We start from the raw sequence: 57,671 nt of genomic DNA, 5'->3' as shown, positions 1-57,671 counted from the left end.
GAGGCCGTCACCAAGGTCACCTGGACCGCCGGCGGCAAGGGCATCGAGCCGGGCTTCTTCCAGAAGTTCCCGCTCTCCATCGGCGCGCTCCCCGAAGACACCGACCAGCTCGTATTCAAGGCCGTCCAGACGTACTCCAACAAGGAGGTCGTGCGCTGGATCGAGCCGCAGAAGGAGGGCCAGGCGGAGCCCGAGAACCCGGCACCGGTGCTCGCGCTCTCCGCCGCGTCCGAGTCGGGCCACCACGGATCCAGCAGCGCCGAGGACACCTCCGCCACCGAGGCGCCGGCCAAGGACACCACCGAGGCCGCGTCCTCCTCCGACAGCAGCGACACCACCGCCCGTGTGCTGGGCGTCGTGGGCATCGTCGTCGGCGTGGCGGGCGTGGCGTACGGCGTGCTGGCCGGCCGTCGGCGTACGAACGCCTGAGGCACTACCCCTTTCGGTGCGCACCGGGACGTCGTGCGACGTCACCGTCCGGGCCTCGTGCGTACGACATCGCCTTCCGGGTGTCGTACGCACCACATGTCCGGTCGGGCCTCACGACATCACCGTCCGGGCCTCGCACGACCCCGGTGCGCGCCGGAGTTCTCACATCTGGGACATTTTTCTATGCGCAAGAAGACGTATGCCGCGGCCGCCCTGTTCGCCGCCGCCGCTCTGACCCTCTCCGCCTGCGGCAGCGGCGACGACAGCAACAAGCCGATCGCCGACGTGTCCGCCGAGTCCGGCTCCGGCAAGGCCGCGACGGTCCTCGACAAACCGTTCGAGAAGCCTGACCTCGTGCTCACCGACACGAACGGCAAGAAGTACGACTTCCGGGCGGAGACCAAGGGCCGGCCGACGCTGATCTACTTCGGCTACACCCACTGCCCCGACGTCTGCCCGCTGACGATGAACAACCTGGCCGTGGCCAAGAAGCAGCTGCCCAAGTCCGAGCAGGACAAACTCCGCGTCGTGTTCGTCACCACCGACCCGGGCCGCGACACCCCGGCCGCGCTCGGCAAGTGGCTCAAGGGCATCGACTCCGACTTCGTCGGCCTGACCGGCGACTTCGCCACCGTCCAGGCCGGCGCCCGCACCCTGGGCATCTCCATCGAGCCGACGTCGAAGGACAAGAACGGCAAGCTCGTCTCCGTGCACGGCACCCAGGTCATCGCGTTCTCGCCGAAGACCGACGGGGGCTATGTGCTGTACGGCGAGGACGCCACCGTCGACGACTACACCAAGGACCTCCCCAAGATCATCAAGGGGGAGAACCCGTGAGCCGTCCCGGCCGTTCCCCCCGGCCGCTCGCCGGCTGCGCGGTGGTCATAGCCGTGGCGGTGACACTGGCGGGATGCGGCTCGGACGACAAGGACTCCTCCGCCAAGCCCGAACTGAAGGTCACCGGCGCCTACATGCCCGCCCCGAGCATGGACTCCATGGCGGCCGGATTCTTCACCGTCACCAACTCCGGCGGCGCCGACACCCTGACCTCGGTCACCAGCGACCTCTCGGACGACGTCACGCTGCATGCCACCAAGGGCGGCGCGATGGAGGAGGAGAAGTCCTTCGCCGTGCCCAAGGACGGCACGCTGGACTTCGCGAGCGGCGGCAACCACCTCATGTTCGAAAAGCTCACCCACAAGCCGAAGCAGGGCGAGAAGGTGTCCGTGGAGCTGCACTTCGCCAAGTCGGGCACGGTGCGGATCTCCATGCCGGTGAAGTCCGCGACGTACAGCCCGAAGACCGGGCACTGAGGGAGGGATCACCGTGACGCAGACCATCGCCTCCCGCTTCCGGAACGTGCAGAGCATCAGGAACTTCCGGAGCGACGGGAGCTTCTTGGGCTTCCGGAGCTTCCGGACCCTCTTGCTGGTGTTTCTCGCCGTCTCCGGCGCGCTCCTGGCCGGCGCGGCCCCCGCCTCCGCGCACGCCGCGCTGACCGGGAGCGACCCACAGCAGGGGTCGGTGGTCACCAAGGCGCCCGCCCAGGTCACGCTCACCTTCTCCGAGAAGGTCGCGATGAACGACGGCTCGCTCCAGGTCCTCGACCCCAAGGGCAAGCGGGTCGACACCGGCGGAGCGACCAACCTGAGCGGCACCACGTACGGCGTGAAGCTCCACTCGGGGCTGCCCGACGGCACGTTCACCGTCACCTACCAGGTGGTGTCGGCGGACAGCCACCCCGTCTCGGGCGCCTTCACCTTCTCCATCGGCGCGCCCTCGCAGACCTCCGTCGCACTGTCCGACCAGGCGGTGGGCGGCGGGATCGTCGGCGCGCTGTATGGCTTCGCGCGCTATATCTCGTACGCCGGTTTCATCCTCCTCGTCGGCGGCGCGGCCTTCGTACTGGCCTGCTGGCAGCGCGGCGCCGGAGTCCGGCCGGTGCAGCGGCTCGTGGTCGCCGGATGGCTCGCGTTGACCGGCGCCACGCTCGCGCTGCTGCTCCTGCGCGGTTCGTACGTCGGTTCCGGCAAGGTCGCCGACATCTTCGACCTGACGCTGCTCGGGCAGGTACTGCAGACCAAGTCGGGAGCGGCGCTGGTCTCGCGGCTGCTGCTGCTCGCCGCGGCGGCGCTCTTCATCGCCGTGCTCTTCGGGGCGTACGTGAAGCGGGACGAGGCCGCCGCGGACATCTCGGACGGTGCGGCTGACGACACCTCCGACGCCGCCGCGGACTCAGCCGCGGACGCAGCCGACAGGGCCGCCGAGAAGAAGGACCTCACCTTCGGGCTCGCGATCGGCGGCGTCGTCGTCGCGGCGGGCCTGGCCGCGACGTGGGCGATGGCCGAACACGCCTCGACCGGTATCCAGGCCGGTGTCGCGATGCCCGTCGACGTGCTGCACCTGCTGGCCGTCGCCGTCTGGCTGGGGGGCCTGGCGACACTGCTGGTCGCCCTGTTCCGGGCGCCGGTGGACGCACAGATCGAGGCGGCGGCCGTACGACGCTTCTCGCGCGTCGCGTTCGGCGGCGTCCTCACGCTGGTCGCGACCGGGATCTACCAGTCGTGGCGCCAGGTCGGCTCCTGGTCGGCGTTCACCGACACGACGTACGGGCAGCTGCTGCTCGTCAAGATCGGCCTGGTGGCCCTCCTCGTGGGCATCGCGTGGATCTCGCGACGCTGGACCGGGCAGCTGTCGGAACTACCGGCCGCAGAGGCCGTGGCGGCCGTGGTCGAGCAGCGCGAGAAGAAGCGGTCGACGGTTCTCACGGACGCCGGGGACGCGCGGCGCCGGGGCTCCTCAAGCTCCGCGGGCTCGGCGAAGTCTGCGGACTCGGACTTGGCCGACTCGGCAGACTCGGACTTGGCCGACTCGGCGGACTCCAGGCGCGCCGCTCAGCTCGCCCGGCAGCGGGCCGCCGTGGCCACCGCGCGCGACAAGCGGCTGCGCGACGCCGACCCGCACCGCACGGGACTGCGCCGTTCAGTGCTCGCCGAGGCGGGTGTCGCCATCGTGCTGCTCGCGGTCACGACCGCGCTGACGACCACCGAGCCGGGGCGTACGGAGGAAGCGGCGAAGCAGGCCACCGCGTCCGCCTCCCAGCGTTCCGGACCGCTGTCCCTGAAGTTCCCCTTCGACACCGGCGGCGAAGACGGCAAGGGCACCGTGGAAGTCACCCTCGACCCGGCCCGCGTCGGCGGCAACGAGATGCACGTCTTCGTGGAGCGCCCGAACGGCAAGGCCTTCGACGTGCCCGAGGTCAAGGTCGCCTTCACACTCACCGCGAAGGACATCGGCCCGCTGCCCGTGACCCCCGACCGCATCGCCACCGGACACTGGTCGGCGAGCGGGGTGCAGATCCCCATGGCGGGCGACTGGAAGATCGCGGTGACCGTACGGACCTCCGACATCGACCAAGCGACCGTGAACAAGAACGCGCAGATCGGCTGAACCTCACCATGGCTGACCAGTCCACTCCGGAGGCGTCCTCCCAGGAGGCATCCGAAAAGGCCTCTCAGAAGAACTCCGGGAAGACCTCTGGGAAGACCTCTGAGAAGTCTCCTCGGACTTCGGAGACCTCTGGTGCGTCTCCCAAGGTGACCTCCCCGAAGGTGACCTCTCCTAGGGGAGTCGATTCGGAAAACGCCTCTCCTGGGGAGGCCGTTTCCCAGGAGCCCTCTCCTAGGGGGGTCCTTTCGCGGCGCCGGCTGCTCGGCACCGCCGGTGCCACCGGTCTCGCCCTGGGGGCGGCCGGAGGCGCCGCGGGATACGCGGCGGCACCCTCCGCCGACAAGGCCACACCGTTGGCCTCGCTCGGCACGGACACGGTGATGTTTCACGGGAAACATCAGCCCGGCATCACCACCGCCCTCCAGGCGCGCGGCCACCTCGTCGCCTTCGACCTGGCGGCGGGCGCGGGCCGTAAGGAGGCCGCCGCGCTGCTGCGCCGCTGGTCGACGACGGCCCAGCGGCTGATGGCGGGCGAGGCGTCCGCGCACGACGACACGGACGTCGCGCGCGACGCCGGCCCGTCGTCCCTGACGGTCACCTTCGGTTTCGGGTACAGCTTCTTCGCGCGTACGGGACTGGAGAAGCAGCGCCCGGTCGCCCTCGACCCGCTGCCCGACTTCTCCTCCGACCAGCTCGACAAAGCGCGCAGCAACGGTGACCTGTGGGTGCAGATCGGCGCGAACGACGCCCTGGTCGCCTTCCACGCCCTGCGTGCGATCCAGAAGGACGCGGGGAGCGCGGCCCGGGTGCGCTGGCAGATGAACGGCTTCAACCGCTCGCCCGGGGCCACCGCCCAGCCGATGACGGCTCGCAACCTGATGGGCCAGATCGACGGCACCCGCAACCCGAAGCCCTCCGAGTCCGACTTCGACCAGCGCATCTTCGTGCCCGCCTCCGGCGACCCGGCGTGGATGACGAACGGCTCGTACGCCGTCGTACGCCGTATCCGCATGCTCCTGGACGATTGGGAGAAGCTCTCGGTCAAGGACCAGGAGAACGTCATCGGCCGGAAGAAGTCGACCGGGGCACCCCTGTCGGGCGGCACCGAGACGACCGCGATGAACCTCGACAAGACCGACACCGACGGCAATCTCGTCGTCCCCATCAACGCGCACGCCCGGATCACCCGGCCCGACCAGAACGGCGGCGCCGCGATGCTGCGCCGCCCGTTCTCCTTCCACGACGGGATCGACACGGAGGGGGTGCCCGACGCGGGCCTGCTCTTCGTCTGCTGGCAGGCCGATCCGCTGCGCGGTTTCGTCCCCGTCCAGCGCAAGCTCGACCGCGGCGACGCGCTCTCCACCTTCATCCGCCACGAGTCGAGCGGCCTGTTCGCGGTGCCGGGCGGGGCGGCGGAGGGGGAGTACGTGGGGCAGCGGTTGCTGGAGGGCTGAGGGGTCGGGGGCCGGTGCCCCGCGGTCGGGCGTCCTTCGGAAACTCGGCTGCCCCGCTCCCGACGGCTGAGAGGCCTTCTTCGGGGCTGCGGACGCCGGCGGCTGAGGGGGCACCCTCCGGGACTGCGGATGCCCGCGGCTGAGGGGGCACCCTCCGGGACTGCGGATGCCGGCGGCTGAGGGGGCACCCTCCGGGACTGCGGATGCCCGCGGCTGAGGGGGCACCCTCCGGGGCTACGGATGCCGAGCGACCGAGAGGCAGCCATAGGGGCCGTGCTTCCACGGTCGTGAGCCGGGTTGGACAAGGCCCATTAGGGTGACGGTATGTCGGCGACGCGCTACACCTATCTCGGCCCCGAGGGAACGTTCACCGAGGCCGCCCTCCGCACGCTTCCGGAAGCCGCGACGCGGGAGCTGGTTCCGATGGTGTCGGTGCCGGTCGCGCTCGACGCGGTGCGCGGCGGTCAGGCCGCGGGCGCGCTCGTCCCGATCGAGAACTCGGTCGAGGGCGGCGTCACCGCCACCCTCGACGAGCTCGCCAAGGGCGAACCGCTGATGATCTACCGCGAGGTCGTGCTGCCGATCGCCTTCGCCCTGCTGGTGAGGCCCGGCACGGCCTTGAAGGACATCAAGACGGTCACCGGCCACCCGGTCGCCCAGCCGCAGGTCCGCAACTGGCTCGGCGCGCACCTTCCGGACGCCCTGTGGGAGTCGGCGGCGTCGAACGCGGACGGTGCCCGTCTGGTCCAGGAGGGCCGGTACGACGCGGCCTTCGCGGGCGAGTTCGCGGCGGCGACGTACGGGCTCGCACCGCTGGTGACCGAGATCCATGACGCGGCGAACGCCGAGACCCGCTTCGTGCTGGTCGGCCGCCCGGCCCGGCCCGCGGCCCCGACCGGCGCCGACAAGACGTCCGTGGTCATCTGGCTCGGCGACGACCACCCGGGCGCGCTCCTCGAACTCCTCCAGGAATTCGCCGTACGCGGCGTCAACCTGATGCGGATCGAATCCCGGCCGACCGGCCAGGGCATCGGCAACTACTGCTTCTCGGTGGACGCCGAGGGCCACATCACCGACCGCCGGGTGGGCGAGGCGCTGATGGGCCTCAAGCGGATCTGCCCCCAGGTGCGCTTCCTCGGGTCCTACCCGCGGGCCGGGGTCGCCCTGGAAGACGTACGGCCGCTGCGGCCCGGGACGTCGGACGGTGAGTTCTCGGCGGCGTCTGACTGGCTGGCGCGCTGCCAGGACGGCCGGTTCTAGAACCGTCCCCGGACCGGCTCAAGTCCTACCTGCCGATTTTCGTCATCCACAGGCGTTATCCACAGGTGTGCTTCTCGACCTGGGGACAAGTCGACAACGAAGCACTGCATCGTCGACAAATCGGCCTACAGGCCCCAACTTCGTCCACAGCCCCGCACGTCACCCCTCGTCCACCCATTTCCCTTGATCAATCCTTTGGAGCGAAGCATTTCCACTCGAACGTGGGTGTAGACAGGGTTTGACTTGGGAATTGTTCGCCCCACATGCGGCTTTCGGAACGATCAATTCCGCAGTCCACAGATCTTCCACACAGCCTGTGGATAACTTTGCGAGGCCGCGGATCGCTGTGGACAACCCCTCCCCAAGTCACTTCCTTCGCAAGGGAGTCCAGTCAACGCATAGACCCTCATCTGCCCCGTTTCAGGGAGTAGCGTCCTTTTTATTGACGCCCACCGGCCGCCCAGCGGCCCCTCATGGGCGATCAAGAGATGACGATCAAGAGATTCAGTCCGGCATTTCACTCATAACGTGACGGAAGCCGTGGACCGGAATATCGAGTCGTTGGCCGGAACCGCGCACCGGTAGCCTTGAGGGGTGATTGACCTTCGCCTGCTCCGTGAGGACCCCGACCGTGTTCGCGCCTCCCAGCGCGCCCGTGGAGAGGACGTCGCGCTCGTCGACGCCCTCCTCTCCGCCGACGAGCGGCGCAGGTCGTCCGGCGTCCGCTTCGACGAGCTCCGCTCCGAGCAGAAAGCGCTCGGGAAGCTGATCCCCAAGGCCTCGGGTGACGAGAAGGCCGAACTGCTGAAGAAGGCGGGCCAGCTCGCCTCCGACGTCAAGACGGCCGACGCCGAGCAGCACGAGGCCGACGAGGAGACCAAGCGCCTCCTTCTCCAGCTCGGCAACCTGGTCCACCCGGACGTCCCGGTCGGCGGCGAGGAGGACTTCGTCGTCCTGGAGACGCACGGAACCATCCGTGACTTCGGCGCCGAGGGCTTCGAGCCGAAGGACCACCTGGAGCTCGGCGAGTCGCTCGGCGCCATCGACGTCGAGCGCGGCGCCAAGGTGTCCGGCTCACGCTTCTACTACCTGACGGGTGTCGGCGCGCTCCTGGAGCTCGCCCTCGTCAACGCCGCGATCGCGCAGGCCACCGAGGCCGGCTTCACCCCGATGCTGACCCCGGCGCTGGTCCGCCCGCGCGCCATGGAGGGCACCGGCTTCCTCGGCCAGGCCGCGGAGAACGTGTACCACCTGGAGAAGGACGACTACTACCTGGTCGGCACCTCGGAGGTACCCCTCGCGGCGTACCACATGGACGAGATCATCGACGCCGACAAGCTGCCGCTGCGCTACGCCGGCTTCTCGCCGTGCTTCCGCCGCGAGGCCGGCACCTACGGCAAGGACACCCGCGGCATCTTCCGGGTGCACCAGTTCGACAAGGTCGAGATGTTCTCCTACGTCGACCCCGAGGACGCGGAGAACGAGCACAAGCGGCTCCTGGACTGGGAGAAGCAGTGGCTGACCGGCCTCGAACTGCCCTTCCAGGTCATCGATGTGGCCTCGGGCGACCTCGGTGCCTCCGCGTCGCGCAAGTTCGACTGCGAGGCGTGGATCCCGACCCAGGGCAAGTACCGCGAGCTGACGTCGGCCTCGAACTGCGACGGCTTCCAGGCCCGCCGCCTGTCCGTGCGCATGCGCGACGGCAAGAAGGTCCAGCCGCTGGCGACGCTGAACGGCACGCTGTGCGCCGTACCGCGCACGATCGTCGCGATCCTGGAGAACCACCAGCTGGCCGACGGCTCCGTGCGGGTGCCCGAGGTGCTGCGTCCCTATCTGGGTGGCCGTGAGGTCCTGGAGCCGATCGCCAAGTGAGCGCCACCACCGGTTCGACCGGAGCAACCGACGCGACCGGCACTACTGGGCCGACCCGAGCAGCCGACTCGACCGGTACCACCGGGTCGACCGAGGCAACCGACTCGACCGCCACCACCGGATCGACCCAGGCGACCGACTCGACCGGAGCGTTCCCCTACAAGCTCGTCGCGACCGATCTCGACGGGACGCTGCTGCGCTCCGACGAGACGGTCTCGGAGCGTACGCGTGAGGCGCTCGCGGCGGTCACCGCCGCGGGCGCCGCGCACATCGTCGTCACCGGGCGCGCGGTGCCCTGGACCCGGCACATCCTCGACGACCTCGGCTACCGGGGCCTCGCGGTGTGCGGTCAGGGCGCGCAGGTGTACGACGCGGGAGAGCACCGACTGCTCACCGCGGTGACGCTCGACCGGCGGCTGGCCGGCCTGGCACTCGCCAAGATCGAAGCGGAGGTCGGCCCGCTGCTGCTCGCCGCGAGCCGCGCCGGGCTCGACGGCGAGGTGCTGGTCAGCCCCGGCTACCGCATGATGGACGGCCCGCTCCCGGTCGTACCGATCAGGGACGCGGCGGACCTCTGGTCGGCCCCCCTGAACAAGTTGTACGTCCAGCACCCGACGCTCTCCGACGACGAGCTCGCCGAGGTGGGCACGCGCGTCGCGGGCGGACTCGTCGGCGTCACGATGGCCGGTGCGGGGATAGTGGAACTCCTTCCCCTCGGCCTCTCCAAGGCGACGGGGCTCTCCCTGGCGGCCCGCCGGCTCGGCGCGAAGGCCGCGGACACCATCGCCTTCGGCGACATGCCGAACGACATCCCCATGTTCGCCTGGGCCGCCCACGGCGTGGCCATGGCCAACGCCCACACCGACCTCAAGGCGGTCGCGGACGAGGTGACGTCCTCGAACGAGGAGGACGGGATCGCAGTCGTGCTGGAGCGGTTGCTGGCCCAGCCGTAGCCGCGGTGCCGGTCCCGCCCGCCCTGACCGGGCGGGCGGGTCGGGAGATCCCGCCGCGAAGCGGCGGATCAGAGCGCCGCCAACGCACAGCGGCAGCGTATGGGTGGGCGGCCCGCGCGGCATGCGCGCTCGAAGCGGCCGCCCCGGGCAGCCCCCCGTGCGGGCGGGTTCGACGGAGGGGTAACTACTCCGGAACCCGCCGCGGGCTGCCCTGTCGGAAGCTCGACGAACTGTCCCTGACGAACATCGTCGCGCTTCTCTCCCAGAACGTGGCGCCGACTCGACGCGGCGACATGGACAGAACTACTGTCCCCGTACGCCGACTTGGGCGCCACCGATTAATGACCGCCTCACCGGCCGCTCCCTTGAGGGTTCAGCGGCGGCGCCACCTGCGCCTACGCCCCTTGCTGAAGAACCACCCCGCGGGCGGCTCGTCGGAGCGCCAGGGCTGCGGATCGGGTCCCGCTTCGCGCCAGCGGGCCGCGAGCATACGGGCCCGGGCGGACGGCTCGGTCGTCTCCGCGGAGTGTATGAAGTTCTCGTCCAGTACGAGGTCGTCCCATACGTCGTTGCCGTCCCCGACGTCCCCGGACCGCTCGCGACCGTCACCTCGTGGTTCCTCGAATGCCATCCCCGTTCCTCCTGGCCGTGCGTCCCCGTTTGTCCAGTGTGCCCCGACACATGTGAAGCCGCTGTCAAGAAAAAAGGGGCTCCACACGGTGAAGAGGGGCAGTCAAGAAGGGCTGTCAAGAAAGAGGGGCTCCACGCGCGCGTACCTGGCGACAACCGGCACGCGCGCGTGGAGCCCCCGCTCACTCCTCGCCGGCCAGCGTCAGCGACCGCAGCCGCTGCCCGGCGTACCAGGTGGCGAGCACGGTGACCGCGACCAGCAGCACCGTCGCGGTCGGCAGGCCCACGTCCGAGGTGACGAGGTCCCCGCCGGTCACCTTGTGGCCCACCGCGAGCGCCCACTGCTGGACGCTGAGCGTGCGCGCGCCGGACACCAGGGACCCGAAGAGGGCCTCCCAGACCAGGGCGTAGACGAGCCCGAAGACCACGGCGTGCCGGGTGACCGTCCCCAGGAGCAGGAACAGGGCGGCGTACGCGATCGAGGCGACCAGCGCGGCCACGGTGTAGGCGACGGCGATCTGCTGGCCGTTGCCGTTCAGGATCATGCCCGCGATGAAGGTCGGCACCGCCGAGAACGCCATGGTGACGGCGACGGCGACGATCAGCTTGGTGAAGATGATCGTGGGCCGCTTCAGGGGCTTGGCCAGCAGATACACCACCGAGCCGTCGTCGATCTCGGGCCCGATCGCACCCGTGCCGGCGATGACGCCGATGATCGGCACCATCGTGGCGAGCGCGAATCCGCCGAGCAGGTCCGAGGCGACCTGGTCGTCGGCTCCGGAGAAGCTGCGTACGGCCGCCGAGATCACGATGAGCAGGACGGGCAGGACGCAGAGGATGAGGGCCCGGCGGCGGCCGAGCAGGCCCCGATAGGTGAGCCGGGCGACTGTGGGGTCGTACATCTTGGGCCTCCTACGCCGCGACGAGATACGAGAAGACGGACTCGAGGGACTCGTCCGACGGCGAGACCGTGAGCAGCCGGATGCCGTGCTCGCGCGCGACGCGCGGCAGCAGCGCGGTGAACCGGCCGAAGTCGACGGCCTGGATGCGCAACGCTCCCTCGGCGAGGTCCACTTCGATGCCGGACGTCGACGGGTCGGCGATCAGCGCGGCGGCCAGCGCCCGGTCGTCACTGGAGCGGACGAGGTAGCGGTGCGGGCGGTCGGTCATCAGGCGGCGGATGCGCCGGAAGTCGCCGCTCGCCGCGTGCCGTCCGGCGACGATCACCTCGATGTGCGCGGCGAGTTGCTCGACCTCTTCGAGGATGTGGGACGAGAACAGCACCGTGCGGCCCTCGTCGCCCATGCGGCGCAGCAGATCCATGAGCTGCATGCGCTGGCGCGGGTCCATGCCGTTGAACGGCTCGTCGAGCAGCAGCAGGGACGGGTCGTGGACGAGCGCGGAGGCCATCTTCACGCGCTGCCGCATGCCCTTGGAGTAGGTGGAGATCTTGCGGTCCTGCGCGTACTCCATCTCGACCGTGGCCAGCGCCCGCCCGGCCGCCTTCGCGCCCAGGCCGTGCAACTCGGCGTTGGCGACGACGAATTCGCGCCCCGTGAGGAAGTCGTACATCGCCTCGCGCTCGGGAACGATGCCGATGTGCTTGTAGATCTCTTCGTTGCGCCAGACCTGCCGGCCGTCGAGGGTGACGCTGCCGGTGGAGGGGGCGAGGAAGCCGCCCATCATGTTGATGAGGGTGGACTTCCCGGCGCCGTTCGGGCCGAGCAGGCCGGTGACACCGGGGCCGATCGTCATGGTGATGTCGTTGACCGCCACCACGTTGCCGAACCAGCGTGAGACGTGGTCGATGTTGAGCGTGGTCACAGCCCGACCTTTCGGTAGCGGCGCATCAGCAGGCCGTAGCAGCCCGCGATGAGACCCAGGACGACGATGAGGTAGACGACGCCCTGCCCGGACGAGGGGCCCACCCCTCCGGGGAAGGCGGAGGTGGCGCCGAGGAAGGCCGTCTGCACTCCGTCGATGAGCGTGATCGGCGAGAAGAGCCCGATCCACGGCACGGCTCCCGTGCTGGACTGCTCGAAGGCGATGGCCTGGACGGTGGAGACCGCTCCGTAGGAGATGGTCAGGGCGGCGATGACGGCCGCGATGCCGAAGCCGCGGCGCGGGGTGACCGCCGAGATGACCAGGCCGATCCCGGCGAAGAGCAGCGACAGCAGTGCCACGGAGACCAGCCCCTGTCCGAATCCCTTCGTCTGGTCGGCGAAGTCGAGCTTGGCCAGGAGCGCCCCTACGTAGAGCACGATCAGCGGCGCGGCCGTGAGGACGAACAGCGCCGAGGCCAGGGCCGCGTACTTGGCCCGTACGTAGTCGACGGTCTCGATGGGGCGCGAGAAGTACAGCGGTACGGTCTTGAAGCGCAGGTCGCGGGAGACGGACTGGGGTCCTTGGGAGGCGACGTACAGGCCGATGACGGCCTGCATGATGACCGCGTAGCGCGTGTAGTCGACGGGCAGGTCCTTCGCCTTGGTGGCGACCGCGACGGCCACCATGATCAGCGCGGGGACGCACATCACCACGAAGAGCAGCATCGGCAGCACCTTGGACTTGACCGAGCGGCCGAGTCCGTAGGCGCCGCGCAGGGACTGCGAGTACAGGGAACGGGTGGCGTAGGTGCGGCCCAGGCGCGGGCCGTCGTAGTTGCGGTAGCCGATGTTGTGGATACGGGTCTGCTCACCGGGCTGGGTGAGGGGCTGCTCAATTGCCATGGCCGACGGCCTCCTTCCGCTGTTCCTCGTTCGTCCGCTGCTCGTCGCTGTCCGCGAAGACCTCGGCGATGTGGTGCCTGCGCTGTTCCATCCGGACCAGGCCGAGGCCGAGGTCGGCGACGACGTCACGGACGAGGTCGTAGGTCTCCTCGCCCTCGGCGGTGAGCAGCAGGATGTGTCCGGCGCCGGGCAGGCCGCTGCCGTCGTGGGTCTCGATCCCGCGCGCGTGGAGCGCGTCGCGCACCGCGCCGGTGCCGTCCGGGTGCTCGTCGCTGTCGGTGACCTCGACGGCGAGGGTCGTCGTGGTCTGCGTGAAGTCCGTGGTGGAGCTGGAGCGCAGGAGCTTGCCGCCGTCGATGACGACGACGTGGTCGCAGGTGCGCTCCAGTTCGCCGAGGAGATGCGAGGTGACCAGGACCGAGATGCCGAAGTCGGTGTGGATACGGCGGATCAGTCCGAGCATCTCGTCGCGGCCGACCGGGTCGAGGCCGTTGGTCGGCTCGTCGAGGAAGACCAGCCGGGGGTCGTGGACGAGGGCCTGCGCGAGCTTCACGCGCTGCTTCATGCCCGTCGAGTAGCCGCCGATGGGGCGGTACCGCTCCTCGTACAGGCCGACATGGCGCAGTGTGTCCGCGGTGCGCTCGCGGGCCGCGGTCGGCGGGAGTCCGGACATGCGCGCCATGTGGACGACGAACTCGGTGGCCGAGACGTCGGGCGGCAGGCAGTCGTGCTCGGTCATGTATCCGACCCGCTCGCGGATGGCGCCGCCCTCGGTGGCGACGTCGAGGCCGAGCACCTGTGCGCGGCCCTCGGTGGCGGGGGACAGACCCAGCAGGATCTTGATCAGTGTGGACTTGCCGGCTCCGTTGGCTCCGACGAGTCCGGTCACACCGGGTCCGACGTCCACGGAGAGCCGGTCAAGAGCGGTCACCCTGGGGTACCGCTTGCTCAGGCTTTCGGTCGCGATCACAGTCACGCTTCGAAGGTAGTGGCGCACACCACAGCGGTCGTCAGACCACGGAGCTGGATCCGCGTCAGCCTCCAGTCGTACGGGCCCGTAGGGGTCCCCCTGAGGTCGAACAACCGGCCGCGGTTTGTCCACATCGACGCGGTTGTCCACAGGCACCGCACACGGCTATTGACGCAGCCTCTAACAACTGTCACATTCACCAGTGTCAAGTTACGGGCACGTACCGCAGTCAGCGTGGACACAGGGTGGGGCGGTGGCATGACGACGGCAGTGGCAGGCGAACTCTCCGCGGAACTGCGGGGGTTCAGAGACGTGCAGCGTCTCGCGTACGAGTGCGCGGAGGCCGTGGCCGCGCAGCTCAAGCCCGGCGTCACCGAGCGCGAGGCGGCGCGCATGCAGCGCGAGTGGCTGCGCGGGCGAGGGGTGCGGGACTGGTTCCACCTGCCCTTCGCCTGGTTCGGCGACCGCACGGCGTTCGTGAACTTCCGGATCCCCTTGCAGTTCTTTCCCACCAACCGCCGGCTGGAGCCGGGGATGCCGTTCATCCTCGACATGGCCCCGGTCCACAAGGGCTACACGGCGGACATCGGCTACTCGGGCTCGCTCGGCCTGAACCCGGTGCAGGACAAGCTGCTCGCCGACCTGGAGGCGCATCGCGAGCTGATCCTGCGCGAGGTGCGCGAGCGGCGCCCGCTGCGCGAGATCTACGAGGACGTGGACCGGCTCATGGTCCGCCAGGGCTATGCGAACCGGCACCGCGCGTATCCGTTCGGCGTGATCGCGCACAAGGTGGGCCGGGTGAAGGAGCGCCCCTGGTCACCGCATCTGTTCGGGTTCGGCACCCAGTCCCTGAAGGGCCTGGCGAGCGACGCGATCCACGGACACCGCGACGGCTGGTCCCCCCTGTGGTCGCCGTACAGATTCTCCGACCATCCGCCTCGGCCGGGGCTGTGGGCGGTCGAACCGCACCTCGGATTCCGGGGTACGGGCGCGAAGTTCGAGGAGATCCTGGTCGTCACCGACTCCAGGGATCCCGAGCAGAGCGCGTTCTGGCTGGACGACGATCTGCCGCATGTGCGGCGCTGGGCGGAGGACAAGTGAGTCTCGAAGGCGCGCGCGAGCGCTGGGTGCGGACGGGCGGAGTCGAGCTGTGCGTCGCCGAGCTGGGTGACCCCGCACAGCCGACGGTGGTGCTTGTGCACGGCTATCCGGACTCCAAGGAGGTGTGGTCCGAAGTCGCGACGCGCCTCGCCGAACGCTTTCATGTCGTGCTGTACGACGTACGGGGACACGGCAGGTCGACGCCGCCGCAGCCGCTGCGCGGCGGGTTCACCCTGGAGAAACTGACCGACGACTTCCTGGCGGTCGTGGACGCGGTCAGCCCGGACCGGCCGGTGCATCTGGTGGGCCACGACTGGGGTTCCGTGCAGTCCTGGGAGTTCGTCACGGTCAAGCGCACCGAGGGGCGGATCGCGTCCTTCACCTCGATGTCCGGGCCGTCCCTCGACCACTTCGGGCACTGGATCAAGCAGCGCGTCAAGCGGCCGACCCCGCGCAAGGTCGGCCAGCTCCTCGGCCAGGGCGCCAAGTCCTGGTACGTGTACCTGCTGCACACGCCCGTCCTGCCCGAGCTGGCCTGGCGCGGCCCCCTCGGCAAGCAGTGGCCGAAGATCCTCCAGCGGGTCGAGAAGGTGCCCTCGGGCGACTACCCGACCCCGTCACTCCCCTCGGACGCGGCGCACGGCGCCTGGCTGTACCGCGACAACGTACGGGCCCGGCTGGGCAGGCCCCGCGCGGACGCGTACGCGCACGCGCCCGTGCAGCTCGTCACGCCCCTCGGGGACGCGTTCCTCTCCGAGCGGCTGTACGACGGGCTGGAGACGTGGGCGCCGCAGCTGGTGCGCCGTACGCTCCCGGCCAAGCACTGGATCCCGCGCACCCGGCCCGACCAACTGGCGGCCTGGATCACGGAGTTCGTGCACGCCAACGAGGACGGCGTGCCCGTACGGGACACCCTGGCCACCGGGAAGTACGCGGACCGGTTCGGCGGGCAGCTCGTGCTGGTCACCGGCGCGGGCAGCGGCATCGGGCGGGCCACCGCCTTCGCGTTCGCCGAGGCCGGCGCGCGTGTGATCGCCGTGGACCGGGACGCGGAGAGCGCGGCCCGCACCGCCGAGATGTCCCGGCTGATCGGCTCCCCCGAGGCGTGGGCCGAGACGGTCGACGTCTCCGACGAGCAGGCCATGGAGAAGCTCGCCGAAAAGGTCGCCGGCGAGTACGGCGTGGTGGACGTGCTGGTGAACAACGCCGGGATCGGGCTGTCGGGGTCCTTCTTCGACACGAGCGCCGAGGACTGGAAGAAGGTACTCGACGTCAACCTGTGGGGTGTCATCCACGGCTGCCGGCTCTTCGGAAAGCAGATGGGCGAGCGTGGCCAGGGCGGTCACATCGTCAACACCGCGTCGGCGGCGGCGTACCAGCCGTCCAAGGCACTGCCCGCCTACAGCACCTCCAAGGCGGCCGTCCTGATGCTGAGCGAGTGCCTGCGCGCGGAGCTGGCGGGACAGGGCATCGGTGTCTCGGCGATCTGCCCCGGCTTCGTCAACACGAACATCACCTCGACCGCGCGCTTCGCCGGGGTCGACGCGGGCGAGGAGAAACGGCGCCAGAAGAAGTCGGCGCGGCTGTACGGGTTGCGCAACTACCCGCCGGAGAAGGTCGCCGACGCGATCCTGCGCGCGGTCGTCCGCAACCAGGCGGTCGTGCCGGTCACCCCGGAGGCGCGCGGCGCCCACCTCATGTCCCGCTTCATGCCGAAGGCGCTGCGCGCGATCGCACGAGTGGAGCCGCCGTTGTGAGCGAGATCCCGAGCGACGCGGTGGGCATCCCGGCGGGCGGCTCCGTCGGCGACGGCCCCCGTGCGATCACCCCCAGGCGGGTGTCCTTCGACTGGGAGAAGACCCCTCTCCACTGGATACCGGACGAGCCCACCGCCACCCACGTCATCAACGTGCTGCATCTGCTGCTGCCCGCGGGGGAGCGATGGTTCGTGAAGGTCTTCAAGGAGGGCCTTCCTCTGGTCGACGACCCCGAACTCCTCAAGGACGTCAAGGGGTTCATGGGCCAGGAGGCGACGCACAGCGTGCAGCACGCGTACGTCCTCGACCACCTCGCGGCGCAGCGCCTGGACACCGCGGACTTCACGAAGTACGTCGATTTCCTCTTCGAGAAGCTGCTGGGCGAGACGCCGCCTCTGGGGGCGCCGATACCGACCCGGGAGTGGCTGCGCTTCCGGCTGTCGGTGATCGCGGCGATCGAGCAGTTCACGGCGGTACTGGGCGACTGGGTACTGACGGCCGAGGGCCTGGACCTCGCCGACGCCGACGAGGTCATGCTCGACCTGCTGCGCTGGCACGGCGCGGAGGAGGTCGAGCACCGCGCGGTCGCCTTCGACATGTACCAGCACTGCGGCGGCGAGGGCCTGCCCCGCTACGCGCGCCGGGTCGCGGGCATGGCGGTCACCGCGCCCATGATGCTGTACCTGTGGGCGTGGGGGGCCGCCTATCTCCTGCGCCACGACCCTCAGTCGGCCGGCCGCCTGAGGTACTCGCTCGCGGCCCACAACAGAGCCGTACGCAAGGGGCTGTTGCCCACCTGGAAGGAGCTCGGCGCGGCCGTACCCCGCTATCTGCGGCGGTCGTACCATCCGTCGCAGGAGGGCTCACTGCGCAGAGCCGTCGAGTATCTGGCGCGGTCGGCGGCCGGGGCGATCGGCCGGGCGGCGATCGCGTAGCGGCGTCGTCTCGCTACGGCGGCGAGCGCATGGCGGCCTCGCCTCGCTACGGCGGCGATCACAAGGCGGCATCGTCTCGCTACGGCGGCGATCGCCTCGCCTGACGAAGGTGGAGGGCTCACCTGACGATGCTGGAGGGGAGGAAGTGTGAGCGACGAGCCGGTCGGTGGCGCGTACCGGATCGAGGACTTGGCGCACCGCAGCGGCGCCACCGTCCGAACGATCCGCGCGTATCAGGATCGCGGGCTGCTCCCCCGCCCCGAGCGGCGCGGCCGCGCCAACGTGTACGCGGACGCGCATCTGGCCCGGCTGCGGCAGATCGCCGATCTCCTGGACCGCGGCTACACGCTGGCCTCCATCAAGGAACTCCTGGAGGCCTGGGACGCGGGCCGGGGCCTCGGCGGGATCCTCGGTCTGGTCGCGGAAGTCGACGGACCGTGGACCGACGAGGAGGCCGTGCGCATCTCGCGGGCAGAGCTGGACGACCGGTTCGGCGGCAGCCCGGACGACGCGGCGGTGGCGGATGCCGTGGCGCTGGGCGTGCTGGAGCCGGTTCCCGGGGACGAGGATTCCTTCCTGGTTCCGAGCCCCCAAGAGCTGGCGGTGGCAGTCGAGTTGTACGCCACGGGCGTCCCCTTGTCGGCGATCGCGGGCCATTTGCGGGAGTTGAGGGGGCAGGTGGAGCACATCGCCTCCCGTTTCCTGGAGTTCACGACCGAGCATGTCTTCGCGCGCTATCTGGGGGAGCACCCTCCGTCCGACGCGGACGCGGCCGAGGCGGCCTCGCTCGTACGACGGCTGCGTCCGCTCGCCCAACAGACGGTGGACGCCGAACTCGCCCGAGCCATGCGGCTGTTCGCCACCCGACACCTGCGACAGCACCTCGGCTCAGGGCAGGCCCCTGATCGCGGAGACGAAACGCGAACGGTGGAGATTCCCGTCGGCACAATGCGAGCCGTTGAAGGCCTGGTTGGCGCGGAGCGGGCGGCTGCCTTCGTCGCTGCCGCGGCTGAACGAGAGGTACAGAAACGGACCTTGGATCAGTTGGCCTCAAACAACGGAAGCCGCAGCGATGTTCACGAAATCGGGTAAATCGCTGGCGAGTTGTCCACAGAACCGTCAATTCCCCTGTGGATAACGGTACTTGGCTGTGGATCAAACCTCCGAATCAAAATCAAATGCGTGATCCGCCTCTCGCCAGGCACCCTGGAGCGATGGATGAAAGACGCACCGTGAAGGTGTCGAAGTACCTCTCGAAACATCTGCGGCACCAGCCGGAGCGCATCGGGCTCACGCTCGGCGAGGGCGGCTGGGTCGAGATCGACGCGCTGATGGCCGCGGCGGCCGCGCACGGTTTCCGGATCACGCGTGAGGAGCTCGCTCACGTGGTGGCCACGAACGACAAGCGGCGCTTCGCGATCGAGGGGACCCGGATCCGCGCCAGCCAGGGCCACTCCGTCGAGGTCGACCTCGGACTGCCTCCGGCGACCCCGCCCGCGTACCTCTACCACGGGACCGTGGCCCGCAACCTGGACGCGATCCGCGCCGAGGGCCTGCGCCCCATGAACCGGCACGACGTACACCTCTCGCCGGACCGGGAGACCGCCACCCGCGTCGGCGCCCGCCGCGGCCGTCCGGTCGTACTCTCCGTGGACGCAGCCGCCATGCACCGCGACGGCCATGTCTTCCGGGTCAGCGCGAACGGGGTCTGGCTCACCGCCGCCGTCCCGGCGCGCTACCTGCGGTTTCCCTCGGGGCACTGACCGGGCGGGCGGAGCGGGGCCGGCGGGAAGAGGGGACCCGGCAGGAGGAGCGGACCGGCGGCCGGAGGGGACCCGGCGGGCGTCGAGCTGATCATGCGATGCCCTCATATGCCCTCGTACGGTGGCCGCCACCACCCCGCGGTTCCGCTTACGCTCGATGCATGAGTCTGCGTCTGAGCACCGTGATCCTGCCGTACCTCCGCTGGCACGAGGGCGGGCGTTCCGCCTGGCAGCGTGCGGAGGAGCTCGGCTTCCACACGGCGTTCACGTACGACCATCTGTCGTGGCGGACCTTCCGGGACGGCCCGTGGTTCGGGGCCGTGCCGACGCTGACCGCCGCGGCCGCCGTCACCGACCAGCTCCGCCTCGGCACGCTCGTGACCTCGCCGAACTTCCGGCACCCGGTGACCCTCGCCAAGGAACTGATCTCCCTCGACGACATCTCGAACGGCCGGATCACCCTGGGCATCGGCGCGGGCGGCACCGGCTTCGACGCCACGGCGCTCGGCCAGGACCCCTGGACTCCGCGTGAGCGCGCCAACCGCTTCGGCGAGTTCGTCCCGCTGCTCGACCGGCTGCTCACCGAGGACTCCGTTTCGTACGGCGGTGACTACTACTCGGCACACGAGGCACACAACATCCCGGGCTGCGTCCAGAGCCCCCGGCTGCCCTTCGCGGTGGCCGCGACCGGTCCGCGCGGACTGAGGCTCGCCGCCCGGCACGGGCAGGCGTGGGTGACGACCGGCGACCCGAAGCTGTACGAAACGGGCACCCCCGACCAGTCGATTCAGGCCATTCGGGGCCAGGTCGACAAGCTGGCCGACGCCTGCGCCGGGATCGGCCGGGACGTGGCCGAACTCGACAAGATCCTGCTCGCCGGCTTCACCCCGGACCGCGGCCGTCCGCTGGAGTCCCTCGACGCCTTCGTCGACTTCGCGGGCCGGCACGCGGAGCTGGGCATCACCGACATCGTGATCCACTGGCCGATCCCCGGCACGGACTTCGCGGCCGACCAGAAGATCTTCGAGCGGATCGCCATGGAGTCCCTGGCGCAGCTGCCGTGAGCCGGGGGCAGCGGCTGTGAGACGGAGGCGGCTGTGTGACGGCGGCAGCGGCCGTGCGACAGGGCGATGGCCGTGAGGCTGAGGCAGGGGCGGCCTGCCCCTGGACCCCGGCCGGGTGCCGGCGGAGCCGTCCTGAGCCCCGGACAGGTCGCCTTGAGCGCGTCCAGGCCGCTCTGAGCCCTGGCCCGGTCACGCGGGTGCGACAGGGCGTAACGGTGCTGGTGAGGACGGTAACCACTCAAGTGTGCGGACCGCCGCACGGCCGTGCGCGCATATGCGGGAGAATGACCGCGTGACCTCAGCGACTCGACGGCCCGAGACCCCGGCCTCCACCGTTCCGCCCCGGCTGATCGCCACGGATCTCGACGGCACCCTGTTGCGTGATGACAAGTCGGTGTCCGAGCGAACGATCGCCGCCCTCGCCGCCGCCGAGCAGGCGGGCGTCGAGGTGTTCTTCGTCACCGGCCGCCCGGCCCGCTGGATGGACGTCGTCAGCGACCACGTCCACGGGCACGGTCTGGCGATCTGCGGCAACGGCGCCGCCGTGGTCGACCTGCACGGCGGTCCCGGTGCCCACAGCTTCGTGAAGATCCGCGAGTTGGCTCCCGACATCGCGCTCGACGTCATCCAGCTGCTGCGTTCCGCCGCGCCCGGCACCGTGTGCGCCGTCGAGCGCACCTACGGACTGCACCTGGAACCGGGATACCCGTCGCTGCACATGGAACCCCCGGAGATCACCGCCCCCGCCGAGAAGCTCCTCGCCGAGGACGCGCTGGACGCCGATCAGCCGGTCCTCAAGGTGCTCGCGTACCACTACGAGATGGACCCGGACGAGTTCCTCGCCGTCGCCCGCCTGGCCATCGGCGACCGCGCCAACGTGACGCGCTCCAGCCCCAGCGCCCTTCTCGAGATCAGCGGCCCGGGGGTCTCCAAGGCCAGCACCCTCGCCCTGTGCTGCGCCGAGCGCGGCATCTCCCCCGAGGAGGTCGTCGCCTTCGGCGACATGCCGAACGATGTCGAGATGCTCACCTGGGCGGGTCGTTCGTACGCGATGGGCAACGCCCACCCCGCGGTGATAGCCGCCGCCTCGGGGCGCACGGTCGCCAACAACGAGGACGGCGTGGCGGTCGTGATCGAGCGGATCCTCGCGGAGCGGATGTAGTCGGAGAGCCACGGCACCGGATCCACGGACCGGATCCACGGACCGGATCCACGGACCGGATCCACGGACGCTCCGGCTCCGGCGCGCCCCGCACATCGCAGTGCGGCAGGACGGCCCGGTAGAGCGACAGCTCAACACGGCACCTGCCACACCACCGTCGTGCCGCCACCGTGTTCGCCCAGGCCGGGCCCGTACCAGCTGTCACCGCCCAGGGACTCCGCCCGGCGCTTGAGGTTGCGCAGACCGCTGCGCCGTCCGCCGTCGGGGATGCCGACGCCGTCGTCGGCGACGGTGAGCCGTACGCCCCGCCGCCCGTCCGGCAGTTCAGCGGTCGCATCGACGACAACGTCGATGCGGGAGGCCCCGGAGTGCCGGAAGGCGTTGGAGAGGGCTTCGCGCAGGGCGGCGATGAGGTTCTTGCCGGTGAGTTCGCCGAGCACCGTGTCGACGGGGCCGATGAGGCGGTGGCCCGGCCTGAAGCCGAGGGGTACGGCGGCCATGTTGATCTCACGCAGTACGCGGGTGCGCAGACCGGACGGTACTTCGGCGGGGTCCTGGCGGAGCGCGAAGATGGCGGTGCGGATCTCCTGGATGGTGACGTCGAGTTCGTCGACCGCCTTGCCGACGCCCTCCTGCACCTCGGGCACGACCGACCGCCGCTGCGCGCTCTCCAGCATCATCCCGGTGGCGAACAGCCGCTGGATCACGAGGTCGTGCAGGTCACGGGCGATCCGGTCGCGGTCCTCGTAGACCGCCAGCCGCTCCCGGTCGCGCTGGGCATCGGCCATCATCAGCGCGAGCGCGGCCTGCGAGGCGAACTGCGCGGCGAGGGTCCGCTCCGTCTCCGTGAACGGGCGTCCGTCGCGAGCTCGCGGGGTGACGAGGGCTCCGAGGAACCGGCCGTCGCTCTGCAGCGGCAGCATCATCACCGGCCCGTAGTCGCACGCGAGTTTCGTGGGCATGCGCCGGTCCGCGGCCGCGTTCTCGACGAACACGGGCTCCCCTTCGAGGAGTTCGGCCACGAGTTCGCTCTCCGGCGGGATGACCACGCCGAGCGCCTTCGACGGCCGCTGCGAGGCGACGGCGACGATCTCCAGGCCGCCTTCCACGGCCGGCAACAGCACGATCCCGGCCGCGGAGCCGGAGAGCCGGCGGGCCTGTTCGGCGACGACCTGAAGGGCTTCGTCGGCGTCGCCGCCCGCCAGCAGCGCCGTGGTGACAGCCACCGAGCCGTCGATCCAGCGCTCGCGCTGCTGGGCGGCCTCGTACAGGCGGGCGTTGCCGATGGCGATGCCCGCCTCCGCGGCCAGCACCCGGACCATGTTGAGGTCGTAGTCGTTGAAGGGGCCGCCCCCGCGCTTCTCGGCGAGGTAGAGATTCCCGAAGATCTCCCCCTGCACCCGGATCGGAACCCCGAGGAAGCTCCGCATGGGGGGATGGTGTGCGGGGAATCCGCAAGAGCGCTGATCTTCGGCCAGGTTCGCGAGCCGCACCGGTTCCGGGTCATGGATGAGCGCGCCGAGCAGCCCCTTGTGCCCGTCGGGCAGCCGCCCGATCCGTCCGGCGGTCCCCTCGTCGACTCCGTGATAGACGAAGTCCGCGAGCCCCTCCCCGTCCTCCGCCACGACCCCGATGGCGGCGTACCGCGCGTCCGTCAGCTCCGCCGCCGTCTCGCAGATCCGGTCCAGCGTGGAGTGCAGCTCGAGGCCCGATCCGACCGACCGCATCGCCTCCAGCAGCTGCGGCACCCGCGCGGTCAGCTCGGTGGACAGTCCTTGCAGACCACGCGTCGCCCCGGACGCCACACCCGGACCGCCGTCCACGCCGCTGTCCGGACCGCCGCCGGGGCTGCCGTTCGAGCTGCCATCGGGACTGCCGTACGGGTCCGGCGTGGCGGGAGCTACAGACATGCTTTGAGCGTAGTTAGTCCTTTTTGGTACCGAAAGTCGGACTATGCAGCGCGGACCAGCATGTCCCCCGCGGCCTCCCGCTCCACCATCTCCCGCAGCGGCCCCTCGACGGCCGCCAGCTCCTCGTACCGCCCCCGCTGGACCACACGCCCCTCCGCCAGCACGATCACCTCGTCCACCGCGTCGAGCCCGGCCAGCCGGTGCGTGATCAGCAGCGTCGTACCGCCCTCGGTCGCGGCCAGCAGGTCCGCGGTGAGCGCGTCCGCCGTCGGCAGGTCCAGGTGTTCCGCGGGCTCGTCGAGGACGAGGACGGGGAAGTCGGCGAGCAGCGCCCGAGCCAGCGCGAGCCGCTGCCGCTGGCCCCCGGACAGCCGTGCCCCGTGCTCGCCGATCAGCGTGTCGAGCCCCTCGGGCAGCCCGTCCGCCCAGTCCAGGAGCCGGGCCCGCGCCAGCGCGTCGCGCAGTTCGGCCTCGCCTGCGCCCTTCCGGGCGAGCAGCAGGTTCTCGCGCACGGTGCTGTCGAAGAGGTGCGCGTCCTGGGCACACAGCCCGACCAGGCGACGTACGGCGTCACCGTCCATCGCGTACGCGTCCACGCCGCCCAGCGTGTACGTGCCCGCGCCCGCGTCCAGGAACCGCAGCAACACCTGCGCGAGCGTGGTCTTGCCGGACCCGGAGGCGCCGACGACGGCGATCCTTCGGCCCTGTTCGAGGCTCAGGTCGAGCCCGCCGAGCGCGTCCCGGTCCTGTCCGGGGTGGCGGGCCTCCAGCCCCCGCACGCGCAGCGGGAACGGCGACGCGGGCGACGGCTGCGGACGCTCGGGTTCGCGTACGGGATCGGGGGCGTCCAGCACCTCGTACACGCGCTCCGCGCTCTTGCGCACCCGCTGCCGGTACTGGACGGCGAGCGGCAGCCCCATGACGGCCTCGAACGCGGCCAGCGGGGTGAGGACGACGACGGCCATCGCCACACCGCCGAGGCGTCCGGCGGCGACGGCCTCGGCGCCCACGAGGGCGGTGGCCGCGACGGTGAGCCCGGACGCGAGTGCCGTGAGGCCGTCGCCGAGCGCGGTCGCGGTGGCGGCCCGTGAGGCGATACGGGTGAGCACCGTGTCGGCCCGCCGTGCCTCGGCGGTACGGGCGGGCAGCGCGCCCGCGACGGTCAACTCGGCTGTTCCCGTGAACAGATCGGTCACCTGTGTCGCCAGGGCACCGCGCGCGGGGGCCAGCCGTCGTTCGGCACGGCGGGCCACTGCTCCGGTGACGAGCGGGACGCCGACGCCGGCCGCCAGCAGTCCGACGGCGAGGGCGGCGCCGGCCTCGGGCAACAGCCAGGCGGTGAAGCCGACGGAGGCCGCGGACACGACGACCCCGGCTCCGGCGGGCAGCAGCCACCGCAGCCAGTAGTCCTGCATCGCGTCCACGTCGGCGACGAGCCGGGACAGCAGATCGCCGCGCCGGGTCGTCCGCAGCCCGGCGGGCGCGAGGCGCTCCAAGCGGCGGTACACCGCGACCCGGGTGTCGGCCAGCATCCGCAGCACGGCGTCGTGCGACACGAGCCGCTCCGCGTACCGGAACACCGCCCGCCCGATCCCGAACGCCCGCGTGGCCGTCACGGCCACCATCAGATACAGCACCGGCGGCTGCTGGGACGCCCGCGAGATGAGCCACCCGGAGGTGGCCATGAGCCCGACGGCACTGCCGAGCGCGAGACTCCCGAGGAGCAGAGCGAGCGTGAGCGGCCCACGCCGGGGAGCGGCCATGGCACGGACCCGGACGAGTACGCCGCCACGCCGGCGCGGGGCCGGGCGGCGCTCTTCCCCGTCGGCAGCGAGGACGCCTCCCGGCTCGATCGCCCGGGGCTCCTGCGCACGGCCGGATGCGGTGGAGCCGGATGCCTCGGCGGGCGCCCCGGGCTCCAGTTGGACCACGCGGTCCGCCACATCCAGCAACGCCGGCCGGTGCACCACGAGCAGCACCGTCCGCCCCACGGCCAGCCGTCGTACCGCCTCCACGACCGCCGCCTCGGTCGCCCCGTCCAGCGAGGCGGTCGGCTCGTCGAGGAGCAGCACAGGCCGGTCCGCGAGAAACGCCCGGGCGAGGGCGAGGCGTTGGCGCTGGCCGGCCGACAGCCCGGCGCCGTCCTCGCCGAGGACCGTGTCGATCCCGGCGGGCAGCGCGTCGACGAAGTCGGCCGCTCCCGCGTCGTCCAGTGCCCGGCGCAGCGCCGCGTCGTCCGCGTCGGGCCGCGCCAGCCGTACGTTCTCGGCGATGGACGCGGCGTAGAGATGGGGCCGCTGCGGCACCCAGGCGACACGCGAGCGCCATGCGTCCAGGTCGGCCTCGGCAAGATCGACTCCCCCGACGCGCACCCGGCCGGCGGCGGGCGACACAAACCCCAGCAGGACGTTCAGCAGCGTCGACTTGCCCACGCCGCTGGGCCCGACGAGGGCCACCGTCTCGCCGGGTTCGACCGTGAAGGAGGTATCGGAGACCGCGTCCACGGAGCGCCCCGGGTACCGCACGGTCACCCCCTCGAAGGCGACCTCCCCAGTCGGCACCTGCTGCGAGCCGGACGCCGGAACCGGTGTTTCCAGTACCGAGAAGATCTCCTCGGCGGCCGCGAGTCCTTCGGCGGCGGCGTGGTACTGCGCTCCCACCTGGCGCAGTGGCAGATACGCCTCGGGTGCGAGGACGAGGATGACCAGACCCACATACAGGTCCATCTCGCCGTGGACGAGCCGCATGCCGATGGTCACCGCAACCAGCGCGACCGAAATGGTGGCGAGCAGTTCCAGGGCGAAGGAGGACAGGAAGGCGATCCGCAGCGTCCGCATGGTCGCCTGGCGGTACTCGTCGGTGATCTTCCGGATCGACTCGGCCTGCGCCTTGGCCCGGCCGAACACCTTGAGCGTGGGCAGCCCCGCGACGACGTCCAGGAAGTGCCCCGAGAGGCGGGACAGCAGCCGCCACTGACGGTCCATCTGGGTCCGCGTGGCCCAGCCGATCAGAATCATGAAGAGGGGGATCAGCGGCAGCGTGCCGACGATGATCGCCGCCGACACCCAGTCCTCGGTGACGATCCGCGCGAGCACGGCCACCGGAACCACCACCGCGAGCCCCAACTGCGGCAGATAGCGGGAGAAGTAGTCGTCGAGCGCGTCAACTCCCCGGGTCGCGAGGGCGACCAGCGAACCCGTCCGCTGCCCGCTCAGCCACCCGGGGCCGAGCAGCGCGGCCCGCTCCAGCAGCCGCCCGCGCAGCTCCGACTTGACCGCCGCGCTCGCCCGGTGCGCGGCGAGCTCGGTGAGCCACGACACCACCGCCCGGCCGATGGCGACGGCCGCCAGCAGCCCCAAGGGCATGCTGAGGTCCGCGGCCGAAAGGCCGTGTTGGAAGGCACCGACCACGACTTCGGCGATGAGCATCGCTTGGGCGATGACCAGCGCCGCTCCGGCGACGCCCAGCCCCACGACCGCCATGAGGAAGAGGCGGGTGGCGCGGGCGTATCGAAGCAGACGCGGATCGATTGGTTTCACGTGAAACACACCCTTGGCTCATCCGGCATGTTTCACGTGAAACATGCCATTAGGTCGGACTCGGTACGCGAATCCCCTAGGTCGGACTCAGTGCGCGACATCCGCGGCGATGTGCTGCGTACCGATCCGCTTGCGGAACACCCAGTAGGTCCACGACTGGTAGAGCAGGACCACTGGCGTGGCGATCGCCGCCAACCAGGTCATGATCTTCAGGGTGTACGGGCTCGACGACGCGTTGGTGACCGTCAGACTCCAGTCGGCATTGAGCGAGGACGGCATGACGTTCGGGAAGAGCGACAGGAAGAGCATCGCGACGGCGGCCACGATGGTGAGCCCCGACAGGAGGAACGCCCAGCCCTCACGGCCACCGTTGACCGCCACGAGCGCGGCGACCAGTGCGACCACAGCGACGATCAGCGCGACCAGCGACTTGCCGTCACCGTTCTCGACCTGCGTCCAGAGCAGGAAGATGACCGCCAGTACGGCCGTCACCAGACCGAGTTGCAGGGCCAGCTTCCGTGCCCGCTCCCGGATGTCCCCGACGGTCTTGAGTCCGACGAACACCGCCCCGTGGAAGGTGAACAGGGTCAGCGTGACCAGACCGCCGAGAAGCGCGTAGGGGTTGAGCAGGTCCCACACGTTGCCCACGTACTCGAAGTTCTGGTCGATCTTCACTCCGCGCACGATGTTGCCGAAGGCCACGCCCCACAGGAACGCCGGGATCAGCGAGGTCCAGAAGATCGCGGTCTCCCAGTTCCGCTGCCAGTGCTCCTCGGGCCGCTTCGCCCGGTACTCGAAGGCGACACCGCGCACGATCAGGCAGACCAGGATGATCAGCAGCGGCAGGTAGAAGCCTGAGAAGAGCGTGGCGTACCACTCGGGGAAGGCGGCGAAGGTCGCGCCGCCCGCCGTGAGCAGCCACACCTCGTTGCCGTCCCAGACGGGACCGATCGTGTTGATCAGCACCCGCTTCTCGCTACGGTCACGGGCCAGCAGCTTGGTGAGGATGCCGACCCCGAAGTCGAAGCCCTCCAGGAAGAAGTAGCCGATCCAGAGGACCGCGATGAGTACGAACCAGACGTCGTGAAGTTCCATGACTCAGCAGCTCCCTGGGCCTAGTAGGAGAAGGCCATCGGCTTGTCGGCGTCACGGGAGTCGCCGCCGATCTTGGTGGGCGGGTTGAGGTCGGCCTCGGTGAGCTCCGGCGGTCCGGCCTTGACGTACTTCAGGAGCAGCTTGACCTCGATGACGGCGAGGGTCGCGTAGAGCGCCGTGAAGACGATCATCGACGTGAGGACCTCGCCCTGGGAGACGCCGGGGGAGACCGCGTGCCGGGTCTGCAGCACGCCGTAGACGACCCACGGCTGGCGGCCCATCTCGGTGAAGATCCAGCCCCAGGAGTTGGCGATCAACGGGAAACCCAGGGTCCAGACCGCGATGCGCCAGTACCACTTGGTGAGCGTCGGGCTGAGTGCCTCGTTCTTGAAGAGGACGAGATGCGGCACCTCGTCGTCGCCGACCCTCAGGTGCTGGGGCAGCATGAACTTCTTGCGGGTCAGCCAGAGTCCGACCAGACCGATGGCGAAGGACGCCATGCCGAAGCCGATCATCCAGCGGAACGCCCAGAAGGTGACGGGGATGATGGGCCGGTAGTCGCCGGGTCCGTACTTCGCCTGCTCTGCCTTGTTGGTGTCGTTGATGCCGGGGACGTACGAGCTGAAGTTGTCGTCGGCGAGGAACGACAGTATCCCCGGGACGGACAGCTCGACGGTGTTGTGGCCCTTGCTGACGTCCCCGTAGGCGAAGACCGAGAACGGCGCGGAGTTCTGGCCGTCCCACAGTGCCTCGGCGGCGGCCATCTTCATCGGCTGCTGCTTGAACATGACCTTGCCGAGGGTGTCACCGCTGATCGCGGTGAGCAGGCCGGCGATGACGATGGTGACCAGGCCGAGCCGCAGCGAGGTCTTCATCACGGAGACGTGCCTCTTGCGGACCAGGTGGAAGGCGGCGATACCGATCATGAAGGCACCACCGGTCAGGAATGACGCGGCGAGCGTGTGGAACGCCTGGGCGAGCGCGGTGTTCTGGGTCAGCACATGCCAGAAGTCGGTGAGCTCGGCACGCCCCTTCGCCTTGTTGATCTTGTAGCCGACAGGGTGCTGCATCCACGAGTTGGCCGCGAGGATGAAGTACGCCGACAGGATCGTGCCGATGGAGACCATCCAGATGCAGGCGAGGTGGATCTTCTTCGGGAGCTTGTCCCAGCCGAAGATCCACAGCCCGATGAAGGTCGACTCGAAGAAGAAGGCGATCAGGGCCTCGAAAGCGAGCGGGGCACCGAAGATGTCACCGACGAAGCGGGAGTAGTCGGACCAGTTCATGCCGAACTGGAACTCCTGCACGATGCCCGTGACGACACCCATGGCGATGTTGATCAGGAAGAGCTTGCCCCAGAACTTGGTCGCCCTGAGGTACTTCTCCTTCTCCGTACGCACCCAGGCCGTCTGCAGGCCGGCGGTGAGCGCGGCGAGCGAGATCGTCAGGGGGACGAAGAGGAAGTGGTAGACGGTGGTGATGCCGAACTGCCATCGCGCCAACGTCTCCGGCGCCAAAGCCAATTCCACGTCGTCAGCCTCCTTAGGTCGCCGTGGTCACAGCGGCAGTTTGCCCCCTTTGTCCCATACATCATGGGACAACCGGGACACGTTTGTGAACGCGTTCACATTCACAAGCAAGTATGGCGTACCGACTTTCGACTTCGGAAGGGGGGTCCCTCTTTACGTCAACCCCTCGGACCCCTTGGCAAGAAGTTCAACATCTTGTTGAATCCGCGGCATGCAGATACGGATCTCCTGGCCCGAGGGGCACCTCACCGCGACCCTCGACGACACCCCGACCGCCCAGGCCCTCGCCAAGGCGCTGCCGCTCGTCTCCGCCGCCCGCACCTGGGGCGAGGAGGTCTACTTCGACACCGGCGTCTCCGTCGCCCGCGAGGAGGGCGCCCGACAGGTCGTCGAGCCCGGCACCGTGGCCTTCTGGACCGACGGCGACGCCCTGGCCCTCCCCTACGGCCCCACCCCGATCTCGCAAGGCTGGGGGTCCCCCTCGACGGAGTTCGGGGGAGAATGCCGCCTCGCCAGCCCGTGCAACCTTCTCGGCCACCTCGACGGCGACCCACGTACCCTCGCCACGGTGCGCGACGGCGACCCCATACGCGTGGAACTCGTGGTGCCGTAAAGGAACTTCGACACTCCGCTGAACGTGACACGGGGTGGGGAACCAGCGCTCCCCAGGGGCCAGCGCTTCCCAGGTCCAGCGCTCCCCAGGGTCCCCGACTCCCGTCCCCTAGGTGATCAAAGCTCCTTGCGGAAGCTTTCCGTCGCCTTCAGGAAGATGTCGTTCGCCTCGGTCTCACCGATCGTCACGCGGACGCCCTCGCCGGCGAAGGGGCGCACGACGACGCCGGCCTGCTCGCAGTGGGCGGCGAAGTCGAGCGTGCGCTCCCCGAGTCGCAGCCACACGAAGTTGGCCTGCGTCTCGGGCACCGTCCAGCCCTGGCCGCGCAGCGCCTCGACCACACGCTGGCGCTCGCACACCAGCGAGCCGACCCTGCCCAGCAGTTCGTCCTCGGCACGCAGGCTCGCCACCGCGGCGTCCTGGGCCAGCTGGCTCACGCCGAAGGGAACCGCCGTCTTGCGCAGCGCGGCGGCGACCGGCTCATGGGCGATCGCGAAGCCGACCCGCAGACCGGCGAGCCCGTAGGCCTTGGAGAAGGTGCGCAGCACACAGACGTTGGGGCGCTCACGGTAGATCGCGACGCCGTCCGGCACCTCGACGTCACGGATGAACTCGCGGTACGCCTCGTCCAGGACCACCAGCACATCACTGGGCACCCGGTCGAGGAACCGCTCCAGCTCGGCCCGGCGCACCACGGTGCCGGTCGGGTTGTTCGGGTTGCAGACGAAGATCAGCCGGGTGCGGTCGGTGATCGCGTTCGCCATGGCGTCCAGATCGTGCACCTCGCCCGGGGTCAGCGGCACCTGCACCGAGGCCGCTCCGCTGACCTGCGTGATGATCGGGTATGCCTCGAACGACCGCCAGGCATAGATGACCTCGTCGCCCGGGCCGCTCGTGGCCTGCAGCAGCTGCTGCGCGACCCCGACCGAGCCGGTGCCGGTCGCCAGGTGCGAGACGGGGACGCCGAAGCGGTCCGACAGCTCGTTCATCAGCCCGGTGCACGCCATGTCCGGGTAGCGGTTGAAGGAGCCCGTAGCGGCGGTCACGCTCTCGATCACACCGGGCAGCGGCGGATACGGGTTCTCGTTGGAGGACAACTTGTACGCCACCGGACCGCCGGCCGCGGCGGGCTTGCCGGGCTTGTAGGTGGGGATACCCTCCAGCTCGGCACGCAGCTTGGGGCTCGTCTCGCTCACCGCAGTCCTCCTCGTGACGACCAGCGGCTCATGACCACCACCGGCTACCAATGCTTCTTACCTTATGAGGATTCGGCGCCGCTGCGAATGGGCTGTGGACAACCGAACGGCGACCGAACGCCAACCGGAGGGCAACCGGGCGCGGCTCGGCGATCAGCCACCCTCCGCTCACCCTCGCGCGTCCCGACGGTGCTTCTCCGTACGACTCGACGATCACCCTCGTACGACGCTGTGGTCATCGTCGTACGACGCAGCGGTCATCCTCGTACGAAGGCGCACGAAAGGGGGGCGCGCCGCCCGGCAGCGCACGCGCCGGTGGCTCACGCCGTGGCGCGCATCACCCGTGAAGGTGAGTTGAGACCTCTTCGAAACATGGCCCACTTGGCAGGCCCATGCGCGCCGACAAGTCACGTACTGCCATTGCATCGTTCAACTTCCTTTGTTTCCAAGGCAGTTGACCCATTTCGACCATGCAGAAACGTGCCTGTCAACGCGTGCATATGCGTCCGCACTACCCCACCGCATGAGCCCTACTATCGGCTCGCCATGACAGCAGCAGGGAAGCACCAGGTGAGCCGGGCGGAGACCTCCCGCCGAGGCGGTCGACCGGGCCGAGCGGGTATCAGAGACGTGGCTGCGGCCGCAGGGGTCTCCATCACGACTGTGTCCGATGCCCTCAACGGCAAGGGCCGGCTCCCGGACGCCACCCGACGCCACGTCCGCGAAGTCGCCGACCGGCTGGGCTATCGCCCGTCGGCCGCGGCCCGAACCCTCCGTACCGGCAAGTCGGGACTGATCGGCCTGACCGTGACGACGTACGGGGATGAACCTTTCACCTTCACGGAGTTCGCGTACTTCGCGGAGATGGCCAGAGCCGCCACCTCGGCCGCTCTCGCCCGGGGCTACGCCCTGGTCATCCTCCCCGCGACCTCGCGCCATGACGTGTGGTCGAACGTCGCTCTGGACGGAACCGTGGTCATCGACCCGTCCGACCATGACCCGGTGGTCAGCGAGCTGGTCAGGCAGGGCTTACCGGTCGTCTCCGACGGCCGCCCGGCCGGTTCGCTCCCGGTCACCGCCTGGGTGGACAACGACCACGAGGCCGCGGTCCTGGGCATCCTCGACCACCTGGCCGCCGCCGGCGCCCGCCGGATCGGCCTTCTCACCGGCACCACCACGGACACGTACACCCATCTCTCCACCACCGCCTACCTGCGCTGGTGCGAGCGCGTGGGCCAGGATCCGGTGTACGAGGCCTACCCGGCGCACGATCCGTGCGCGGGAGCGGTCGCGGCCGACCGGCTGCTCGCCCGGCCCGACCGCCCGGACGCGGTCTACGGCCTCTTCGATCCCAACGGCACCGACCTGCTGGCCGCGGCCCGGCGCTACGGTCTGCGCGTACCGGACGACCTGCTGCTGGTCTGCTGCAGCGAGTCCACCGTCTACGCCAACACCGAGCCGCCGATCACCACGCTCTCCCTCAAACCGCGCAGGATCGGCACGGCCGTGGTCCAGCTCCTCATCGACGCCATCGAAGGGGTCGAATCGGACCAACCGGTCGAGCAGGTGATACCGACGGAGCTGATCGTACGGACGTCCTCGGAGCGCCGTCCGCCCCGTACGACGGTCAGTCCGCCACGATCACCAGAGAAGGGTTGACGCCCGGTAAACAGAGGGCGGTGCCGAAAGGGCGGGGTAAGCCCCGCCCAATTCGGGCGAAAACCGCGGTGAACTGGGGTCCTGCTCCGATTCACCACCCCTGGGTCATCACATGGCGCGATCCGCATTCCTATGATGGGCGGACGACACCGCGGGCCGCTGCGACCAGGCAGTCCGATCCGGTGCAGATGCGGCGCGATGGTGGTGGAGGGGTCGATGACTCAGGGGGCCGGTCAGGGACCCGAGGCGGTGCGGACGGCGACGTTGCGCGACTTCCGGGTGCCCGCATACGTCCACGAGACCGGTCCGTACGTGCAGAACACGCCCCCTGGTGAGGGCGTCAGACCCGCCGAGGAGCCTCCGGAGTACCCGGCTGGTCCGTCTCCGGCGTACCCGGCCGGGCCGTCTCCGGAGTACTCGTCCGGGACTTCTGCGGAGTATCCGCCCGGGGAGCCCGTCCCGCACTCTGCCGGGGAGCACTCAAAGGAGTACGCGCCGGAGTACACGCCCACGCAGCGCGATCTGCCCGTCATCAACCCGGGTGACACGCTTCAGGTCGACGTCGACCCGGCCCCCGGGACGGCCCCGGGACCCGCCGACGGTCCCGGACCGCTGTACGTCGTCGGCGACGTGCACGGCTATCTGGACCAGCTGGTCGCCGCGCTCCAGGAGCAGGGCCTCATCGACTCCGCGGGCAACTGGTCCGCCGGGACCGCGCGCCTGTGGTTCCTCGGCGACTTCACCGACCGCGGTCCGGACGGCATCGGCGTGATCGACCTCGTGATGCGGCTGTCCGCCGAGGCAGCCGCTGCCGGCGGCTACTGCAAAGCGCTCATGGGCAACCACGAGCTGCTGCTGCTCGGCGCCAAGCGGTTCGGCGACACCCCCGTCAACTCCGGCGCGGGCACCGCCACCTTCCAGGCGGCCTGGCTGCTCAACGGCGGCCAGAAGACCGACATGGACCGCCTCCAGGACCACCACCTGCAGTGGATGGCCCGCCTGGACGCCATGGAGCAGGTCGACGGATACCTCCTGGTGCACTCCGACACCACCGCCTACCTCGAGTACGGCGGATCCATCGAAGACGTCAACGACACCGTCCGGGAAACCCTCACCCGCAACGACGCGGACGAGTGCTGGGATCTCTTCCGGAAGTTCACCAAGCGCTTCGCGTTCCGCGACGACGGGGGCGCCCAGGCCGTGCGCGACCTGCTGAGCGCGTACGGCGGCACGCGCATCGTGCATGGTCACAGCCCCATTCCGTACCTCCTGGGCGAGGTCGGCTCGGAGGACGGCGAGGACGCCGCGGGCCCCCTGGTCGAGGGACCACATCTGTACGCCGACGGGCTCGCCATCGCGATGGACGGCGGCGTGACCATGGCCGGAAAGCTACTGGTCCAGCAATTGCCCCTGGATAGCTGAGCGTTCACCGGGCAGGCGTCCCCCGAGAGACTGCGTCGGCCAGGGGGCAAATTCTGGAAACCCCCTGTCACGGCGTGCCGTCACCGCTCTACCATCGGCTTATCCGTAGCAGGCTCCCCTCCGTTTCTGCCCGACGGCTCGTCAGCGTGCGAGCCACCAGCCCTACGGAGCATCGGGGGATGCACATGAACAGCGTTCCGCAGCACCTGCTGAACGAGGACCGCCAGGAATACGAGCGGATCCTCGATGAGGCGCTGCGCTCCGCACCACACCGCCCGGAACTCGCCGCTGTCGGCCAGCGGCTCAACCCCGAACAACTGCGCACCATGGCGCTCAACGCCACCGCGCTCATCACGGCGGCCGCGGCGACCGAGTACCAGCACTATGTGAAGGTCCGCGAAGAACTGCGCCATCCCGCGCCGTCCATCCCGGTCGTGAGCGAGGAGTCCGGTTCCACGGAGCCGGGTGCGGCCGCGCTGGGGCTCGCCGCCACGGTGGGGGAGGTGTCCGAGACCGCCGGGGCCGGCGCCATCGCCGTCGTCGCGGTGCTCGCCCCCGTACTCGCCGGAACAGCCGCGGCGATCTTCCTGCTCGTGGGGTACATCCTCAAAATGCTCGACCCCGAGCCGGCGTTCGCCAAGACTCTCCTGACCACAGGATGGGTCTTCGGCGCGGTCACGGCGGCCGCGATCCTGGTCGCCGCGGTCGGCCTGCTGCTGACCGCCCTGCGCAACGGCGCGTCCTCGCTCCAGGCCGGAGCGCGCGGCGAGCTGAGCGACCAGGTCGCGCGGGCCAGAGAAGCCTGGTGCGAGGCCCTGTTGGAGCGCGGCATCCTGCCGTTCCTCCGGGAGGCCCTCGCCGACCCGGGCTCCCCGGCACTGGGCCGTGCGACACCTGCCCCGACCAGCCGCATGCCGCACCTCGGCTACAACCGGCCGGGGTTCAGCAGCCCCGACGGCGGGCCCGCAGCCGGCCCGCGGCCGAGCTTCTCCAGCCCGGACTTCACAAGCCCGGACTTCGGAGGCCCGGAACATCAGCCGGAGTGATACCCGGGCCGACCGGGTGGCCCACCTCCGGGTGACGCCCGGATGTGCGGAGGAATCCGGGGCCCGCGCCGACGGGGCGCGGGCCCAAGGACCCGAACCAGGGGGCCGCGTACGCCCGTACGCTCCCCCGGCACGGCGCATCGAACGCTCCCCCGGCACGGGCGAGCGCGGCCCGGCAGCCTGGCCCGGCCTGGCCCGCCCTGGCCTCTCAGCCCAGCCGGCAACGCGGACAGCAGCCGGTCCCGGAGCCGCCCCACGTACAGCAAGCGCACCGGACAGCTCCGATGTGCCTACCGGACGGCTCCGACACCGCACACCACGTGCAGGCGCCTCAGTCGGCCCGGCTCAGTCCGCCAGAGGCAGATAGACCCGGTTGCCCGCTGCCGCGAACTCCTTGGACTTCTGCGCCATGCCCTCCTCGATCTCCGTCTGTGAGCCGCCGTGCTCCCGCCGGATGTCCTGCGAGATCTTCATCGAGCAGAACTTCGGTCCGCACATGGAGCAGAAGTGGGCCGTCTTGGCGGGCTCGGCCGGCAAGGTCTCGTCGTGGAACTCCCGTGCCGTGTCCGGGTCGAGGGCCAGGTTGAACTGGTCCTCCCACCGGAACTCGAAACGGGCGTCGGACAGCGCGTCGTCCCACTCCTGCGCACCTGGGTGCCCCTTGGCGAGGTCGGCTGCGTGGGCGGCGATCTTGTAGGTGATGACGCCGGTCTTGACGTCGTCACGGTTGGGCAGGCCCAAGTGCTCCTTGGGCGTGACATAGCAGAGCATGGCCGTGCCCCACCAGGCGATCATCGCGGCACCGATGCCGGAGGTGATGTGGTCGTACGCCGGCGCGACGTCTGTCGTCAGCGGGCCGAGCGTATAGAACGGAGCTTCATCACAGATCTCCTGCTGAAGGTCGATGTTCTCCTTGATCTTGTGCATCGGGACATGTCCCGGGCCCTCGATCATGGTCTGAACATTGAAACGCTTCGCGATCGTGTTGAGTTCCCCGAGCGTCCTCAACTCCGCGAACTGCGCCGCGTCGTTGGCGTCCGCGATCGACCCGGGCCGCAGCCCGTCGCCGAGCGAGTAGGTGACGTCGTACGCGGCGAGGATCTCGCAGAGCTCCTCGAAGTTCTCGTACAGGAACGACTCCTTGTGGTGCGCCAGGCACCACGCCGCCATGATCGAGCCGCCGCGCGAGACGATGCCGGTCTTGCGGTTCGCGGTGAGCGGTACGTACGGCAGACGTACGCCCGCGTGGACCGTCATGTAGTCCACGCCCTGCTCGGCCTGCTCGATGACCGTGTCCTTGTAGATCTCCCAGGTCAGCTCCTCGGCGCGGCCGTCCACCTTCTCCAGCGCCTGGTAGAGCGGCACCGTGCCGATGGGGACGGGGGAGTTGCGCAGCACCCACTCGCGGGTGGTGTGGATGTTGCGGCCGGTGGACAGGTCCATGACCGTGTCGGCGCCCCAGCGGGTCGCCCAGGTCATCTTCTCGACCTCCTCCTCGATGGAGGAGGTGACCGCGGAGTTGCCGATATTGGCGTTGACCTTCACCAGGAATCGCTTGCCGATGATCATCGGCTCGATCTCCGGGTGGTTGACGTTCGCGGGCAGTACCGCGCGACCGGCGGCGATCTCCTCGCGTACGACTTCGGGATCGACGTTCTCGCGGACCGCCACGAACTCCATCTCGGGCGTGATCTCACCGCGCCGGGCGTACGCGAGCTGTGTGACCGCCTCTCCGGCCCGGCCTCGGCGCGGCTGGCGCGGCCGCCCCGGGAAGACCGCGTCGAGGTTCCTGAGGCCCCCGCGTGGTGAGGTGTGCTTGACCCCGTCGTCCTCGGGGCGGACCGGGCGGCCCGCGTACTCCTCCGTGTCGCCGCGGGCGATGATCCAGTTCTCGCGCAGCGGCGCCAGACCCCTGCGTACGTCGGTGTCGACGGTCGGATCGGTGTACGGGCCGGAGGTGTCGTACAGCGTGACGGACTGCCCGTTGGTGAGGTGCACCTGACGGACCGGCACCCGTAGATCGGGGCGCGAACCCCCGACATACGCCTTGTGCCAGCCGATGGACTTCCCGGCCTCGCCGTTCACGGTCGAGGCTGCCGCCCCACCGTTGTCGTCCGGAGCGAGCGCCCCGTCCGTCTGGCTGGAGGCAGGCGTGCGTACGTCCTTGTTGGTCATGAGACCTACTCCCTACGCCGGCATTACCCGGTAACAGGTTCGGCGGTCGACGCAGCGGCTTCCGCCCGCCGATGTTTCATGTGAAACATCGCTTAGACGAAGGTCAGCGCCCTCTCAGCCCGGTGCTCCGAGCTCCCGCGTGTGCAAAGGTGCCTCCACGCTAGCGTCATATCTGGCGCGGTGAACAGAGGGCCCCCCTCGTTCTTGCGATGATCGGTCGGTGACCACAACGCAGCAGCCCCCGTTTCCGCCGTCCGAGCCGCCGCGCGGGCCCGGCTCGGGTGACAGCCATGGACAGGGCTCCGGCGACGGACACGGGCATGGACCGGGTGGCGGGCACGGCCACTCGCACAGTCACAGCCATGGGCCCGCCGCGCCCGTTTCCAAGCACCTGCGCAAGGTGATCGCGGCGGTGCTGATCCCCTTCACCGCGGCGGTCGTCGTGGGTCTCGTGGTGCTCTGGCCCGGCGGTGCCCCCTCACACGAGCGCACCGGTGTCGGGTTCGACCGGCAGACACAGCAGGCGACGGTCACCAAGGTCGACACGGTGGACTGCAAGTCCGTGAACGCCTCGGGGGAGACCCCGACGGGCGACACCTCCACCGCCGAGGGCTCCTCCGCTCAGCAGCAGGCGACGGGCGACTGCAAGAAGGCGACGGTCCGGATCGACACCGGTAAGGACAAGGGCCGTACGTTCACCGAGATCGTCCAGCCCGACCAGTCTCGGCAGTTGCACCAAGGTGAGAAGGTCGTGGTCGCGTACGAACCCTCCGCGCCCAAGGACTTGCAGTACTCGGTCACCGACGTGAACCGCAAGGTCCCCCTGGCACTTCTCGCCGCAATCTTCGCCCTGGCGGTCGTGGTCGTGGGCCGGATGCGCGGCGTCATGGCGCTGATCGCGCTGGCCATCAGCTTCCTTATCCTGAGCTTCTTCATCCTGCCCGCGGTCCTGCAGGGCTCGAATCCGCTGATCGTGGCGATTGTCGGGTCCAGCGCCATCATGCTGATCGCGCTCTACATGTGCCACGGCCTCTCGGCCCGCACGTCGGTGGCGGTGATCGGCACGCTGCTCTCGCTCATCCTGATCGGCGTGCTCGGTTCCCTGTTCATCGACTGGGCGTCGCTGACCGGCAACACCGACGACAACACCGGCCTGATCCACGGCCTGTATCCGTCCATCGACATGAGCGGTCTGCTGCTCGCGGGCATCATCATCGGTTCGCTCGGTGTGCTCGACGATGTGACGGTGACCCAGACGTCCGCGGTCTGGGAGCTGCACGAGGCGAATCCCACCATGGGCTGGCGCGGCTTGTACCGCGCGGGCATCCGCATCGGCCGCGATCACATCGCGTCGGTCGTCAACACCCTTGTGCTGGCGTACGCGGGTGCCGCGCTGCCGCTCCTGCTGCTCTTCTCGATCGCGCAGAGCAGCGTGGGCACGGTCGCCAACAGCGAGCTGGTCGCCGAGGAGATCGTACGCACCCTGGTCGGCTCGATCGGTCTGGTCGCCTCGGTGCCGGTGACCACCGCGCTGGCCGCCCTGGTGGTCTCCGCGGACCGCCCGGCGACCGCGCCCTCTGCGGAGCTCACAGGGGGCAGGGCGCCGGCGCGCGGCGGGAAGGGCCGCCGCCGCAAGCGCTGAAACCATCCGCTGCCCGTACCCCTTGTGAGGAAGCGTTACTCCACTTGGGGGATCCAGCGGTGCGTCAGCCCGCGCTCTGTTCCTCCGCGAGGATGCGGTCCAGCGCCTCGTCGAGGTGCGCGTCGAAGTCGGCGAGGGAGCGCTCCTGCCCCAGCGGCACCAGCTTGTCCGTACGGTCGAGGAACGCCACCAGCGGCGCCGCCCCGGACCGGAACAGCGCGTGGTCGCCGCCCACCTGAAGCCGGATCAGCACGTCGCCGAAGGACTCCGGATCGGCGGGCGCGATGTGCACATCGCCGTCACCGCACGGCCGGCCCACCCCGTCGATCAGCAACTCCCGCCCGAATGCCCAGGTCACCGGCGCGTCGCCGGGCAAATGGAAGGTCAGCCGCACGGCGTACGGATCACAGGTCTCGTAGCGCAGCTCCACCGGAATGCGGAAGGACAGCTCCTTCGACACGAGGAAGCTCATCATGACCTCTGCCTGTACCGACTCGCGCATCGCCTACCCCGTCGTTTGCCGTCGACTGGCCAGGAATCGGCCCCCTGACACTGCTGGAATCTTGCTCAACGTACACAACAGATCACAAGGAGTGAGTTTTCAGATACTGATAGAGATGGCGAGTGTCCCCAGCAGCCTGCCGATTTCGCTCTGCAACTGCCGTGCGGCGGGCAGCAGCCGGTCGGCCTGATGGGAGGGCAGGGAAATGGCGATTGTCCGGGCCGTAGTGCCCGCCGTGATGGGGATCGCGGCACAGACGGTGCCCAGCGCGTACTCCTGGCGCTCGACCACGGGCTCCATCCGTCCCGTCCGGTCCAGGCGGCGCAGCAGACTGTCGTTGTCACGCACCGTGTACGGAGTGATCGACTGCACCGGGTAGCGGTCGAGGTGGTCCCGGCGGGCCTTCTCGTCCAACTGGGACAGGAGGCACTGGCCGATCGCGTGGGCGTGCCCGGTCTCCCGGAAGTCGGCCCACTCCTCGACCGCGGGATTCCCCGGGGTGTCGGCGACGCACATGACTTCGATCTCGCCGTCGCGGTAGATCGCGTAGTACACGGGTACGCCGATCGAATCGCTCCAGTGCGCGAGCGCGTCGCTCACCGTGCTGCGACGTTTCTGCTGTGCTCCGCTGCTGCTCAGCCGCTCGGCGGCCTCACCGAGGAAGAACAGCCCTTTGTCACGGCGCAGATAACCCTCGTGAACCAGGGTGCGCAGCAGGTGGTACGCCGTCGGAAGGGCCAGTCCGGCCTCGCGGGCCAGCTGCTTGGCCGGTGCGCCGTGCTCGCGCGAAGCGACGGCCTCCAGGAGGCGCATCGCCCGCTGCACGGAGCCGATCAGGGTCGTGGGGTGCGGCTCCAGGGGCGCGGCCGCCACCGGCGGAGTGCGCACAGCCTCTGTCGTCGCCCGTGAAGGACGCGGAGTGCGGGTCTCCCCGGGCGTGGCGCGCGGCTGGGTGGGCGGCCCACATGACCCCGCGGGCGCGCCCGATCGCTGGACGGGCGGAGTGTGTGGATCTGCGGGTGCGGTGTCAACCGTGGCCAAGGGGCACTCCCGAAGCGCGAGGGGGACCGCCCGTGCGGGGAACACGGGAGGGAGCTGTGCGCTGCCCGCGGGGGATCGACCCCGCGTCGAATTCCGGACTTTAACCGCCCGTCACCGCTCGCAGACGGCCTCGCCGGAAACTTCCCTCGCCCGAGGGAACCTCGGGTTCCCTTTACCGCCCTGCCCGTTACCGACCGCTCACCCTCTCGCGCCTCACCAGTCGCTGCGCGACGAGGAACTCGCCATGAACTTCCGCACGATGTAGATCAGACCGCCGACCAGCGCGACGAAGACCAGCGCCTTGAAGAGCAGGCCGATGACCACGCTGAGCACGCTGACTATCACCGTGCCGAACACGACCAGGGCGATGATCGGCACCGCGACCCACTTCACCCACCACGGCATACCGCTGAAGATCTCTCGCATCGCCCTAGTCCTTACCTCTCCGCCCGTCGCCCCAAGTCCAGGGCGATGATTCCGGGTTCTCAGCCGATTCCGGATTCTTGGATGTCCCGCATTGATGTCCTGCATTCGATGCTAGGGCCGGGAGGGGGCCGAGCGGGGGCCTCGCACCCCTTGTCCTCCCCTGACCGTCCCCCTAGGGAACCCTGAGGCGGAGGTCAGCTCTCCGGCGGAGAGAACATCACCAGAACCCTGAGGTCCTCGGTGATGTGGTGGAACTTGTGGGCGACTCCGGCGGGCACGTAGACCACGCTGCCGCGCGCCACCTGAGTGGTCTCCAGGCCGACCGTGATCGAGGCGCGGCCGCTCACCACGAAGTACACCTCGTCCTGCTGGTGCGGCTTCTGCGAGTCGAGTTCTCCCGCGTCGAGCGCGTACAGGCCGACGGACATGTTCCGCTCGCGCAGGAACTGCAGGTAGGCACCGTCGTTGGCGGCGCGTTCCGCCTCCAGTTCGTCCAGCCGGAATGCCTTCATCGCCCTCGTCCGCTCTCGTCCGCCGCAGGCTGTGTGCACAGCCTGGTCCGCCAGTCGATCTCTTCTGCCACGATCAGACACATGAAGAATTTCGTAGTCAAGACGCTCGCCAACGCGGGGGCCCTGGCCGTCGCCGTCTGGTTGCTCGACAAGATCACCCTGACGGGCAACAGCACCGGCAAGAAGGTCGGCACGCTGCTGGTCGTCGCACTGGTCTTCGGCCTGGTGAACTTCCTGGTCAAGCCGGTCGTAAAGGTGCTGACGTTTCCGCTGTTCATCCTCACGCTCGGCCTGATCACCCTCGTGGTCAACGCCCTGATGCTGCTGCTCACCTCGTGGGTGGCCGACAAGCTCAACCTGAGTTTCCACGTGGAGGGCTTCTGGACCGCCGTCGTCGGCGGCCTGATCATCTCCATCGTCTCCTGGGCGCTCAACGTCGTGCTGCCCGAGGGCAAGGACTGAGTCTCCGATGCCTTATCGCGTCTGTTTCGTCTGCACCGGGAACATCTGCCGCTCCCCCATCGCCGAATCCGTCTTCCGCGCCCACATAGAAGAGGCCGGGCTCGACCCCGAGGTCGAAGTCGACAGCGCGGGCACGGGCGGCTGGCACGAGGGCGACGGCGCCGACTCGCGCGCCGTCGCCGTACTCGAGGCGGGCGGCTATGAGATCAATCACGCTGCCCGGCAGTTCGAGGCCTCGTGGTTTTCCCGCCTCGACCTCGTCATCGCCCTCGATTCCGGCCACCTCAAGGCCCTGCGCCGCCTGGCACCCACTCCCGAGGACGCCGACAAGGTCCGGCTGCTCCGGTCCTACGACCCCGACGCGGGCGACGATCTGGACGTCCCCGATCCGTATTACGGACATATGGACGGCTTCGAGGAGTGTCTTGAGATGGTGGAAGCGGCGAGCCCCGGACTGCTCGCCGCGGTACGAGACCAAGTGGAGGGACGGGCGGCATGACGTCAGGGGATTTCGTCACGGGGAGCGGCGACGGCACGCGCGCGGTGCGCGCAGGGCTGCCCGCACCCGTCAAGTACGAGCCGACGCTCCCGGGCCCGGTCTTCGCCGCGCACTTCCATCTGCCGGGCGAGCCCACGGGCCCGTACACCTACGGCCGTGACGAGAATCCGACCTGGACGCTCCTGGAGCGCGCCATCGGCGAGCTGGAGGCCCCCGGGCAGGACGGCATCGAGACGCTCGCCTTCCCCTCGGGCATGGCCGCCATCTCGGCGGTGCTCTTCTCCCAGCTGCGCGCCGGCGACATCGTGGTCCTGCCCAACGACGGCTACCAGGTACTGCCGCTGGTGCGCGAGCAACTGACCGCGTACGGCATCGAGGTGCGCACCGCCCCGACCGGCGGCGACGCCCAGCTGGAGGTGCTCGAGGGCGCGAAGCTGCTGTGGATCGAGACGCCGTCGAACCCCGGCCTCGACGTGTGCGACGTACGGCGGCTCGTCGCGGCGGCCCAGGCGCAGGGCACCCTCGTCGCCGTCGACAACACCCTGGCGACCCCACTCGGCCAGCGCCCACTGGAGCTCGGCGCGGACTTCTCCGTGGCCAGCGGCACCAAGATGCTCACCGGGCACGGCGACATCCTCCTGGGGTACGTCACCGCGGGCGACGCCGCGCTGATGGCTCCCGTACGACGCTGGCGGAAGATCGTCGGCGCGATTCCCGGCCCCATGGAGGCATGGCTGGCGCACCGCTCGCTCGCCACGCTCCAGCTGCGCGCCGACCGGCAGACCGCCAACGCCCTGGCGATCGCCGAGGCACTGCGGGAACGGCCCGAGGTGACCGGGCTGCGCTATCCAGGCCTGGCCGACGACCCCTCGTACAAGATCGCTTCGCAGCAGATGCGGCGCTTCGGGTGCGTGGTCTCCTTCACGCTGCCCACGCGCGCGCGTGCCGACCGTTTTCTCGACGCGCTGCGGCTGGTGGACGACGCGACGAGCTTCGGCGGCGTGCGGTCCACGGCCGAGCGGCGTGGACGCTGGGGCGGTGACGCGGTGCCCGAGGGCTTCATCCGCTTCTCGGCCGGCGCCGAGGATCCCGAGGACCTGGTGGCCGATGTTCTGCGGGCCCTCGACGCATCCGCGGAATGAACGAACTGAGCCCTTCCTGAGCGACCGGTGAGTACGCTGGCGCCCACCTCGGTGCCGCGGGTTTGGCGCCCCGCTACGTACAACGGACGGTCCGAGCCTCCCCCCTCGTGGCTCGGACCGTCCCGGTTCTGCGCGCGAAGAACCGCGCGAACAAGGCTAGTTGACTCTGTGTCAGTGTCCAATCACAGTAGCGACAGAGACCTATCGACTTATTTATAGTTGAGGCTCGCGCGGGGGTGCTGGGAGGGGAGGGGCACCATGGATTTGGCCTTGCTGCGCACTTTTGTGACAGTGCACCGGGCCGGTTCCTTCACTCGCGCCGCCGCGCTGCTCGGACTCTCGCAGCCGGCCGTCACCTCGCAGATCCGCACGCTGGAGCGACAGCTGGGGCGCCCCCTGTTTCTGCGCCAGGCGCGCGGGGTGACTCCGACGACCATCGGCGACGAGCTCGCCCACAAGGCCGCGCCCCATCTCGACGCCCTCGTGGAGATCGCCGAGACCGGCCTCGACGAGGACTCCTCGTTACGCACGCTGCATCTCGCCGGGCCACCGGAGTTCACCGCGGAACGGGCGCTGCCCGCACTCACGGAGCTGACCGGAGACGACGGCCAGGGCTTCGCACTGCGTGCCTCCTTCGGCAATGCGGAGGAGACGCTGGAGGGGTTGGCCGCCGGACATCATGATCTGGCCATTACGACGGCCCGGCCACGCGGTGCGCTGCTCACCGCGACTCCACTCTGCGACGAGGAGCACGTCCTGGTCGCCGCACCGCGCTGGGCCGCCCGTGTCGGTGCGGGCAAGCTGCGCCGTAAGGGCGCCCACGCGCTGGAGAACTTCCCGGTCGTCGAGGTGCACGAGTCGCTGCCGCTCGTCGCCCGCTACTGGGCCTCCGTCTTCGACTGCCGCCCTGCCGCCTCGGGCACCATCGTTGTTCCCGATCTGCGCGCGGTCCTCGGCTGCGCCGCCGCGGGCGCGGGCATCGCTGTGCTGCCCCGCTATCTCTGCGCCCCCGCGCTGGAGCGGGGCGACGTCGTGGCACTCCTCGACCCGGCGGTGCCGCCGTTGCGTACGTATTTTCTGGTGGTCCGCACCGGAACGCTGGCCATGCCGCATATCGCGCGGGCGCATGAGTGGCTGCTGAGGGCGGCGGTCGACTGGAGCTGAGGAGCGGGAGAGGGGGAGCGGCGACAGTAGCCGCGCCGGGACGACATCGACCCGAGGACGAAGCGGCGCTCCCAGGCCCTTTCTGAAGCTCCAGCGGCTTTGCGATGTTTCACGTGGAACCAGCCGGGCCACATTTCTCCCATGACCGTCCGACCCGTGGTCAAGCGCACCGCCCGGGCCATCCTGCTCGATGGCGACGACCTGATTCTGATCAAGCGCACCAAGCCCGGTGTCGATCCCTACTGGCTCACACCCGGTGGCGGGGTCGAACCGGAGGACACGACCGTCGTCGACGCGCTTCACCGTGAGGTGCACGAGGAACTCGGCGCCAAGGTCACCGATGTGGTGCCCTGCTTCGTCGACACTGTCGAGCACATCGGCGACGACGGAGGCGCGACCGGCGTAAAGGTGCAGCACTTCTTCGTGTGCCGCCTCGAGTCCATGGATCCGGCCCTGCGGCACGGCCCCGAGGTGGACGAGCCGTGCGGCGAGTACGAGATCGTACGCGTGCCGTTCACCCGGGTCGGGATCGCCTCCGTCCACCTCGTACCCCTGTCCCTGCGGCACTACCTCGACGGGAACATCGAGGGTGTACGGGCTATGCACGCACCTGACCTGGGCTGACGTTCAGGATCGGGGCGCGCCGGCCGTCAGTCCCCGGCCGCGACGAGCTCCTCCACCGAGTCGTGGCGTATGCGATCCGAGGGCATGCCGATGTCCCTGAGCGCGTCCACACCGCTGCGGATCATTCCGGGCGGCCCCGAGAGATAGGCGTCGTACTCGTTCCACGGCCCGTACTCGCGTATGACGTCGGGCAGCTGAAGGTGGGCCTGCTGGTCGACGATCGGCCGTACCGCGAGCCATGGGTGACTCTGCTGGAGCCGCAGCATCGTGTCGATGTCGTACAGATCGTGACCTGTGCGGGCGCCGTAGAAGACCTCGACCGGGCGGCGCTCTCCGTGCTCGGCGACATCCTCGACCAGGGCCTTGATGGGCGCTATGCCGGTGCCGCCGCCCAGACAGAGCAGTCCGCTGTCGGTGGTGTGGTCGACGGTCATCGAGCCGGCCGGCGGCCCGAGCCGGACGATGTCGCCGGGCCGGGCCCGGTGCACCAGCGCGTTGGAAACCCAGCCCGCCGGAACCGCCTTCACATGGAACGACAGCAGCCCGTCGGAGCGCGGCGCCGAGGCGAACGAGTAGTGCCGCCAGATCCGCGGCCACCACGGCGTCTCCAGGCTCGTGTACTGCCCGGCGAGGAAGGGGTACGGCTGGTCGGGACGGACGGTGATGACGGCGACGTCCGGGGTTCTGAGATCGTGTGCGACCACCTCGGCGTACCACCAGGCCGGGGCACGCAGTTCGTCGGCGGCCGCCGCGTCGATCATGACCTGGGAGATCGTCGTGTACGCACGCACCCAGGCCGCTTCCGTCTCGGTGTCCCAGATCGCCGAGGCGAACCGGCTGAGCGAGCCGATGAGGCACTCGCCGACCGCCGGGTAGTGCTCGGGCCGCGTGCCGTACTTGCGGTGTCCACGGCCGAGGTTCTGCAGATACGCGACGAGGACCTCGGTGTTGTCGATGTGCTCGGCGGCCGTGAGCAGCGCCTTGAGCAGCCGGTCCCGCTGGGTGTCCATCGCGACGGGAAACAGCGAGCGCAGTTCCGGGTGACGCACGAAGAGCAGCGCGTAGAAGTAGGAGGTCACCTTATCGGCGACGGGGCCGACCTCGGCCATGGTCCTGCGGATCAGCACGGCATCGGGAGACGCCCCAGAAGCCGGGGATGCCTCGGGGGCGGGGGACGGCTCAGGAGCGGGCCTTTGGGCAGGCACACGCGGCTGAGGGCCGGGATCAGGCTGCGCAGAGCTCTGCTGGGGCTGAGCGGGACTCGACTGGGGTCGTACGGCTTCGTAGGTGCCCCTGGTGCCGTGAGTGCCGTGGGTTCCGTGGGTTCCGTTGGCCCCGAGCGCGGGCTCGGGGCGCCGCGGCTCGGGCGGTGGGACCGGGTTCCAGCGCGCCTGAACTGGTGCTGCATCGGCGGCCCGAGTCTGAGCCGGTGCCGCCTCGCTGGGTCGGGTCTGAGCCGGTGCCGCCTCGTGCGGCCGTGTCTCGTGCGGTTGTGTCTCGTGCGGTGCCGGCTCGTGCGGTGCCGGCTCGTGGGACCTCGTCGCCGGCACGTGCGGATCGGGCGCCGCGTGCGCCGCAGGGGGCGCTTTCACAGCCGGGGATATTCGTTCCTGCGCCGACGTTTCCTGCTCAGGCGGACCCTGACCGGGCGTCTCCTGACCAGGCATTTCCTGATCAGGCGTTCCCTGACCCGGCGTTCCCTGATTCGACGTTTCCTGACCTGTGGCGAGTCGGCCGACCGGACGCATCGCTGCCAGCCGACGGCCGTCCGCTGCCCCCTGGTCCCCGTCCGAAGGCACCGGCTCCTTGCGCGGCGTGAACCAGCCGCCACCGCCGTTGCCGCCGGAAGTGCCGTTGTCGGCCGACGTGGTGGTCGGAGCGTCCATGGTGTGCCTCGCCTCGAACATCTTTCGGTCGGTCTGTGCACTTCCGCGGTCGGAAGATGCCTGATTTCCCCCGCAGACGGCGTGCTCTCTTTCCCGGTTCAGTCCTCGCCAGCCAATGCGGCCACATTGAACCCGGATTCTCGCTCCGTACGGACAAGTAAGGGGAGAATGTGACATTGGCCGCAGTCTGTCCCCGCAGCATCCCACCCTGAGTCAACGCCCGGCCGCATACCGGCAAATGCGGGTCTTCGATCTCTCCGTCCCGTTAGGCTGCATTGGCCTGCGTTCGTGCCCCCGCGGACGTGCGTACATCTCGGTGGACGCGAACCGGACTCGACCATACCGGCAGCCGCCGCATACACAAGTCCCCCCTCGCGTCGCCACGAATTGGCGGGGGCCGATCCGTCATTTGCCTCAATTACTGGGGGCGTCGGGCCAATTCATAGGCCCCCCACAGATCCAGCCCCACGTAGGAGTGGGTGGCGAGGCCTTCCAGATGGCGGTCCGCGTTGACCGCCACGGATACCGGCACGGCTCCGAACAGATCCCTGTCCGACAGTGAGTCGCCATAGGCGACACAGTCGGCACGACCCACCCCGAACTCTTCACAGAGCCGGTCCGCGATCTGCACCTTTGCCGCGCTGCTGAGAATGCCCGCCGGATCCACAGCCTCGGTGAACGGCACGGTGGGAAAGAGCGAGCCGTGTGCCGCGTGCGCTCCCCACCCCGTCAAGCGCTCCACGAAGAAGGAGGGTGAGAGCGAGATGACGGCGCAGTAGTCTCCGTTCGCCCGGATCTCCGCCCAGACGTGCTCGATGCCGGACATCCAAGGCGCTCCCTTGAAAGCCGACGTCACATGCGCCTCGGTGAGCTCCGACCACAGGGCGTGCACCCGCGTCGCGTACTCCGGAGGACCTATGAGCCCCGCTGAGATCGCCTGATCGAGCGCCACCGTCTCGGCCTCGAGCCCGAGTTGCCGTGAAATCTCCACTGGTGCGCTGCTCCCGTGCAGCAACGTCCCATCGAGATCGAAGAGATGAAGTCGTGCCATGTCCGCCGAGGCTAGCGGTGCGGGCTACCCCTCTGTCGGTGAGTCCAGCTGCTGAGCCCAGCTGCGGCCCACCCCGGACGCACCGAGCTGCCGAGCCCTTGAGCCGCCACGCTGTTGATACACGGCGTTTCACGTGAAACATCTGTCCGCGGACTGTGCGGTTGTGCACGACCTGACCAAAAGCGCGTACGTGTGCACGCAAACCAGTGGACGTCGGGGGTACGTGTCAGACAGCCTGACGTGCGTGTCGACACCTTCCCTCGCCGATCTGCCCATCCGTCGTCTCACGCCTCGCGATCTCACCGCCTGCGCCGACTTGTCCGAGAATCGGGGTTGGCCCCGTGAGGAACACAAGTGGGGTCTTCTCCTCGCGGCGGGAACCGGTTACGGCATCGATGACCCCGCCGGCGGTCTCGTCACCGCCTGCGTCGTGACCGAATACGGACCGCGGGAACGCCCCGATCTGGGCGCGATCGGCATGGTGCTCGTCGCCGAACGGCACGCCCGCCAGGGCGTCGGGCGCCGCCTGATGCGGCATGTGGTCGCGGAGATGAGCACCACCCCGCTGACCCTGCACGCGACTCCCTCCGGCCGCCCGCTCTATGAGGAGCTGGGCTTCAAGGTCACCGGACGGGCAGAGATGGTCAGGGGACGATTTATCCCTGGCGGGCCGGAGTCCGAGGTCTTCACCCGCCCGGCCACGGCCGAGGACCTCACCGCGATCGTCCGGCTCGACGAGGAGATCTTCGGCGCCGACCGTACCCACGTGATCACCAGACTGCCCGCCTTCTGCGACCAGCTGCGCGTCGCCGAGGAGAACGACCGGATCATCGGATACGCGTCCGCCTGGCCCAACATGGACAACCATGTCGTGGGCCCGCTGATCGCTCGCGACACGGAGACCGCGAAGGCACTCATCGCCTCGCTGGCCGCCCATACCGACCGCCTGCTGCGCACCGACATCGACGTACGGCACGAAGAGCTGCTGTCCTGGGTGAAGGAGCGCGGCCTGACCTCCATCGCCTTCAACGCGGTCATGACGTACGGGATCTCGGAGCTGCCCGGCGACTGGACCCGACGGTTCGCTCCACTGACGGTGGCGGCGGGCTGAGACGCCGGCGGAGGCCTCTGGACGCCCGCAGGATGCCCGCAGAGAAGCGCCGGCCCGTGGTGGGGCCGGCGCTCCAACGCGGAGGCGCACTCACGCGAGCGACTCCACTGCGGCGACAGCGAAGCCGTGGTCCTGGTCCGGCGCTCCGCCGCCGACCCCGATCGCTCCGATCAAGCGTCCGTCGCGGTGGACGGGCACGCCGCCCGCGATGAACAGCAGGGGCCGGTCGAGCGCGGTGGGCAGGGTGTGGAACAGGCCGCCGGGCTGGACCGCGTCGACGAGGTCGGCGGTGGCGGAGTCCAGCTGGAGCGCCGTGTAGGCCTTGCGGGTGCTGGTCTCGCCCGAGATCAGCACGGCCTGGTCATCGCGCCGGAAGGCGAGCGGGTGACCGCCCGCGTCGAGGACGGTGACACTGATCCTGACTCCGGCGGCTTCGGCGGCACGGCGGGCCGCTGCGACGAGGACCTCGGCGTCCTCGGTGGTCAGCGGGGCGACGGCGGTGGTGGTGCTCATGGGGGGATGTCTCCTTGTGAGGGCGGTTGAGTCGAGTTGCAGGTGGTGGTGAGTCGCGACGGTGCGAGGACGGCCCTGGCCCCGCACCTGGCCCGACCCGGTCAGTGGTGGACGGCGGCCCGCTGTTCGGCGGGTGCGGCGCCGGAGACGACGGCGCTCGGGGCGTCCGCGCGGCGCTCCAGAGCAGCCGAGAGGGCAGCCAGGGCGAGCGCGCTGCCGGCGAGGACGGCGCCGACCCAGTTCGGGGCGGTGTACCCCAGGCCCGCAGCGATGACGAGGCCGCCGAGCCAGGCCGAGAGGGCGTTGCCGAGGTTGAAGGCACCGATGTTCACGGCCGATGCCAGAGTCGGAGCGCCGTGCGCCTGGTCGAGGACGCGCTTCTGGAGCGGGGGCACGGTCGCGAAGCCCAGAGCGCCGATCAGGGCGATCGTGACGGCCGCGAGGATCTTGTGGTGCGCGGTGACGGTGAACAGGGCGAGCACGACGGCGAGGCCGCCCAGGGACACGTACAGCATCGGCATCAGCGCCCTGTCGGCGAACTTGCCGCCGATGAGGTTCCCGCCCACCATGCCGAGGCCGAAGAGGACCAGCAGCCAGGTGACGGAGCCGTCGGCGAAGCCCGCGACATGCGTCATCATCGGCGCGATGTAGGTGATGGCCGCGAAGACGCCGCCGAAGCCGAGAACCGTCATGGCCATGGCCAGGAGCACCTGGACGTTCTTGAAGGCGGCCAGCTCGTGACGCAGGTGCACACCTTGCGGCTTCGGCAGCTCGGGTACCAGCTTGGCGATGCCGAGCAGACCGACCAGGCCGAGCGCGGCGACGCCCGCGAAGGTGACACGCCAGCCCGCGGACTGCCCGATCAGCGTGCCCAGCGGGACGCCCACGACATTGGCGATGGTGAGCCCGCTGAACATCATGGCGATGGCACCGGCCTTCTTCTCGGGCGCGACCAGTTCGGCCGCAACCACCGAACCGATCCCGAAGAATGCGCCGTGGGCGAGAGAGGCGACCACCCGGCCCGCCAGCATCAGCCCGAAGGCCGGGGCAACGGCGGAGAGCAGATTGCCGACGACGAACAGCCCCATCAACAGCATCAGCATCCGCTTGCGGGGCACCTTCGTGCCGAGCGCGGTCATGATCGGCGCGCCGATCACCACGCCGAGGGCATAGCCGGTCACCAGCAGTCCGGCGGTGGGGATGGAGACACCGAAGTCGCCCGCGACCTCGGGCAGCACGCCCATGATCACGAATTCGGTGGTTCCGATTCCGAAGGCCCCGATCGCGAGGGCCAGAAGCGCGAGAGGCATGGTGGGGTACACCTTCCAGAAGATTGCAGGAGCGCTTTGCGTGCGTCCACAATAGTTGCAGACGCGGGCTATATGCAACCGCACTCTATTGCGCTCGTGCCCTATCCTGGGATCCAGCCGCTCCGGGACGGAGGAAAACGCCATGACAGCCACGGACCCCGCGCTCACCGCCCTCGCTCAGGGCTGGTGTGCTCTCTCCCTGCTGCACGGGAGGATCGAGGCCCATATCGAGCGCGCCCTGCAGTCCCGGCACGACCTGAGCGTCCGGGAGTACTCCCTGCTCGACGTACTCAGCCGGCAGCACGACGGCGACGGCGGTCATCTGCAGATGAAGCAGGTCGCGGACGCGGTCGTGCTCAGCCAGAGCGCCACCACACGGCTCGTCACCCGGCTCGAGGACCGCGGGCTGCTCTCCCGCTACCTGTGTCCGACCGACCGCCGGGGCATCTACACGAACGTCAGCGAGGCGGGCCTCAAGCTCCTCGAAGAGGCGCGGCCGACCAATGACGCCGCCCTGCGTGAAGCGCTCGACGAAGCGGCCAAGAGCCCGGAGCTGGCCCCACTGGTCCGGGTCGTGGAGTCGGCGAGCGTGCCCGCATAGACGCCGCGCACCATCTGAGCGTCCCCTCATAGGGTGCCGACATGGGAAATCTTGAAATACGAGCCGCTGTCCCGGACGACATACCTGCCGTCGTCGCGATGCTCGCCGATGATCCACTGGGCGCCCAACGTGAGTCACCGGACGATCTGAGCCCGTATCTGGCCGCCTTGGAGCGCCTGAGCGGCGATCCCAATCAGCACGTGGTCGTCGCCGTGCGCGAGGCCCGCGTGGTCGGCACCCTTCAGCTCACGGTGATTCCCGGACTTTCCCGCAAGGGAGCGACTCGCTCCATCATCGAAGGCGTGCGCATCCACGCGGACGAGCGTGGCAGCGGCCTCGGTACCCAGCTCATCGAGTGGGCGATCGACGAAGCCCGCCGTCAGGGCTGCCAGTTGGTCCAGCTGACCTCCGATGCCACCCGTACTGACGCCCACCGCTTCTACGAGCGGCTCGGCTTCACGGCCTCGCACGTGGGCTTCAAGCTGTCGCTCTGAGGAGTGCCCCCGCATGGGGCGAGGGGCGGTCTGTTTCACGTGAAACAGACCGCCCCTCGTCATGGGGCCTCCTACTGGATCCCTCGCCAGCCGTCGGGGTCCACTCCGCCCGGCACGGGGGCCTCCTCGTCATACGGCTGACGGGTGAAGACGAACGACCCGAGGTCGAGATGGCTCACAGAGCCGTCCGGGCGCCGTGCGGCCCGCAGCAGCTCCCCCGCGTAGTAACCATCGAGCCCCGTCCAGCTCCCGTCACCGTTCGCCCGGAAGCGCGAGCGTCGGCCGATGCCGGACAGCGGCTCCAACGCGACCTCGCCGTCGGCCGCCCACCGCAATCCGAAGCCCTGAGTCCCCCAGTACCACTGCCCCACCAATCCCAGGGCCCATTGGTCGACTTCGGTGGCCGGACGCCAGGGCTCGGGAATCCGCGGCTCGGCCTCCGCGACGATCCGTACGAGATCGGCGGCGACGGACAGCACGGGCGGCCCCGACGTGCAGTTGGACAGCACGACCGCCGCCACGTCGTCCTCCACACCGATCAGCAGGCCGGCAAGGAATCCCGGCAGGGACCCGGAGTGCCCCACAAGCATCCGGCCGTCATGGTGCACGACCTGCATACCCAGGCCGTAGCCGGAGCCGGCGGTCAGATCCGCCGCCTCGGGCGGCGCGGCAGGCGCACGCATCTCGCGCACGGATTCCGCACTCAGCACCCTGTCGTCGCCCTGTGTCAGGAAGGCGGCGAAGCGCGCCAAGTCACCTGTGGTGGACCACAATTGTCCGGCCGAAGCCATTCGACCGAGATCCTGCACGGGCTCGGGCATCATCACGTCAGCCCAGGGGTGGACCGCCCAGCCGCCGGCGTGCGGCGCCTGCGGTCGACCGCTCGTACGGTGCAGGCCCAGCGGTTCGAGCACTTCGCGTCGCAGCACCTCCTCCCAAGGGGCTGCCCGCAACTCCTCGACCAGTGCGCCCAACAGCGTGTAGCCGGGATTCGAGTAGTGGTGCCGGCGTCCTACGGGATGCCGGTAGGGCTGCTCGCCCAGCACATCGGCAAGTTCGGGGCGCAGCGAGCCGGGCGTGCGTTCCCACCAGGGCGCGGGCGACTCAGCAGCCAAACCGCCGGTGTGCGCGAGCAGATCGGCGATGGTGACCTCTCCCGCGCCGGTGCCGGGCAGATGTTTCTCCAGCGGGTCACCGAGGTCCAGCACGCCCTCGTCACGCAGCCGCAAGACGAGTACGGCGGTGAAGGTCTTGGTGATGGAGCCGATTCGGTACTGCACGTTCTCGTCGGGCCCGTGGCCGTCCACCGAGGTGCGTGACCCGTTCCACACCGTCTTCCCGCCCCGGACCACCGCCGCGACCAGCGACGGCGCCCGTCCTTCGCTCTGCGCGACGGCGATACGGTGCAGCAGTGCCCGACGCGTGGGGGGAAGCAGATCTTCCTGAGGTGTCGTCATGCCCCCCAGTCCACCCGCCCGGTCACCGAACGTCGAGTCCATTTCTCGGGGCCGTGGCACCTCGCGAGGCGTGGGATCAGGTCTGCGCCATGTCCACGAATCGCGAGTAGTGGCCCTGGAAGGCCACCGTGATCGTCGCCGTCGGGCCGTTACGGTGCTTGCCGACGATGATGTCCGCCTCGCCTGCGCGCGGTGACTCCTTCTCGTACGCGTCCTCGCGGTGCAGCAGGATGACCATGTCCGCGTCCTGCTCGATCGACCCGGACTCACGCAGGTCGGAGACCATGGGCTTCTTGTCCGTGCGCTGCTCGGGGCCACGGTTGAGCTGCGACAGTGCGATCACCGGCAGTTCCAGCTCCTTGGCCAGCAGCTTCAGGTTTCGCGACATGTCGGAGACTTCCTGCTGACGGCTCTCGGACCGCTTGCCGCCCGACTGCATCAGCTGGAGATAGTCGATCACCACGAGCTTCAGGTCGCTGCGCTGCTTGAGGCGACGGCACTTGGCGCGGATCTCCATCATCGACAGATTCGGGGAGTCGTCGATGTAGAGCGGGGCGGCCGAGACGTCGGGCATGCGGCGCGCGAGCCGGGTCCAGTCCTCGTCGGTCATCGTGCCGGAGCGCATGTGGTGCAGGGCGACGCGTGCCTCGGCCGACAGCAGACGCATCGCGATCTCGTTGCGCCCCATTTCGAGCGAGAAGATCACGCTGGGCATGTTGTGCTTGATCGAGCAGGCCCGTGCGAAGTCCAGGGCCAGCGTCGACTTACCCATGGCGGGGCGCGCCGCGATGATGATCATCTGGCCCGGGTGCAGACCGTTGGTGAGCGAGTCGAGGTCGGTGAAGCCGGTCGGCACGCCGGTCATCTCCCCCGATCGCGAACCGATCGCCTCGATCTCGTCGAGCGCGCCCTCCATGATGTCGCCCAGCGGGAGATAGTCCTCGGTGGTGCGCTGCTCGGTGACCGCGTAGATCTCGGCCTGGGCGCTGTTGACGATCTCATCGACGTCGCCGTCGGCCGCGTATCCCATTTGTGTGATGCGCGTCCCCGCCTCGACCAGGCGGCGCAGGACCGCTCGCTCGTGGACGATCTCCGCGTAGTACTCGGCGTTCGCCGCGGTCGGGACCGTCTGGACCAGGGTGTGCAGATAGGGTGCGCCGCCGACCTTGGTGATCTCGCCGCGTTTGGTGAGCTCGGCCGCGACCGTGATGGGGTCGGCCGGCTCGCCCTTCGCGTACAGGTCGAGGATCGCTCCGTAGATGGTCTCGTGCGCCGGCCGGTAGAAGTCGTGGCCCTTGAGGACCTCGACGACATCGGCGATGGCGTCCTTGGACAGGAGCATGCCACCGAGGACGGACTGCTCGGCGTCCAGATCCTGGGGCGGCACACGCTCGAAGGCCGAACCGCCGCCTTCCCACGAGCCGCTGTCCCGGTCGCGGTCGTGCTGCTCGTCCCGGCCACGGCCACCGTCGCTGCGCTGGCGGGAAGAGGGCAGACGATCACTGGGACCGCTGTCGGCCCAGGGGTCGTCCAAGGGCTCGGAAATACTCACCGAGCCACCTCCTCCCGTCCGCTGAGCGGACCTAACCGTGCCTCTCATTTCTACGGCACGGCACTGACAACTGAGACGCCCAACTCCGGTTCTGACGCGTCGGTTTTGCCAGGTTTCCGAGGACGGAGGAGAGAGCGGGCGCCGCACCACGTTAGGCCCGCGGGCACCGTCAGCCAATCTGGTTATCCACAGGCCATGTGGACGACGGCCCTAATGCTGTGGAGAACCCCACAAAACCTGTGCACCACCCGGTGGACAGCCCTGTGAACAAGCCCTCAGCCCCTTCGGACAGCCCTCCCTGACCTGCACGTTTCCCATCCACCGGCTGTGCAGAAGAAAAACTTCCCCACTCGGACCAAGATCGCTTCAAACGGTGCCGGGCAACGCGCTCCACCAGGCCGAGGGTAAGGGGTCTTTTGCCATTGCATCTCTTACCTGTGGAAGATTAGATTGGTGGCCATGACACAGGCTCCCGCGGCACCCAAGGCCGCCCGACGTCGGCACGACCGAGAGATCGTCGCGCTGGCTGTTCCGGCCTTCGGCGCACTCGTCGCCGAGCCTCTCTTCGTGATGGCTGACAGCGCCATCGTCGGCCATCTCGGCACCGCACAACTGGCCGGTCTCGGCGTCGCCTCAGCCCTCCTCATGACGGCCGTCGGCGTCTTCGTCTTCCTCGCCTACGCCACCACGGCCGCCGTCGCCCGCCGTGTCGGCGCGGGTGATCTACGGGCTGCGATCCGCCAGGGCATGGACGGCATCTGGCTCGCCCTGCTGATCGGCGCCGCCGTCATAGCCGTCGTCCTCCCCATGGCACCTGCCCTCATGGACCTCTTCGGCGCCTCCGACACCGCCGCCCCGTACGCGACCACCTATCTGCGGATATCGGCGCTCGGCATCCCGGCCATGCTCGCCGTGCTCGCCGCCACCGGTGTCCTGCGCGGACTGCAGGACACGAAGACCCCGCTCTACGTCGCCATCGCGGGCTTCGTCGCCAACGCTGTCCTCAACGTGGGCCTCGTGTACGGCGCCGGCCTGGGCATCGCCGGCTCAGCCTGGGGCACCGTCATCGCCCAGTACGGCATGGCCGTCGTCTATCTGTACGTCGTCATCCGCGGAGCCCGGAACCACGGTGCCTCGCTCCGGCCGGACGCCGCCGGGATACGGGCCTGCGCCCAGGCCGGTGCGCCTCTGCTGGTTCGCACGCTGTCTCTCCGGGCGATCCTCATGATCGCCACGGCCGTTGCCGCCCGGCTCGGGGATGCCGAGATGGCAGCGCACCAGATCATCCTGTCTCTGTGGAGTCTGCTGGCCTTCGCCCTCGACGCCATCGCCATTGCCGGACAGGCGATCATCGGTCGCTATCTCGGCGCCGGCGACACAATCGGCGCCCGTGAGGCCTGCCGTCGCATGGTGCAGTGGGGGCTCGCCACCGGGGTCGTGCTCGGCTTGCTGGTCATCGCCGCTCGTCCTCTCTTCCTGCCTCTCTTCAGTAGCGATTCGACCGTGCAGGACGCCGCGTTGCCAGCTCTGCTCATGGTGGCTCTTTCGCAGCCGATCTGCGGCATCGTTTTCGTACTGGATGGAGTCCTGATGGGCGCCGGTGACGGGCCGTACCTGGCGGGGGCCATGCTGCTCACCTTGGCGGTCTTCACTCCGCTCGCGCTGCTCGTCCCCACGCTCGGTGGCGGACTCACCGCGCTCTGGGGAGCGATGACTCTGATGATGATGACGCGGATGCTGACCCTGTGGGTGCGTTCTCGCTCCGGGCGCTGGATCGTCACGGGCGCCACCCGCTGACCCCGTTTCACGTGAAACGCCCGCCCCACGCTGACCGTTTCACGTGGAACCCCCGTTTCACGTGAAACGCAGAAGGGGGGCCCCCCCGGGGGGGGGGGCGGGGGGGAAGGATGGCGGGGGCGGGCCCGCGGGCGCGGCCACCACCCGGTTTTAACGAGGGGGGAATAAAAAAAGA

At 69.5% G+C, this 57,671-nt stretch carries 50 protein-coding genes and 1 riboswitch (1 of these 51 cut by a window edge); of the genes, 29 read left to right on the top strand and 21 right to left on the bottom strand.

Translation table 11 applies throughout. The features are described 5' to 3' along the window. The 8 genes from ACFVXA_RS16180 to ACFVXA_RS16145 form a co-directional block, all read left to right on the top strand. Positions 1–429: the 3' portion of a YcnI family protein gene (locus tag ACFVXA_RS16180; RefSeq protein ID WP_390025315.1), read on the top strand. It extends 306 nt beyond the left edge of the window; 429 of the gene's 735 nt are visible here — the last part of the coding sequence; the start codon falls outside the window, past its left edge; it ends in the stop codon at positions 427–429. 183 nt (positions 430–612) lie between these two features. Continuing rightward, positions 613–1,266: an SCO family protein gene (locus tag ACFVXA_RS16175; RefSeq protein ID WP_362023382.1), complete on the top strand. Its 654-nt coding sequence runs from the start codon at positions 613–615 to the stop codon at positions 1,264–1,266. Continuing rightward, positions 1,263–1,742 (top strand): copper chaperone PCu(A)C, encoded by a 480-nt coding sequence (locus tag ACFVXA_RS16170; RefSeq protein WP_362023385.1) that lies wholly within the window; start codon positions 1,263–1,265, stop codon positions 1,740–1,742. The genes ACFVXA_RS16175 and ACFVXA_RS16170 overlap by 4 nt, the downstream gene beginning before the upstream one ends. Positions 1,743–1,827: 85 nt before the next feature. After that, positions 1,828–3,879 (top strand): copper resistance CopC/CopD family protein, encoded by a 2,052-nt coding sequence (locus ACFVXA_RS16165; RefSeq protein WP_390025396.1) that lies wholly within the window; start codon positions 1,828–1,830, stop codon positions 3,877–3,879. Between the two features lie 8 nt (positions 3,880–3,887). Beyond that, complete coding sequence (gene efeB / locus ACFVXA_RS16160; protein ID WP_390025313.1) at positions 3,888–5,333, top strand: iron uptake transporter deferrochelatase/peroxidase subunit; 1,446 nt, start codon at positions 3,888–3,890, stop codon at positions 5,331–5,333. 324 nt (positions 5,334–5,657) lie between these two features. Then, on the top strand, positions 5,658–6,593 hold the full coding sequence (gene pheA / locus ACFVXA_RS16155) for a prephenate dehydratase (RefSeq protein WP_383737961.1): 936 nt from the start codon (positions 5,658–5,660) through the stop codon (positions 6,591–6,593). A gap of 594 nt (positions 6,594–7,187) precedes the next feature. Continuing rightward, positions 7,188–8,465, top strand: a complete 1,278-nt coding sequence (gene serS / locus ACFVXA_RS16150) for a serine--tRNA ligase (protein WP_383737959.1) — start codon at positions 7,188–7,190, stop codon at positions 8,463–8,465. After that, on the top strand, positions 8,462–9,418 hold the full coding sequence (locus ACFVXA_RS16145) for an HAD family hydrolase (RefSeq protein WP_390025311.1): 957 nt from the start codon (positions 8,462–8,464) through the stop codon (positions 9,416–9,418). Before serS ends, ACFVXA_RS16145 begins: the two co-directional genes overlap by 4 nt. 373 nt (positions 9,419–9,791) lie before the next feature. Here the strand turns inward: ACFVXA_RS16145 and ACFVXA_RS16140 are convergent, their stop codons facing one another. From ACFVXA_RS16140 to ACFVXA_RS16120, 5 genes are all read right to left on the bottom strand, one after another. Then, entirely contained in the window at positions 9,792–10,049 is a 258-nt protein-coding gene (locus ACFVXA_RS16140; protein ID WP_362023401.1) for a hypothetical protein, read from the bottom strand. Positions 10,050–10,230: 181 nt separating this feature from the next. Next, entirely contained in the window at positions 10,231–10,950 is a 720-nt protein-coding gene (locus tag ACFVXA_RS16135; RefSeq protein WP_362023403.1) for an ABC transporter permease subunit, read from the bottom strand. A gap of 10 nt (positions 10,951–10,960) precedes the next feature. Then, positions 10,961–11,872, bottom strand: a complete 912-nt coding sequence (locus ACFVXA_RS16130; protein WP_362023406.1) for an ABC transporter ATP-binding protein — start codon at positions 11,870–11,872, stop codon at positions 10,961–10,963. Next, positions 11,869–12,774, bottom strand: a complete 906-nt coding sequence (locus tag ACFVXA_RS16125; protein ID WP_362023409.1) for an ABC transporter permease — start codon at positions 12,772–12,774, stop codon at positions 11,869–11,871. The genes ACFVXA_RS16130 and ACFVXA_RS16125 overlap by 4 nt, the downstream gene beginning before the upstream one ends. Then, positions 12,764–13,744, bottom strand: coding sequence for an ABC transporter ATP-binding protein (locus ACFVXA_RS16120; protein WP_390025394.1), 981 nt, complete (start codon positions 13,742–13,744; stop codon positions 12,764–12,766). Before ACFVXA_RS16120 ends, ACFVXA_RS16125 begins: the two co-directional genes overlap by 11 nt. A 258-nt stretch (positions 13,745–14,002) precedes the next feature. Between ACFVXA_RS16120 and ACFVXA_RS16115 the strand changes: the two genes are divergently transcribed. From ACFVXA_RS16115 to ACFVXA_RS16085, 7 genes are all read left to right on the top strand, one after another. Beyond that, a complete protein-coding gene (locus ACFVXA_RS16115) occupies positions 14,003–14,845 on the top strand; it encodes a M24 family metallopeptidase (protein WP_383902900.1) in 843 nt (280 codons plus the stop codon). Beyond that, positions 14,842–16,602, top strand: coding sequence for an SDR family oxidoreductase (locus tag ACFVXA_RS16110; protein WP_390025309.1), 1,761 nt, complete (start codon positions 14,842–14,844; stop codon positions 16,600–16,602). Before ACFVXA_RS16115 ends, ACFVXA_RS16110 begins: the two co-directional genes overlap by 4 nt. A 5-nt stretch (positions 16,603–16,607) precedes the next feature. After that, positions 16,608–17,537 carry a metal-dependent hydrolase gene (locus tag ACFVXA_RS16105; RefSeq protein WP_390025392.1) on the top strand — a complete coding sequence of 310 codons (930 nt, stop codon included), beginning with the start codon at positions 16,608–16,610 and terminating at the stop codon, positions 17,535–17,537. Positions 17,538–17,684: 147 nt separating this feature from the next. Further along, positions 17,685–18,629: a MerR family transcriptional regulator gene (locus ACFVXA_RS16100; protein WP_383902903.1), complete on the top strand. Its 945-nt coding sequence runs from the start codon at positions 17,685–17,687 to the stop codon at positions 18,627–18,629. A 122-nt stretch (positions 18,630–18,751) separates the two neighbouring features. Beyond that, on the top strand, positions 18,752–19,300 hold the full coding sequence (locus tag ACFVXA_RS16095) for an RNA 2'-phosphotransferase (RefSeq protein ID WP_362023420.1): 549 nt from the start codon (positions 18,752–18,754) through the stop codon (positions 19,298–19,300). Positions 19,301–19,461: 161 nt separating this feature from the next. Continuing rightward, positions 19,462–20,364: an LLM class flavin-dependent oxidoreductase gene (locus ACFVXA_RS16090; protein WP_390025307.1), complete on the top strand. Its 903-nt coding sequence runs from the start codon at positions 19,462–19,464 to the stop codon at positions 20,362–20,364. Between the two features lie 274 nt (positions 20,365–20,638). Next, positions 20,639–21,526, top strand: a complete 888-nt coding sequence (locus ACFVXA_RS16085; RefSeq protein WP_362023426.1) for a Cof-type HAD-IIB family hydrolase — start codon at positions 20,639–20,641, stop codon at positions 21,524–21,526. A gap of 131 nt (positions 21,527–21,657) precedes the next feature. Here ACFVXA_RS16085 and ACFVXA_RS16080 read toward each other — a convergent pair whose 3' ends face one another. The 4 genes from ACFVXA_RS16080 to ACFVXA_RS16065 all read right to left on the bottom strand — a co-directional run bounded on the left by ACFVXA_RS16080 (position 21,658) and on the right by ACFVXA_RS16065 (position 29,599). After that, a complete protein-coding gene (locus tag ACFVXA_RS16080) occupies positions 21,658–23,436 on the bottom strand; it encodes a GAF domain-containing sensor histidine kinase (protein ID WP_390025305.1) in 1,779 nt (592 codons plus the stop codon). A gap of 41 nt (positions 23,437–23,477) precedes the next feature. Then, positions 23,478–26,975, bottom strand: coding sequence for a thiol reductant ABC exporter subunit CydD (gene cydD, locus ACFVXA_RS16075; RefSeq protein WP_390025303.1), 3,498 nt, complete (start codon positions 26,973–26,975; stop codon positions 23,478–23,480). Between the two features lie 87 nt (positions 26,976–27,062). Beyond that, positions 27,063–28,070 carry a cytochrome d ubiquinol oxidase subunit II gene (cydB, locus tag ACFVXA_RS16070; RefSeq protein WP_383737938.1) on the bottom strand — a complete coding sequence of 336 codons (1,008 nt, stop codon included), beginning with the start codon at positions 28,068–28,070 and terminating at the stop codon, positions 27,063–27,065. A 20-nt stretch (positions 28,071–28,090) separates the two neighbouring features. Then, a complete protein-coding gene (locus ACFVXA_RS16065) occupies positions 28,091–29,599 on the bottom strand; it encodes a cytochrome ubiquinol oxidase subunit I (protein WP_383737935.1) in 1,509 nt (502 codons plus the stop codon). 211 nt (positions 29,600–29,810) lie between these two features. Here ACFVXA_RS16065 and ACFVXA_RS16060 point away from each other — a divergent pair, with 211 nt between their 5' ends. After that, the gene (locus ACFVXA_RS16060; RefSeq protein ID WP_390025301.1) at positions 29,811–30,212 is read left to right on the top strand and encodes a cyclophilin-like fold protein; all 402 of its coding nucleotides are present in this window, start codon (positions 29,811–29,813) and stop codon (positions 30,210–30,212) included. A 116-nt stretch (positions 30,213–30,328) separates the two neighbouring features. On the opposite strand, the gene hisC is transcribed toward ACFVXA_RS16060, so the two are convergent. After that, on the bottom strand, positions 30,329–31,408 hold the full coding sequence (gene hisC / locus ACFVXA_RS16055) for a histidinol-phosphate transaminase (protein WP_362023444.1): 1,080 nt from the start codon (positions 31,406–31,408) through the stop codon (positions 30,329–30,331). A gap of 546 nt (positions 31,409–31,954) precedes the next feature. Here hisC and ACFVXA_RS16050 point away from each other — a divergent pair. From ACFVXA_RS16050 to ACFVXA_RS16040, 3 genes are all read left to right on the top strand, one after another. Beyond that, positions 31,955–33,067, top strand: coding sequence for a LacI family DNA-binding transcriptional regulator (locus tag ACFVXA_RS16050; RefSeq protein ID WP_362023446.1), 1,113 nt, complete (start codon positions 31,955–31,957; stop codon positions 33,065–33,067). Between the two features lie 216 nt (positions 33,068–33,283). After that, on the top strand, positions 33,284–34,489 hold the full coding sequence (locus ACFVXA_RS16045; protein ID WP_390025299.1) for a metallophosphoesterase: 1,206 nt from the start codon (positions 33,284–33,286) through the stop codon (positions 34,487–34,489). 179 nt (positions 34,490–34,668) lie between these two features. Next, positions 34,669–35,535 carry a hypothetical protein gene (locus tag ACFVXA_RS16040; RefSeq protein ID WP_362023451.1) on the top strand — a complete coding sequence of 289 codons (867 nt, stop codon included), beginning with the start codon at positions 34,669–34,671 and terminating at the stop codon, positions 35,533–35,535. A gap of 345 nt (positions 35,536–35,880) precedes the next feature. On the opposite strand, the gene thiC is transcribed toward ACFVXA_RS16040, so the two are convergent. Next, on the bottom strand, positions 35,881–37,710 hold the full coding sequence (gene thiC, locus ACFVXA_RS16035; protein WP_362023454.1) for a phosphomethylpyrimidine synthase ThiC: 1,830 nt from the start codon (positions 37,708–37,710) through the stop codon (positions 35,881–35,883). After that, positions 37,703–37,859: riboswitch (TPP riboswitch) on the bottom strand. It overlaps the preceding gene by 8 nt. A 71-nt stretch (positions 37,860–37,930) precedes the next feature. On the opposite strand from thiC, the gene ACFVXA_RS16030 reads away from it, so the two are divergent. After that, positions 37,931–39,352, top strand: coding sequence for a YibE/F family protein (locus ACFVXA_RS16030; RefSeq protein WP_390025297.1), 1,422 nt, complete (start codon positions 37,931–37,933; stop codon positions 39,350–39,352). Between the two features lie 64 nt (positions 39,353–39,416). Here the strand turns inward: ACFVXA_RS16030 and ACFVXA_RS16025 are convergent, their stop codons facing one another. The 4 genes from ACFVXA_RS16025 to ACFVXA_RS16010 form a co-directional block, all read right to left on the bottom strand. Beyond that, positions 39,417–39,854, bottom strand: coding sequence for an SsgA family sporulation/cell division regulator (locus tag ACFVXA_RS16025; protein WP_362023459.1), 438 nt, complete (start codon positions 39,852–39,854; stop codon positions 39,417–39,419). A 99-nt stretch (positions 39,855–39,953) separates the two neighbouring features. Beyond that, positions 39,954–40,742 (bottom strand): IclR family transcriptional regulator, encoded by a 789-nt coding sequence (locus ACFVXA_RS16020; protein WP_383902919.1) that lies wholly within the window; start codon positions 40,740–40,742, stop codon positions 39,954–39,956. A 366-nt stretch (positions 40,743–41,108) separates the two neighbouring features. Continuing rightward, positions 41,109–41,321 (bottom strand): DUF5326 family protein, encoded by a 213-nt coding sequence (locus tag ACFVXA_RS16015; protein WP_362023464.1) that lies wholly within the window; start codon positions 41,319–41,321, stop codon positions 41,109–41,111. Positions 41,322–41,515: 194 nt separating this feature from the next. Beyond that, positions 41,516–41,833 carry a cupin domain-containing protein gene (locus ACFVXA_RS16010; RefSeq protein WP_362023466.1) on the bottom strand — a complete coding sequence of 106 codons (318 nt, stop codon included), beginning with the start codon at positions 41,831–41,833 and terminating at the stop codon, positions 41,516–41,518. An 81-nt stretch (positions 41,834–41,914) separates the two neighbouring features. Between ACFVXA_RS16010 and ACFVXA_RS16005 the strand changes: the two genes are divergently transcribed. From ACFVXA_RS16005 to ACFVXA_RS15985, 5 genes are all read left to right on the top strand, one after another. Continuing rightward, a complete protein-coding gene (locus ACFVXA_RS16005; protein ID WP_362023469.1) occupies positions 41,915–42,295 on the top strand; it encodes a phage holin family protein in 381 nt (126 codons plus the stop codon). Between the two features lie 7 nt (positions 42,296–42,302). Continuing rightward, positions 42,303–42,794: a low molecular weight protein-tyrosine-phosphatase gene (locus ACFVXA_RS16000; protein ID WP_383902922.1), complete on the top strand. Its 492-nt coding sequence runs from the start codon at positions 42,303–42,305 to the stop codon at positions 42,792–42,794. Beyond that, positions 42,791–43,936 (top strand): cystathionine gamma-lyase, encoded by a 1,146-nt coding sequence (locus tag ACFVXA_RS15995; protein WP_389465938.1) that lies wholly within the window; start codon positions 42,791–42,793, stop codon positions 43,934–43,936. The genes ACFVXA_RS16000 and ACFVXA_RS15995 overlap by 4 nt, the downstream gene beginning before the upstream one ends. A 258-nt stretch (positions 43,937–44,194) precedes the next feature. After that, the gene (locus ACFVXA_RS15990; RefSeq protein WP_362023476.1) at positions 44,195–45,100 is read left to right on the top strand and encodes a LysR family transcriptional regulator; all 906 of its coding nucleotides are present in this window, start codon (positions 44,195–44,197) and stop codon (positions 45,098–45,100) included. A 141-nt stretch (positions 45,101–45,241) separates the two neighbouring features. After that, positions 45,242–45,724, top strand: coding sequence for an NUDIX hydrolase (locus ACFVXA_RS15985; protein WP_362023480.1), 483 nt, complete (start codon positions 45,242–45,244; stop codon positions 45,722–45,724). A 26-nt stretch (positions 45,725–45,750) separates the two neighbouring features. Here the strand turns inward: ACFVXA_RS15985 and ACFVXA_RS15980 are convergent, their stop codons facing one another. Together ACFVXA_RS15980 and ACFVXA_RS15975 are read right to left on the bottom strand one after the other, a co-directional pair. Further along, positions 45,751–47,631, bottom strand: a complete 1,881-nt coding sequence (locus tag ACFVXA_RS15980) for a globin domain-containing protein (RefSeq protein ID WP_390025295.1) — start codon at positions 47,629–47,631, stop codon at positions 45,751–45,753. Positions 47,632–48,028: 397 nt separating this feature from the next. Further along, positions 48,029–48,661, bottom strand: coding sequence for an HAD family hydrolase (locus tag ACFVXA_RS15975; RefSeq protein WP_390025293.1), 633 nt, complete (start codon positions 48,659–48,661; stop codon positions 48,029–48,031). 244 nt (positions 48,662–48,905) lie between these two features. Here ACFVXA_RS15975 and ACFVXA_RS15970 point away from each other — a divergent pair, with 244 nt between their 5' ends. Then, positions 48,906–49,772, top strand: a complete 867-nt coding sequence (locus ACFVXA_RS15970; RefSeq protein ID WP_390025291.1) for a GNAT family N-acetyltransferase — start codon at positions 48,906–48,908, stop codon at positions 49,770–49,772. A gap of 90 nt (positions 49,773–49,862) precedes the next feature. Here ACFVXA_RS15970 and ACFVXA_RS15965 read toward each other — a convergent pair whose 3' ends face one another. After that, entirely contained in the window at positions 49,863–50,285 is a 423-nt protein-coding gene (locus ACFVXA_RS15965) for a heme-binding protein (RefSeq protein ID WP_389515510.1), read from the bottom strand. 101 nt (positions 50,286–50,386) lie between these two features. Beyond that, a complete protein-coding gene (locus tag ACFVXA_RS15960) occupies positions 50,387–51,595 on the bottom strand; it encodes an MFS transporter (protein WP_389746078.1) in 1,209 nt (402 codons plus the stop codon). Positions 51,596–51,737: 142 nt separating this feature from the next. Between ACFVXA_RS15960 and ACFVXA_RS15955 the strand changes: the two genes are divergently transcribed. Together ACFVXA_RS15955 and ACFVXA_RS15950 are read left to right on the top strand one after the other, a co-directional pair. Further along, positions 51,738–52,196: a MarR family transcriptional regulator gene (locus ACFVXA_RS15955; RefSeq protein ID WP_362023495.1), complete on the top strand. Its 459-nt coding sequence runs from the start codon at positions 51,738–51,740 to the stop codon at positions 52,194–52,196. Between the two features lie 41 nt (positions 52,197–52,237). Then, entirely contained in the window at positions 52,238–52,690 is a 453-nt protein-coding gene (locus tag ACFVXA_RS15950) for a GNAT family N-acetyltransferase (protein WP_390025289.1), read from the top strand. A gap of 71 nt (positions 52,691–52,761) precedes the next feature. Here ACFVXA_RS15950 and ACFVXA_RS15945 read toward each other — a convergent pair whose 3' ends face one another. Both ACFVXA_RS15945 and dnaB read right to left on the bottom strand, forming a co-directional pair. Next, entirely contained in the window at positions 52,762–54,147 is a 1,386-nt protein-coding gene (locus tag ACFVXA_RS15945) for a serine hydrolase domain-containing protein (protein WP_384397074.1), read from the bottom strand. Between the two features lie 76 nt (positions 54,148–54,223). After that, positions 54,224–55,699: a replicative DNA helicase gene (gene dnaB, locus ACFVXA_RS15940; RefSeq protein ID WP_362023503.1), complete on the bottom strand. Its 1,476-nt coding sequence runs from the start codon at positions 55,697–55,699 to the stop codon at positions 54,224–54,226. Positions 55,700–56,158: 459 nt separating this feature from the next. Between dnaB and ACFVXA_RS15935 the strand changes: the two genes are divergently transcribed. Next, positions 56,159–57,496: an MATE family efflux transporter gene (locus tag ACFVXA_RS15935; RefSeq protein WP_390025286.1), complete on the top strand. Its 1,338-nt coding sequence runs from the start codon at positions 56,159–56,161 to the stop codon at positions 57,494–57,496. Positions 57,497–57,671: the final 175 nt, after the last annotated feature.

This window comes from Streptomyces sp. NPDC058246 (assembly GCF_042881985.1).
Lineage (GTDB): Bacteria > Actinomycetota > Actinomycetes > Streptomycetales > Streptomycetaceae > Streptomyces.
This window is presented reverse-complemented; position numbering and strand designations above follow the sequence as displayed.

Excerpts from the sequence above, each read along its gene's own strand:
- ACFVXA_RS15980 (WP_390025295.1), bottom strand. The coding sequence starts at position 47,631 with ATGTTCGAGGCGAGGCACACCATGGACGCTCCGACCACCACGTCGGCC.
- ACFVXA_RS16090 (WP_390025307.1), top strand. The coding sequence starts at position 19,462 with ATGAGTCTGCGTCTGAGCACCGTGATCCTGCCGTACCTCCGCTGGCAC.
- ACFVXA_RS16060 (WP_390025301.1), top strand. The coding sequence starts at position 29,811 with ATGCAGATACGGATCTCCTGGCCCGAGGGGCACCTCACCGCGACCCTC.
- ACFVXA_RS15995 (WP_389465938.1), top strand. The coding sequence starts at position 42,791 with ATGACGTCAGGGGATTTCGTCACGGGGAGCGGCGACGGCACGCGCGCG.
- ACFVXA_RS16050 (WP_362023446.1), top strand. The coding sequence starts at position 31,955 with ATGACAGCAGCAGGGAAGCACCAGGTGAGCCGGGCGGAGACCTCCCGC.
- ACFVXA_RS15965 (WP_389515510.1), bottom strand. The coding sequence starts at position 50,285 with ATGAGCACCACCACCGCCGTCGCCCCGCTGACCACCGAGGACGCCGAG.
- ACFVXA_RS16125 (WP_362023409.1), bottom strand. The coding sequence starts at position 12,774 with ATGGCAATTGAGCAGCCCCTCACCCAGCCCGGTGAGCAGACCCGTATC.
- ACFVXA_RS16005 (WP_362023469.1), top strand. The coding sequence starts at position 41,915 with ATGAAGAATTTCGTAGTCAAGACGCTCGCCAACGCGGGGGCCCTGGCC.
- ACFVXA_RS16095 (WP_362023420.1), top strand. The coding sequence starts at position 18,752 with ATGGATGAAAGACGCACCGTGAAGGTGTCGAAGTACCTCTCGAAACAT.
- ACFVXA_RS16025 (WP_362023459.1), bottom strand. The coding sequence starts at position 39,854 with ATGCGCGAGTCGGTACAGGCAGAGGTCATGATGAGCTTCCTCGTGTCG.
- ACFVXA_RS15935 (WP_390025286.1), top strand. The coding sequence starts at position 56,159 with ATGACACAGGCTCCCGCGGCACCCAAGGCCGCCCGACGTCGGCACGAC.
- ACFVXA_RS15985 (WP_362023480.1), top strand. The coding sequence starts at position 45,242 with ATGACCGTCCGACCCGTGGTCAAGCGCACCGCCCGGGCCATCCTGCTC.
- pheA (WP_383737961.1), top strand. The coding sequence starts at position 5,658 with ATGTCGGCGACGCGCTACACCTATCTCGGCCCCGAGGGAACGTTCACC.
- ACFVXA_RS15990 (WP_362023476.1), top strand. The coding sequence starts at position 44,195 with ATGGATTTGGCCTTGCTGCGCACTTTTGTGACAGTGCACCGGGCCGGT.
- efeB (WP_390025313.1), top strand. The coding sequence starts at position 3,888 with ATGGCTGACCAGTCCACTCCGGAGGCGTCCTCCCAGGAGGCATCCGAA.
- ACFVXA_RS16015 (WP_362023464.1), bottom strand. The coding sequence starts at position 41,321 with ATGCGAGAGATCTTCAGCGGTATGCCGTGGTGGGTGAAGTGGGTCGCG.
- ACFVXA_RS16080 (WP_390025305.1), bottom strand. The coding sequence starts at position 23,436 with ATGTCTGTAGCTCCCGCCACGCCGGACCCGTACGGCAGTCCCGATGGC.
- ACFVXA_RS16085 (WP_362023426.1), top strand. The coding sequence starts at position 20,639 with ATGCGGGAGAATGACCGCGTGACCTCAGCGACTCGACGGCCCGAGACC.
- ACFVXA_RS15945 (WP_384397074.1), bottom strand. The coding sequence starts at position 54,147 with ATGACGACACCTCAGGAAGATCTGCTTCCCCCCACGCGTCGGGCACTG.
- cydB (WP_383737938.1), bottom strand. The coding sequence starts at position 28,070 with ATGGAACTTCACGACGTCTGGTTCGTACTCATCGCGGTCCTCTGGATC.
- ACFVXA_RS16135 (WP_362023403.1), bottom strand. The coding sequence starts at position 10,950 with ATGTACGACCCCACAGTCGCCCGGCTCACCTATCGGGGCCTGCTCGGC.
- ACFVXA_RS16140 (WP_362023401.1), bottom strand. The coding sequence starts at position 10,049 with ATGGCATTCGAGGAACCACGAGGTGACGGTCGCGAGCGGTCCGGGGAC.
- ACFVXA_RS16040 (WP_362023451.1), top strand. The coding sequence starts at position 34,669 with ATGCACATGAACAGCGTTCCGCAGCACCTGCTGAACGAGGACCGCCAG.
- ACFVXA_RS16000 (WP_383902922.1), top strand. The coding sequence starts at position 42,303 with ATGCCTTATCGCGTCTGTTTCGTCTGCACCGGGAACATCTGCCGCTCC.
- ACFVXA_RS15955 (WP_362023495.1), top strand. The coding sequence starts at position 51,738 with ATGACAGCCACGGACCCCGCGCTCACCGCCCTCGCTCAGGGCTGGTGT.
- ACFVXA_RS16045 (WP_390025299.1), top strand. The coding sequence starts at position 33,284 with ATGACTCAGGGGGCCGGTCAGGGACCCGAGGCGGTGCGGACGGCGACG.
- thiC (WP_362023454.1), bottom strand. The coding sequence starts at position 37,710 with ATGACCAACAAGGACGTACGCACGCCTGCCTCCAGCCAGACGGACGGG.
- ACFVXA_RS15960 (WP_389746078.1), bottom strand. The coding sequence starts at position 51,595 with ATGCCTCTCGCGCTTCTGGCCCTCGCGATCGGGGCCTTCGGAATCGGA.
- ACFVXA_RS16175 (WP_362023382.1), top strand. The coding sequence starts at position 613 with ATGCGCAAGAAGACGTATGCCGCGGCCGCCCTGTTCGCCGCCGCCGCT.
- ACFVXA_RS15975 (WP_390025293.1), bottom strand. The coding sequence starts at position 48,661 with ATGGCACGACTTCATCTCTTCGATCTCGATGGGACGTTGCTGCACGGG.
- ACFVXA_RS15950 (WP_390025289.1), top strand. The coding sequence starts at position 52,238 with ATGGGAAATCTTGAAATACGAGCCGCTGTCCCGGACGACATACCTGCC.
- ACFVXA_RS16010 (WP_362023466.1), bottom strand. The coding sequence starts at position 41,833 with ATGAAGGCATTCCGGCTGGACGAACTGGAGGCGGAACGCGCCGCCAAC.
- ACFVXA_RS16115 (WP_383902900.1), top strand. The coding sequence starts at position 14,003 with ATGACGACGGCAGTGGCAGGCGAACTCTCCGCGGAACTGCGGGGGTTC.